This is a genomic window from Micromonospora sp. DSM 43699 (genome assembly GCF_055517075.1).
In genome coordinates this window covers 1-56,091 of record NZ_JBTMMT010000035.1, presented here as the reverse complement: position 1 = coordinate 56,091, position 56,091 = coordinate 1, and the positions used below count along the sequence as shown (strand labels likewise).

Sequence of the window (56,091 nt, the reverse complement as noted above, 5' to 3'; positions counted from 1 at the left end):
TGGTGAGCCGGGGCCTGGCGAAGGCCGGCTCGGCGCGGCGCTCCGGCGCGGAACGCAAGGGTCGGCGCTGACCGTAGCTGACCCGAGCAGCGCGAGCTGCTGAGTACGATGGCCCCCGGGATTCCTCCCGGGGGCCATCGCCGTTTCCCGTCAGCCGCCGCACACAGCGGGCCGCACGTAGGCGGGCCGCTCTGCGGCGGTCACTCGAAGTCGCCGCCGAAGTCACCGCCGTCGTCGTCGCCCTCGAAGGCGTCGTCGAGCAGTTCACCGGCGATCAGGCCCCCGGCGACACCGAGCGCCGCGCCGGCCACCACGCCGCCCATTCCGGGACCCCGGCCGTGGTGGCCGTGGCTCTGGCCGTGCATCGGGTAGCCGTGGGTGGGAGCACCGAACCCGGAGGAGGCGCGGAGGTTGCCGTACGTCGAGGTGGTCTCGCGCAGCCAGCCGTCGACGACCTGGGCCCAGTCGACCCGGTCGGCGTCGGCGTGCGAGACGGTGTAGCGGCCGAACACGTCGTGCCCGGAGCTGAGGAAGCCGCCCCGCTTGTCGCACTCCAGCACCACCTCGACCCCGTGCGGGCTGGTGACGAAGGTCAGCTCGACCTCGGAGATGGCCTGTGCGTACTGGGGTGCCGCGAAGAACTCGATCTCCTGGTAGAACGGCAGCGTCTGCTGGGAGCCCCGGATGTGGCCCCGCTCCAGGTCGGCGTGCTTGAACCGGAAACCGAGCTGCTGGAACGCGCCGAGGATGTGCTCGTGCACCGGCAGCGGGTGCACGTTGACCTGGTCCAGGTCGCTCTTGTCGACCGCGCGGGCGATGGCCAGCTCGGTACGCAGACCCATGGTCATGCCGTGCAGGCGCTGACCGTAGACGTCGGTGATCGGGGTCTCCCACGGCACCGGGAACTGGAACGGGATGGCGAGCTGCTGCTTCGGCGCGAGCTGGAGCGGGCCGCTGACCACCATCCGGTGGAACTCCATCACCCCGGCGTACTCGCCGTCGCCGCCCTCGACCTCGACCCGGGTGACCAGGCCGATGCCGATCTGCTCGATGTTGGCGGGGGCGTCCCCGCCGACCAGGTTCACGTTGCCGTCGAGGGTCAGGCCGGGCCGGGTGTTCGGGTTGGCCAGGACGGTGTCGACGCTGGGCCCACCGACACCGAACGCGCTCAGCATCTTCTTGAAGACCATCGGTACTCCCGTTTCACGGTCGGCGCACTCCACCATGGAGCACACACAGTTACCTCGCGCACCCTAAACGGTAGGACTGTGAAGTGGCTGAGAGGGCGCGCCGGGCCGGGCCGACAGGATCAGCACCCCGCAGGCCGCCACGAAGAAGACCGCCATCGCCGACGCCATGGGCAGCAGGGTCGCGTACCCGAGGAGACCGGTCAGCGGCGTGACCAGCGCGCCGGCCAGGAAACCCAGGCCACCCTGGAGGGCGGCGGCGGTGCCGGCGGAACGGCGGCCCGCCTCCTGGGCCAGCGCGGTGGTCGCCGGCAGGGTCAGGCCCATCCCGGTCACCACCACGGCGAGCAGCACCCACGGCACCGCCAGCGGCCATCCGGCCCGCCCGTCGACCACGGCGACGACCAGCAGGGCGAGGGTGGCCACAGTGGACAGGGCCACCCCGACCGCCCGCAGCCGGGCGGCCCCGACCCGCACCACAAGCAGCCGGAACAGCAGCCCGGCCCCGGCCATCCCGGCGGCGTTGGTGGCGAAGACGAGGGTGTAGCGGGCCTCGTCCAGCCGGTAGACCGTCTGGAAGACGAACGACGACCCGCCGATGTAGGTGAAGAAACCGGCGATGGCCAGGCACAGCACGGTGAGATGGCTCAGGAACACCCGGTCGTGCAGCAGTTCGGCCATCCGCGCCACCGCCTCGCGCGGGCCGCCCGCCTGCCGGCGGTGTGCGGGCAGCGTCTCCGGCAGCCCGACCAGCGCGGCCACCGCCATCACCGCCCCGAGCGCGGTGAGGGCGAGGAACACGGTACGCCAGGTGCCGTGGTCGAGGATCACCCCGCCGACGGCCGGTGCCAGCACCGGACCGAGGAAGGTCACCGAGGCGATGGTGCCGAACCGGGCGGCGGCCCGCGTACCCTGCCAGGCGTCGGTCACCATCGCCCGGCCGAGCGCCAGTCCGGTGCCGGCGGCGATGCCCTGAAAGAGCCGGGCCAGCACCAGGATCCCACCGGTCGGGGCGACCGCGCAGACCAGCGACAGCAGCGCGAAGCTCAGCGTGCTCGCCAGCACGATGCCCCGCCGGCCCCGGACGTCGCTGACCGGGCCGAGCAGGAGCTGGCCGGCGGCCATCCCGACGATGAACGCGGTCAGGGTCAGCTGCGCCACGGTGGCGCTGGTCTCCAGGGAGCGCCGCAGCTCGGGCAAGGCGGCGATGTACGCGTCGGTGGCGAACGGCCCGACCCCGGTCAACAGCACCAACGCCACCATGGACGGGGTGCCCGGCGGGCGGCGTCGCCGTGACGGCGTGGACGGCGTGTCGACATTCCGCAGGCTCACCCATGGACCCTAGACGATCTGATCCCTTACCACTAACGGACAGGTGGGACACGGAGAGTAACTCATAGGTCCGTTTAGATGAGAATTCTGGCTTTCCTCCTGGCTGGTTGTGCTTTTCATTGACAGCCATTCGATCGATGGATAGCTTCGTGACCAGACGCTTGTCGGACAGCAATAGAATCACGGGGGCTGTTCGGGGATCCGGTCGTGTCGAGTCGCGACCTTCATGGGCCACTGTCCAGACGGCGGATGATCTTTCAATGATTGCCGACAGGTGATCAAAACGGGGACTCGGTGAATCAATGAACAATCGTCGCTGCTTGGCGTCTTCATGGGCTTGCGGATGAACGCCGCCCTCGTGCTCGTGGCAATTTTCCTCTTACTTGCCATCGTGGTGCCCGCCCTTGTGCGGGCCGCGCGTCGCGTCGACCACGATCTGGCCGTGCTGGCAGAACTTCCCGCCACCTCAGCGGCAGGGCGCACCGTCTACTGCCTGGAAGACACCTCGCCAGTCTGACTCTTGGCCGTTCCTCGACACCCGCTCATCCGGGTGTCGGTCACGCCCGCCCTGAATCGGGTCCGCCCGGCTCAGCGTCCGGCTCTTCGGCATAGCTCCATACCAGTGGAAATTCGTCCACTGGAGTCATCGGGGAGATTTTTGTGGGTCAACGCAAAATGGTCGCGGGGATAGTCTCAGCCCTGCTGACCACATCAGTGCTGGTAATGCCCTCAGGTGGGGCGGCGACCGCCGCCGCACCCGGTGGTCGAGACGGGGTGGGCAAGCCCGTCGTGTCCCCGAAGTCGAAGCCCTCGGTCTGGTTGTTCGACACGCCACACACCACCCCGTCGCGGGCCGCCTCGCTCGCGGGGGCGGCACCGTCGGTGCCGAAGGGCACCGGGCCGGTACGCAACGCCACCCAACTGTCGTTCTCGCTGAGCGACCGCCTACAGGCGAAGGTCAACGTCGGTTCCGGCAACCTGATGCTGAGCAGCACCGAGCTCACCCTGCCCGGTGTCGCGGAGAACGTCACAGTCGGCGCGACCTTCAACAGCCTGCTGCTGGGCAGTGACCTGGCGACCGGCGCACACGGGGCGGGGTGGCGCACCCGCGCCGGCCAGGACGTCAAGCTCTACCCGGCCGACGACGACTCGGTCACGTACGCCGCCGCCGACGGCGTGGTCGGCAAGTTCACCGCCTCCGGTTCCGGCTACTCCGCGCCGAGCGAGTTCAAGGCCACCCTGGCGCACAACGGGACCGGCTGGAAACTCACCGAGCACGACAGTGGCAAGAAACTGTTCTTCGGCTCCGACGGGCTGCTGGACAAGACGGAGGACCGCAACGACAACGTCACCGACGTCGCCTACAGCGGCGGGCAGATGACCGGCATCACCTCCGACCGCGGCCCCACCGCGGCGCGCACTGCGGCGGCGACGTGGACCGCCGGCAAGATCAGTAAGTACCGGCAGACCGGCAGCGACGGCAGTTGGCGGGAGGTGTCCTACGCCTACGACGGCAACGGCCGCCTGCAGACGATCCAGTCGGCGACGTGGCGCAAGGTGCTGTTCGAGTACGACACCGCCGGTGACCTCACGAAGATCACCACGAAGGACAACACCTACGTCACCATCACCTACGACGGTCAGCACCGGGTCACCTCGCTGACCCAGGTCACCGACAACGCCACCATGCAGGGCTCCACCACCCGCCTGGCGTACCCGACCTCCTCCCAGACGCTTGTCGCCGACGCCCGGCAGGACATCTCGCTGGCCGTCTCGGCGGTGCCGCACACCACCTACGACCTGAACAGCAGCAAACGGGTCACCAAGACGACCGACCCGGCCGGCAACGAGCAGAGCAAGACCTACACGCCGTACAGCGACGTGGCCACCTCGGTCAGCCCGGAGAACTCGACTGTCACCAACACCTTCGGCGCGAACGCCGGTGAGTCGATGACCAAGTCGGAGTCCCCGACCGGGGCCAGCGCCTCCGCCGCGTACGCCAACGCCGCGACCTCGACGAACCCGACGGCGAACTTCCAGCCGTCGTCCTCGATCGACACCCAGAGCAACAGCTCGACCTACACCTACAACGGCGCCGGCAACCCCACCTCCACCGCCGACGCCCTCGCGGCGAAGGCCGAGGTCGACTACAACACCGACGGCACCGTCAAGACCTCGACCGACCCGGCCAACACCGGCAACCCCACCAACTACAGCTACGACGGCAGCAGGCAACTCACCACTGTCACCCCGCCGACCGGCAACGGCCTGGCGACCAAGACCATGACATACGACCCCTACGGCCGGCTGAAGACCGTCAACGACGGCTGCACCACCAGCTACACCTACAGCCTCGACGACCGGATCTCCCAGATCGACTACTCCGGATGCGGCACGCAGCCCCCGGTCACCTATGACTACGGCGGCACCGGCAACCTGCTCACCCGCGTCGACGCCACCGGCACCACCGCCTGGTCGTACGACAATCTCAACCGGCTCCGCGAGCGGAACAACCCCGGCGGTGGCATTCTGACGTACGTGCCGGACGCAGTGGGCAACCTGGTGGAGCTGACCGACGGTCGGGGCACCACGAAGTACTACTACAACACCCGCAACTGGCTGGTCCGGATGGACACCGCCGGGAACACCCGCTACAACTTCCAGTACGACAAGGACGGCAACCGCACCTACACGTACTTCGCCACCAACGAGACCAACAGCAGTTGGGCGTTGCGCACCCAGACGACATACGACAAGTCGAACCGGCCGACCCGGATCACCGCCACCCGCAACTCGGCCAGCCCGGCCACCGTCTTCGACGTCACCTACTGCCACGCCGAGTACACCTCGGGTCAGCCCTGCTCGACGGCAAAGGCCGACGACACCGGCCTGCGCCAGTGGCAGAAGGACGAGGTGACCGCCGCCGTCAGCCAATTCACCTACGACAAGGCCAACCGGCTGACCAAGGCCACCAACTACAACGGCAAGACCTACGACTACGCCTACAACAGCAACGGCAACCGCACCAGCGTCAAGGTCGACGGCACCACCACCCAGACCCTGACCTACAACACCGCCAACCAGATCACCACCACCAACAACACCTACGACGGCCGCGGCAACCAGACCAGGGTCAGCACGCCCTCGGTCAACCCGGTGACGTACAACTCGGTCAAGCAGATGACCGGCGCCAACAGCGGCAGCTACTCCTACGCCGGCACCGACCAGGTCGAACTCGTCCAGAACACCACGGCCACCATGCAGTACGGCATGGAAGACCAACACGGCATGCCATGGCTGCAGTCCTGGACGGCGAACGGCTCGACCGCCTACGTCGAACGCGACGGCATCGGCACCCCGTTGGGTCTGCGGCTCGGATCCACCGACCACGCCTACGTGCTCGACGCGCTCGGCTCGCCAGTGGCCATCGTCAAGGCAGACGGCACCGTCTCGGCCACCTACCGCTACGATCCCTACGGCACGGGGACGACCACCGACGAATACAACCTTGGCCAGAGCAACCTCATCCGCTACACCGGCGGCACGTACGACCCGACCACCGGATTCACCAAGTTCGGGCAGCGCTGGTACAACCCGGGACAGGGCCGCTTCACCCAACAGGACAACCTCAGCTTCATCGGCAGCCCCGAGAAGGGGAACCGCTATGCTTACGCTGCCTGCAGCCCTCTGAATTTCATTGACCCCACAGGTATGGACACGGGCACCAATATCGGAACGACGATGGTCGGCGTGATCACTACCGTCATGTGTGAGGCAACCGTCGTCCTTGGGGCTGCTGCCTTAACCGCATCCTCTGGCGGTGCTGGGTTTCTCGTGGCAGCGCAGGGCGTCGGATGGGCGGGGGCACTATGCACTGGCGTGGGAGCAGCGGTAGGCTTCGGGCTCAGCCAATTGACCGATTGATAGGCGGGACTCGATGGGAAAGCGATCCCCATGGCTTTGGCTTTTAGCCACCTTCGTACTGTGCGCACTACTCGGCCTGACTGTTTTCAAACTGCCGTGGTTGAAAGTCCTACTCTTCGCCGGGGTGCCGTTTCTTGTCACCTCCTTGGCATTGCTGGCTAGACCGAGAAACTGGAATAAGTAGCCCCAACTGAATTACCAATAGCATCTCACCTTCGCGTCAATAGCGACGGAAGGGCAGGATTGCGGTCCGGCTCGTTCCCGCCTGACCGCAATCCTGCCAATCATCCGCGCCGTGGCACATTAGCCATCAATTCAGGGGTTGAGGCGCAGAGAAGACACGGGGGCAGGATCGACTAGAAATCGTGAGGAGGGCGGGTCGCCACCCCGTCCTCCTCACGCTGCCACGAGCCTCTCAGACGCCACGGGCCCTATGGGTGACATCTTCACAGCGGAGAGTCAAGCCCGACCCCATAAGATCCACAATTGGAAAAACCCTCCGAGATTTCGCCGAACTCGTAGAGGCAGATGCTTCGACTGCCTGATTTCGCCCCAAGCTTGCGGTGGCTCATCACGAGCCACCGCAAGCTTGATGCAAGAGCAACACTTGAGGAGGAGTCGATGGCATCAGTTGTGGTTCGTCGCGGGAACGACTTAGGAGGACTGCTACGCCGCATGAAGATAGAATTGGATGGCGTCGTCGTGGCCAGGCTAAAGCAGGGCGAAAGCATCACGTTGAAGGTGAATCCCGGGCCTCACGTCTTCAGGGCACGCCTCGACTGGCTCACCAGCGCCCCGCTCGAATTGCACGTCGAGGAGAACATGCAGTTCACTTTGGCAGTTGCCGCCGGCGAGAAGGTGCAGACATACGACGCCACCTTCATCCGGCCGGAAACCGCACTGGAACTACTGATAGTCGAACCTGGAAATAGGTAGCAGCATTGGCTGCGCCGACGACCCGTGCCTGATGCCGACCGGCCTCGACCGACGCCACCCATCCGGCCCGGCAAGAGCCCTGCAGCCAGCTTTATCTGGCGTCATCGGTGAGCAGCGCTGCGTACCATCGCCTCGAAGAGATCGCGGGGCGCGGACGGTGACGGCGGCGCGGTGAGGGCGGCGGTCAGGTTCGGGAACGCCGCCACGTCGATCCCGGCGAAGCCGGCCGGCGGCCCGGCGGACTTCCGGCGGGCCAACAGCGACGTCACCCAAATCATCATAGCGATCGTCTGCAACCGATACGCCTACGCCGGGACAACCCGGTAAACTACATCAATCCCACTGGACAGCTGCCTGAGGGAGCGAAAGCTTTTGGACCGGTGTCGGGTTCGTAGGCGCAGCCATACTGGGCGCAGCGGTCGCTCCTGGTGTCGTCACGGGCTTGGCTCTCGCTGCGGCCCGCGGGTGCCGGCATGTCGACCTTGCTGGCGCCACGTTCATCTGGTGCTGCCCACCCAGCCACCGACCTCCGTCGTGGTCGCGGCACGATCGGGCGGTGCGCCTCACCGCCACGTCACTACCGGGCATGAACAGGACTGTCAGCATTGGGATTCGCCAGGCTGCCCGCATCGAGAAAGATGAGCGTCGCCGGAAGCACGTACTGGTACCTGACGTCCGTGTCGCCCTGGGTCATCGCCTGGGCCGGGTACGAGATGGTTTCGGGCGAGCGTGGCGATGCCGTGCCGTGGGTGTTGCTGATCGTCTCGATTGCGGCACTGGTCGCTGGTGTCGTCGGACTGGTCGTGCTGAAGTCCCGGCGTCATTGACCCATACCCCCAAAGCGATCGCTACAGTGGTGGGACGGCCCCTGAATCCCTGCACGGGCCTGTCATAAATCGACCCTGCCGGCGACCTGGGCGAGCCGTTCGCTTGACAGGAACCGGGCATACTGGAGGCAGCGGAGTTCCGGACCACAACGGACCCGAAGCCTTTCGGTGGACGGAGGCCGACATGCGTTGGCTCATTATCCTGATCATCGTGGTGGTAGCTGCCGTCGCCGTCTGGCTGTGGCGTCGTTCCCGACTGGCACCCATCGACCCCGACCGTCGGATTCTCGACCAGCAGGCGTCGGCCGAAGCCCGGAACCGACTCGACGAGCACCGCAACCGCACCGACGGCAGCGGCACCGGCAGCGGCGGGGTCGGCGGCTGGAGCCAGTAGGGCCCGCCCTCCGTTCTCGCTGGAGCCGGTAGGGTCCGCCCGCCGGCCCTACCCTGGGTCGTCGACGAGCAGTCCGCGCAGGACGCTGCGTACCGTCGTCTCGAAGAGGTCGCGGGGTGCGGACGGTGACGGCGGCGCGGTGAGGGCGGCGGTCAGGTTCGGGAACGCCGCCACGTCGATCCCGGCGAAGCCGACCGGCGGGCCGGCGGACTCCCGGCGGGCGAACAGCGACGTCACCCCGGTCATCATGGCGATCGCCTCGAACTTGGTGGCGGTCGCCGCCGGCACCGGGCGCAGGATCGCCAGGCAGTGGTCGAACCAGGCGAGGCTCTGCGGGCCGGGGGCGGTCGGCCGGGGTAGGACCTCCACCAGCCACGGGTGCCGGCGGTAGAGCGCCAACTGCCGGTGGGCGAGGCGCAGCATCGCGTCGAGCCAGTCGCCGCTGCCATCCGGGTAGGGGCGCAGCTCCCCCGCCGCCCGGTCGACCATCAGGTCGAGCAGGTCGTCCCGGGAGGACAGGTAGCGGTAGAGCGATCCGGCTCCGGTGTGCAGCGCGGCGGCGACCGCCCGCATGGAGACCGCGCCGATGCCGTCGGCGTCCGCCATCGCGATCGCGGCGGCCACGATCTCGTACCGGGAGTGCGTCGGGGCGGGACCGCGCAGGCCCCGCGCAGGCCGGGACCAGATCGGCGGACGCTCTGGCTCATCGGGTGACGTCACGGTTAGACTTTAACTGCGAACGCCGTTCGCGGTTTCGAGGGGGAGGACGAGATGGAACAGGACTGGACCGTCCAACGGGTGCCGGCAGCCGACGGTGCCGAGATCGTGCTCCACTCCGTCGGCAGCGGGCCGGGCCTCGTGGTCGTGCACGGCGGCGGCGTCACCATCGACATCTACCGTCGGCTGGCCCTGCGGCTGGCCGACCGGTTCACCGTCCACCTCTACAACCGGCGCGGGCGGGCCGACGCGGCAGCCCGCGCCGAGCCCTACGACGGCGAGCAGGACGTCGACGATCTCGCCACGCTGCTGGCCCACACCGGGGTCCGCAACGTGATCGGCCACAGCGCCGGCGGCTTCGTGGCCCTGCGTGCCGCCGCCCGCGGCCTGCCGATCGACCGGCTCGCCCTCTACGACCCGGCGATCCAGGTCAACGGCCTGTTCCCCCTCGGGTGGGTGCCCGCCGCCCAGCAGGCGGCGCAGGCCGGCAACACCGCCCGCGCCCTGGCGATCACCGGCGGCGGCCTCAACACCCACTCGCCCGCGTCGCGCCTGCCGCTGGCCGTCCGGACCACCCTCTGCCGACTGTTCCTGCGGTCGCCGGTCGGGCGCACCATGGGCGAACTGCTGCCGACCACCCTCGACGAGAGCACGCTGATCCAGCGGCACGACGGCCCACCGGAGCAGTGGGCCGGCGTCAAGGCCGAGGTGCTGCTGGCCTGCGGCGGCGCCGGTCCGGCCTACTACCGGCCGATCATCGAGGCGCTGGCCGGGGCCATCCCGCACGCCCGCACGCTCGTGGTGCCGGGCGCGAGTCACGACGCGCTCAACCGGGCCCCGCAACCCCTGGTCGACGCGCTCTCCGGGTTCTTCACCGCCCCGGCCAGCTAGCCACCGAGGAAGCTCGCCAGGGCTTCGGTGAACCGCGCCGGCTGTTCCTCGGCGGCGTAGTGGCCGCAGTCGTCGATGATCACCTCGGTGACGTCGTCGGCCGCCAGTCGCATCGTCTGGGCGACCGCCGCGCCGCTGTAGAGCGCGCCGCCGATGGCGAGCACCGGCAGCGTCAGCCGGGTCTTCGCGCGTTGTTCGTTCTGCGCGATCGTCTCGTCAAGCGCCCGGTAGTACCCGAAGCTCGCCCGCAGCCCGCGCGGGTCCGCGACGATCGCGTCGACGTAGACGTCGACGGCGTACGCCGGGATGGTGGTCGGGGTGGCGGCCTTCTTGGCGAACTGGTAGCCGAAGTAGAGCCGTTCCCGGCCCCGGACCAGTTCCTCGTTGAGGTCGTCGAGCCGGTTGAAGCCGAAGTGCCAGAGCCGCTGGCTGACCTCGGCCGGGCTGAAGAACGACGGCGCGGGTGTGAGGCCGGGGATGATGGCGTCGACGACGGCGAGCCGGCCCACCCGCTCGGGGTGGTCGGCGGCGAGGGCGTACCCGGTCCACATGCCGATGTCGTGGCCGACCACGTCGAACCGGTCGTGCCCGAGCGCAGCCATCAGGGCGACCAGGTCGGCGGCCAGGGTGCCGGCGTCGTAGCCGGCGTCGGGCTTGTCGGAGAGCCCGGTCCCGCGCTGGTCGACGGCGACGACGGTGTGCGTGCGGGCGAGCGCGGGCATCACCTCACGCCAGGCGTACCAGGTCTGCGGCCACCCGCCGACCAGCAGCAGCGGCGGGCCGTCCCCGCCGGTGACCGCGTGCAGCCGCAGCCCGTCCAGCTCCACGAGCCGGCTGGTGAAGACGTCGGTGAACCCGTCGGGCAGCCGCAGCGAACTCAAGGTTGTCATGCCGCCGACCATACCCATCTTGGAACGATCGATACAAGATGGGTATGCTGACAATCATGGCGGGCCGCAAGCAGTTCGACGTGGACGAGGCACTACGACGGGCGATGCTCGTCTTCTGGCGTTGGGGCTGGTCGGAGGCCTCGATCGACCGGCTGACCGAGGGCACCGGCCTGGGCCGCAGCTCGCTCTACGGCACCTTCGGCGACAAGAGCGCCCTCTTCCGGAAAAGCCTCCAGTTGTACGCGCAGACCTACCATCCGCTGTTCGACCAGGCACTGCGCGGACCCCACCCGGACCCGAGCGCCGTGGTGGCCGCCTTCCTGCAGGTCACCCTGAACCGCATCGCCGATCCGACCGTCCCGGACGGCTGCCTGGTCACGGTGTCGGCAACGCAGTTCCCGGCCCTCGACGCGGAGGGCCAGGCGATGGTCCGCGCGGCGATGGACGGTCTGCGGGCGATGCTGGAGCAGGCGTTGCTGGCGGCCGGGGCCGGCGAGCAGGAGGCGGCCGAGCTGGCGTTGTGCACGCTGGCGACGAACAAGTCCCTGGGGGTGCTGAGCCGCGCCGGCTTCTCCGGCGAGGACCTGGCCACCGTCGCCGCAGCCGCCGCCCACCGCCATGACTAGCTCTGCTGCCCAGCAGCGACGGTGACGCTGACCCCGCGCGACCCGGGAGCGGTCAATGCGTCCAGAAGGTCGCCGGCAGGGCTTCGACGTCGGCCGCGGACCGTTCGAGGAGTGCCGCGTTTCGTCCGACCGGTCCCGGGCACGGCCCGGCGGTCCTGACGGTCGGGGCACGGAGTTGTGCTGGTCAGCCGGTGCGCGCCGGACGCCGACCGCCCCCGCCTGTCCCACCCGTGTGTTCGAATCCCGTCATGCACATCGTCGTCTGTGGCGCACTCGTGGTGAACGACGCGGTCCTGCTGGCGCACCGCAGTCCGGCCCGCCGGGCGTACCCGGATCTGTGGGATCTGCCCGGGGGCCACGTCGAAGCGGGCGAGTCCGCACGGCAGGCCCTCGCCCGCGAGCTGCGCGAGGAGGTCGGCGTCGAGATCGTCGCGGAGTCCTCCTCACGGGTGGGCGACCTGTGGGCCGGCAGCGGCGAGGACGCCGTACACGTGGGTGTCTGGCACGTCGGAGCCTGGCTCGGCTCCCCCGCCAACCGTGCCCCCGACGAGCACGACGACGTCGCCTGGGTCGGGCTCAGCGAGCTGGGCGGCCTTCCCCTAGTGCACCACGGCCTACCGGCGCTGCTGCGTTCCCTGACCCGGCCGCCCCCTTCACGCCTGACGGAGAAGGTGGCGTGACGGAATGTAGTCGATCTTCGTGTCGGCGTAGACGCCGAGCGTGCCGTCGTCGAGGCACCTCAGGCCGACGCTGATCCAGCGCACCTCTCCGTCGTCGACGAGCGCGTAGCCGACCGCGACGGCGAACTCCTCACCACCGCAGGGGCAGGAGCAGGACTCGTGACCGGTCCCGGCCCAGTGGTCGGCGCTGTCGCCGATGAAGGCGACCGCGCCGCAGGCGAGGCAGGTCCGCCGGGTCGCCTCCTCCTCGTCGATGTCGACGCGGAACGCACGGCCGTCACACCCACCGCACCGGGACTCCACCACCGTGGCCACCGGGTAACCACCCGCCGCGAAGTAGCGGAGGTACTCGGCGAGGTCGTCGACGTTCTCCCCGCGCCACAGCTTCCCGGACCTGTCGAGTGCCATCCCCGCATTCTGCCTGGCACAGGCGGTGCGCCCGCGAGCGGACGGCCCTCGTCCGGTTCAGACCCAGGTGGTGGCCAGCCAGGCGGTGACGGCGGCGGCCACCAGCAGGACGATGTTGAGCCCGATCTGCCGGGTCTCACCACGGGACAGGTGCACCGCGATCCCGCCGACCTGGATCAGGACCAGCCCGACGGCCGCCGCGACCGCGAGCCAGGGCGCGATCCCGGTCGACGGCGGCAGGACCAGGCCGGCCGCGCCAAGAACCTCCAGCACCCCGATGGCCCGGACCAACGGCATGGGTACGCGGTCGACCCAGCCCATCATCGGCCGGAGCTGCTCCCGGCTCTGCGCCACCTTCTTGCCCCCGGCATAGAGGTAGAACACGGCCAGCAGGGCAGCAAAGATCCAGTAGGCAAGCGTCATGACGGGCTCCTTCGGCAATGAGCAGGATGGTTACGAGAAGGAAGTAGCCACATCATGTGTCAGAATCGGGGGCCTTACAAAAGGCACACGGGTGTGCGTGAGACATAAGGGTGGTCATGTCGCAGTACGAACACACCTGCATGATCCGGGGCGACGGCGGCCGGACTATCCGGGCGATCCTGGACCGCATCTGCAACAAGTGGACACTGCTGATCGTGGCGACCCTGGACGGGGGCGCACTGCGCTTCACCGAGCTGCACCAGCAGATACCCGGCATCTCCCAGCGCATGTTGACACTGGCCCTGCGCCACCTGGAGCACGACGGCCTGGTGTCGCGGACGCCGTACGCGGAGGTCCCACCCCGGGTGGAGTACGCGCTGACCCCCACCGGCAAGAGCCTCATCCCGCCCGCGCTGGCCCTCGCCGGCTGGGCCATCGAACACGTCCCCCACATCGAGGCGAGCCGGGCGCTCCACCAGACCGGGACGGGATGAGTGGTTCGGAGGATGACGATGGGGCAACCGACGCTGTTTCTGACCGTGGGCCTTCCCTGCACCGGGAAGACCACCACCGCTCGGCGCATCGAGATCGAGCAGAACGCCCTTCGACTCACGAAGGACGAATGGGTGAAGGCCCTCTACGGGCACGAGAATCCGCCGTCGGCCGGAGACGTGATCGAGGGACGACTCATCCAGATCGGGCTGCGCGCCCTCGAACTCGGCACCAACGTCGTGATCGACTACGGCCTCTGGGGCCGCGACGAGCGCTCCGCCCTCCGCCAGGCAGCAGCAGACCTCGGCGCGTCAGTGGAGCTTCACTACTTCGCACTCACCCCCACCGAGCAACGACGACGACGCGACCGACGCCAAGCCGAAGCACCACACACCACATGGCCCATGTCCGATGCGGAACTCGCCGAATGGGCTGACCGCATCGACATCCCCACGCCTGGTGAACTCGACGGCAGTGAACCCGTCGACGACCCGCCGGCCGGATTCACGACATGGGACGAGTGGCGCAGGCATCGCTGGCCGCCGACGGTCTCCTGCCTATGATCGCCGAGACCAGAATCGGCAGGCCCCCGTCCGGGCCCGACGGGTGGCACTGGCATCCAACGACGTCGGGTAGTTGACGTGGGCGGCACCTCGCCGGTGGCACCCAGCCGCAGGTAGTCGTCACGGCCGTCGCCGTTGACGTCGGCGAACCGGATGTGGGCGCGGTCAAAATCCCAGGTCAGAAGCATCCTAAGGCGACTATGCAGAGCCCCTGGGTTGAGACCGGCACAGATGGGTAAACCGCCGACATGACTGAGCTACCGACGAACATTCTGACGGACGCGGGCTTCACGGCCGACGAGGCCGATGCCATCGTTCAGGGCTTGGTGCAAGGCATTGACCTGCATCAAGACACACAGCGCACGCACTCCATCAACATCGACGAACTCCCGCCAGAGAAGAAGGAGGCGCTCGAGCGGTTCAACATGGCCGTCGCCGCAGACTTCTGAGACGAGCACCGGCCGGCGTCCGGACGCGTGCTCACTGAGCACCTTCCACAGTGGGTGTCGGCTGGTGTGGACGGTTGACGGTCTTCTGTCGGCGGGACAGCCGGGGCCGGTGCCGGCGGCGTTTGCACGGTATGCGGATGCCGCCGCCGGCGCCCTGGTATGCGTTGTCGGCGGATGTCATGACGCTCGCGCCGTTCAGCGCATCGATCCGGATGTACCGCCAAGCCGTGGAGAGATAAGGACGGCACGCGGGATGCGGCACGTGGGCGCGGCACCCCCTTCGATGGTTGTCACTCGTAGCCGAGATTCTCCTCGGAGTGCAGGTGCCACCCGTCGTGCCGCTTGACCAGGACGAAGGCGGTGCGCTCGAAAGCGTCGTAGAATCCGGAATCCGGATCGTGGCCACACGTGTACCAGAGCGCATCGACCCGCGCTGTGTCCGGAGCCTCGCTGACGACAGTCACCGAGTCCAAACTCAACTCTCCGCCGAATTCATCAACCCTGCCTTTGCTGTGCGCCTCGGCGTACCTGGCGCAAAAATCAGCAGGGCTCTGATAGAGCATCTGATACCTCCCCTTGGCCCGGCCTCCGGCTGGCAGGTGGCGGGCGCCGTCGTGTCGGGCATGTTGTCCACCGTAGGGCTTGGCACAAGCGCATAGGGCCGCAGGAGCACCATCACGAACGGACGAATGGGGGCACATCAGGTGCCCTGTTCTTGCCACCACCGGGCAGCGTCACACGTGGCCAGCGGCCGCATGAGATGCAAGCCCCTCGCCCTTGTCAGCCGCCGGTGAAGTCGAACTCGCCGTCCTTGACGCCGCCGACGAAGGCCGCCCACTCGTTGGCCGTGTAGACGATCGTCGCCGCGTCACGCGCCTTGCTGTGCCGCACGGCCACCCGACCCGAGCCGTCGAGCAGCGGCCCTGCCTCCACACAACTCCCACCGTTGCTGTCACTCTTGGTGCTGATGTGCCAGGCGACCTCGGGCATAGCCTCGTTCATGCCAACTCCTCTGCGATGGCCCCCATCAGGGCGGTCGACTCGTCCTTGCTGAGTGCGGACTTCGACAATCGATCGTACGCACGAAGAAAGCGCTCGGCTTTCGGTGACTCCATGTACAACCGGCCACCCAGGGATTCCACGTAAGCAACCGCAGGATACGGCTCAGGAAGGTGGAAGATCCAGAACGTGCCGTCGAGCCCCTGGTGGAGAGCGACCGAGGACGGCATGATCTGGATACGAACCTGCGGCAGGGCCTGGAGTTTCACCAGGTGTGCGAGCTGGTCCCGAAGTACCTGGGCACCACCTGCCCGGCGACGCACGACGGATTCGTCGATGACGGTATGAATCGTGAGCGGGCGCTCCTTGGAGAGCACTTCCTGGCGCGAGAGCCGTAACTCGACCCAGCGGTTGATCGTCGACTCGGACACCTCCTGCTCCGCCGCGTTCCGGATCACCGCTTCGGCGTAGGCCCGGGCAGCCCCGGCACGAGGGTCATGTGGAAGCAGCACACCTTGTCGGCACGGCCTTCCAGCCACGGGTACTCGATGAAGGACGAGTCGACGACGTCGCCGTAGTCTTCGTCCCAACGGTCGGTGCGCCACACATCCTCGGCCAGGGCCAGCAGACGGGCCCGCTCGGCGGCGTGGTGGAAGCCGTAGAGGTCGAGCAGCGCGACGACGTCACCCTTGCGGATCGGCCAGTCCGCCCGCTCGTACCGCCCGAGCGCCGACATGTCCCGTTGCAGGTGCTCCGAGACGAGCTTCAAGGTCATTCCCCGTTCTTCCCGCAGGGCACGCAGTTGCTGCCCGAGCCACTGCGCGCGCAGGGTCCGAATGAACGGCTTGTGCGGCATGATCCACCTCTCGAAAAAGTTGACAAGGCCCGCGAAGGAACCATTGCTCCAGTTCCAGGCCACTGGAAATGTGGCCTTCGGGTGAGGGTGATCACCGGCCCCCGGGGACGCCCGGTGCAAGCGCAGTAACCGCGGCTGTGCCAACAGCCGAGAAGGTGACGAGAGACGGCATCGCGGGTGGCAGCCGCATACCGGATCTCGTCGGGCCTCTACGTGGAGCCGCATTCGCATTCGTCTGTCGGCTCCGACCGACTTGCTGAATATCTATCACGGCGGCCGGGGTCACCGCGACCCCGTACCGCGCGACACCTGCACATCCACGGCAGCCCGGCCGCCGTACCCGCCGAATGAGGCTGCGGTCGCCGGGCGGGGCGGCCCTGCCGGAATTCCCCCTCCAGCGGGGCCGCCCCATCCAAAGCGCACAGAGGAGGGACCGATGGGACCAGGCACCATCTACCGGGGCGCGCTCCCGGCCCGGCTGCACCCCGTGCTCGTCCGCGACAGGCGGTTCTCCCCCGCCGGGTTCGGCCGGCGGGGGCTCGACCCCGAGGAGGTACGCCGGTTCCTGCACCGGGTAGCGCTGGAGTTGACGACGTTGCACCACGAGGTGGACCGGTTGGTCGAGGAGAACGCCCGGATCAAACAGGCGCTCCGTGACTGGCAGACCGTCCAGGCCCGCCGGCGTCGGTCGTGAACCCGCCGGCAGCACCCGGCCCCGACGCGGTCTTCGCCCCGCTTCCCCGGGCCGCAGTCGAGGCGGTCGCCGGCTCGGACGACCGGTCCCCCGGCCACGTCATCCATCTGCCGATCACGATCACCGACCGGGACGATGCGCTGCGTTTCGCGTACGCGCTGGCGCGTTCGCTGGCGTTGGTGCCGGGGGTCGAGGTCGGTGGGGCCACCGTGTCCGCCGAGGACGCCCAGGACGTACGACGGTGGGTGTTCTGTGACCGGATCCTGCCGGACCGCCGGCGCTGCCTGGCACGGGCCGAGCACGACGGGCCGTGCGACCCCGGCCGGTGAGCCGGTCGGCGGCTGTCAGTCGACCTCCACGACGGCCAGCTCGCCGACCTGTTCGCCGATCTGCTGGCGGGCGTCCGGCGGCAGCCCGGCGTCGGTGATCAGCAGGTCGGCCTCGGCCAGCGGGGCGATGGTGGCGATGCCGATGGTCTCCCACTTGGTGTGGTCGGCCAGCACCACCAGGTGCCGGGCGGCACCGATCAGCCGCCTGTTGACCGCCGCCTCCAGCAGGTTGGGGGTGGTGAACCCGGTGCGTGGGCTCATCCCGTGCACGCCGAGGAAGAGCAGATCCACATTGAGGGTACGGATCGCCGCCTCGGCCACCGGCCCGGTCAGCGCGTCCGACGGGGTACGCATGCCCCCGGTCAGCACCACGGTCTGGTCGACACGCGGGTTCTGGTAGAGCGCGTCGGCGACCGGGATCGAGTTGGTCACCACCGTCAACCCGGGTACGTCGCCGAGCAGGGTGGCAAGCGCGGCGGTGGTGGTGCCGGCGGAGAGCGCCACGGCCATCCCCGGCTCGACCATCCGGGCGGCCCGCCCGGCGATGGCCCGTTTCTCGTCCTGCTGACGGATCGACTTCGCGGCGAAGCCCGGTTCCTCGGCCGACCCGGGACCGGCCAGGGTCGCCCCGCCGTGCACCTTGTCGACCAGCCCCCGCTCGGCAAGCACCTCCAGGTCGCGGCGGATCGTCATGTCGGAGACGCCGAACCTGCTGACCAGGTGGCTGACCCGCACCCCGCCGCGCTGCCGGATCAGCTCCAGGATGGCGTTCTGCCGTTGCTGAGCGAGCATGGAACCTCCCAACCGCGCGGACGAGGGAACGGTACGCAGGTCAGGCCGCTGCGGCCGGGGACGGCTCACCCGCTGGGACCGCCACCGTCGCCGCCCGCTCCTCCCGGACCACCGCCACCTCGCCGGCCGGCACCCGCAGCGTGCCGCCGCAGGGCTGCCCGGTGAGCAGGTCGGTGCCGGTCACGTCGAGGGTCGCCTCGTCCTCGGTGTGGTTGAGCACGAACAGCCAGGACCGGTCGTCGGCGTGGCGGCGGACCACCTCGACGCCGGGCGGGGCGGCGACCGGCGGCCGGACCCCGGCCTCGGTGAGCAGCCGCACCACCAGGGCGTCGGTGGCCGCCTCGTCGAGCCGGGTGGCCAGGTACCAGGCGGTGCCGTCGCCGACGCGGTGCCGGGTCAGCGCGGGCACCCCGGGCAACGGCCCGTCCTCGTACGACGCCACCACCTCGGCACCCTCCGGGTGCAGCCACTCGGTCCACACGTCGGCGGTGGAGCCGTCGTCGAGGGTGACCTGCTCGCCGGCCAGCAGCGGGAAGAACTCCTCGGTACGCACGCCGAGCAGTTCCCGGAACGCGCCCGGGTAGCCGCCGAGCCGGATGTGGTCGTGCTCGTCGACGATCCCGCTGAAGTAGGTCACCAGCGCCGTCCCGCCCCCGGCGACGTACCGGCGCAGCGCCTCGGCGTCGGCGTCGCGGGCCAGGTAGAGGGTGGGGACGAGGACCAGCCGGTAGCCGGACAGGTCGGCCGACGGGTGCACCACGTCGGCGGTGACCCCGGCCCGCCACAGCGCGTCGTAGAGCGCCCGCATCCGGTCGGTGTAGGTGACGTCGACGCTGGGGTGGGAGTCCAACTCGACCCCCCACCAGGCCTCCCAGTCGAACAGGATCGCCACCTCGGCCTCGACCCGGCTGCCGCGTACCTCGGCCAGGGCCTTGAGGTCGGCGCCGAGCCGGCAGACCTCGTCGAAGACCTTGGTGTCCGGGCCGGCGTGCGGGACCAGGGCGGAGTGGTACTTCTCCGCGCCGGCCCGGGAGGCCCGCCACTGGAAGAAGAGCACCCCGTCGGCGCCGCGCGCCACGTGGGCGAGGCTGTTGCGGCGTAGCTGGCCGGGAGTCTTGGCGACGTTGCGGGGCTGCCAGTTGACCGCGCTCGTGGAGTGCTCCATCAGCAGCCACGGGGCACCACCGGCGACGCCCCGGGTCTGGTCGGCGGCGAACGACAGGCCGAGGTGGGCGTTCGGGTCGGTGGCCATCAGGTAGTGGTCGTTGGCGACCAGGTCCACGTCGGACGTCCACGAGTGGTAGTCCATGTGCTTGGCCATGCCGATCATGAAGTTGGTGGTGACCGGCTGGCGGACCCGCCGCTTGAGCACCTCCCGCTCGGCGCGGAGCTGGGCGCGCTGCTCGTCGGAGGAGAACCGCAGGAAGTCGAGCTGCTGGGTGGGGTTGGCCATGGTCAGCGTGGCCCGGGGCGGGTTGATCTCGGCCCAGTCGTGGTAACGCTGGCTCCAGAAGGCGGTGCCCCAGGCGTCGTTGAGCCGGTCGAGGTCACCGTAGCGCCCGCGCAGCCAGCCCCGGAACGCCTCGGCGCTGACGTCGCAGTAGCAGTGCACGTTGTGGCAGCCCAGCTCGTTGGAGACGTGCCACATGACCACCGCGGGGTGCTCGGCGTAGCGGTCGGCGACGGTCTCGACCAAGGCGAGCGAACGCTCCCGGAAGATCGGCGAGCTGGGGCAGTACGCCTGCCGCCCGCCGGGCCACCGCACGGTGCCGTCGACGGTACGCGGCAGCGTCTCGGGGTGCCGGTGGGCCAGCCACGGGGGCGGGCTGGCGGTGGCGGTGGCCAGGTCGACGTGGATGCCGCCGGCGTGCAGCACGTCAAGGGCCCGGTCGAGCCAGCCGAACTCGTACCGGCCGGGGGACGGTTCGAGCAGCGCCCAGGAGAAGATCCCGACGGAGACCAGGTCGACCCCGGCCCGGCGCATCAGCGCGACGTCGTCGGCCCAGACCTGCTCAGGCCACTGCTCGGGGTTGTAGTCGGCGCCGAAGTGGATCCCGTCGCCCTGCCAGCTGCCGTGTTGCCGCATGAGTGCAGAGCGTGCCCCCAGCGGACGATCAAGTCAACACTTTCCAACATCGACCATCTTTCCAACGTTTACCGCTCGGATCGCCTGTCAGCACACAGATATCGATCCGGAGCTGCCCCCTTGACAGGGCGGCACGGACGGGTAGCTTCAAGCGCCACCGGGAGTTCGTGTTTGCCAATGTTCGTTCTCGGTGGATCTATGTTGGCATTTCCGAACTGCCGCTCCCCCACCACTGACGGCCCTTCGGGCGCAGCGCACCTCTTCATCCGCAGGAGGCACCATGTCCCGTCCCCGCACCGAAGCCGAGTACCTCGCCCGGCTCGTACCGTCCTCCGTCGCCGGCATCGGCCGACGCTCCCTGCTCACCGGGGTCGGCGCGGGCGCGCTGCTCGGCACCGGGCTGCTCGCCGGCTGCGGTTCCGACTCCGGCTCCGGCTCGGGCGGCGACAGCAAGGAGGTGTCGGTCGGCTCCAACCAGTCCGACCCGCAGCCGAAGGCGGTAATCGCCAAGGTGATGGACGGGTTCAAGGCCGCGTCCGGCGTCGCCCCCAAGATCAACACGGTGGACCACAACACCTACCAGGAGAACATCAACAACTACCTCCAGGGCAAGCCGGACGACGTGTTCATGTGGTTCGCCGGCTACCGGATGCGGTTCTTCGCCGCCAAGGGCCTGACCGGCGACATCAGCGACGTGTGGGGCAAGCTCTCCGGCTACTCCGACGCGTTCAGGAAGGCGTCCACCGGGGACGACGGCAAGCAGTACTTCGTACCGTCGTCGTACTACCCGTGGGCGGTCTTCTACCGCAAGTCGGTCTGGAAGCAGCACGGCTACCAGGTGCCGACCACCATCGACCAGTTCACCGCCCTCGGCGCGCAGATGAAGAAGGACGGCCTCACCCCGATCGCCTTCGCCGACAAGGACGGCTGGCCGGCGATGGGCACCTTCGACATCCTCAACCTGCGGATCAACGGCTACCAGTTCCACATCGACCTGATGGCCGGCAAGGAGGCGTGGACCTCCGACAAGGTCAAGAAGGTCTTCGACACCTGGAACGGCCTGCTCCCGCTGCACCAGCCGGACAGCCTGGGCCGCACCTGGCAGGAGGCCGCCCAGTCGTTGCAGCAGAAGAAGAGCGGCATGTACCTGCTCGGCCTCTTCGTCGCCCAGCAGTTCGGCAACGACGAGCAGGACGACATCGACTTCTTCACCTTCCCCGAGGTCGACCCGGCCATCGGGGCCAAGGCGCTGGACGCGCCGATCGACGGCTACATGCTGGCCCGCAAGCCCAAGGCCGAGGCCAACGCCAGGAAGCTGCTGGAGTACGTCGGCTCCAAGGAGGCCGCCGACATCACCGTGAAGAACGACCCGACCACCCTGGTCGCCAACAGCGGCGCGGACACCAGCGGCTACACCGCCCTGCAGAAGAAGGCCGCCGAGCTGGTCGGCTCGGCCACCGAGATCGCCCAGTTCCTCGACCGGGACACCCGGCCGGACTTCGCCTCCACCGTGATCATCCCGGCCCTCCAGCAGTTCATCAAGAACCCCAGGGACATCGACGGGCTGGTCAACAGCATCGAGAACCAGAAGAAGTCGATCTTCACCAGCTGACGGCGAGAGGGGGAGGACCGTCGTGTCCGACCTGCCCCTGATCCAAGCGGATCACGCCGTGGCGTCGCCGGCCCCGACCAGCCCCTCCCGGGGTGGTCGTGGCCGGCGGCTACGGCTCCTGTCCCGCACCGACCGCGTGGTGATCACGCTGATGGTGCTCGTACCGCTGCTGCTGGTGGTGGGTCTGGTCTGGCTGCCCGCGCTGGCCACCGTGGCGCTCTCCGGCACCGACTGGGACGGCATCGGCCCCCTGAGCGAGATCGACTGGGTGGGCGGCCGGAACTACGCCGACGTGGTCGGCAACTATCCGCCGTTCGTGCCGGCGATGCAGCACAACCTGCTCTGGCTGGCCGCACTGTTCGTGGTGGCCACCCCGCTCGGGATGTTCCTCGCCGTGCTGCTCGACAAGGAGATCCGGGGCAGCCGGTTCTACCAGACCGCGCTCTACCTGCCTGTGGTGCTCTCGCTGGCACTGATCGGCTTCGTCTGGCAGCTCATCTACTCCCGCGACCAGGGGCTGCTCAACGCCGTCCTGGGCGGCCAGACCGACTGGTACGGCGACCCGCACGTCAACATCTGGGCGGTGCTGGTGGCGGCCGGCTGGCGGCACGTCGGCTACATCATGCTGCTCTACCTGGCCGGGCTCAAGGGGGTCGACCCGTCGCTGCGGGAGGCCGCCTCGGTCGACGGGGCCTCGGAGACCAGCACCTTCTTCCGGGTGGTCTTCCCGGTGATGCGGCCCATCAACATCATCGTGCTGGTGGTGACCGTGATCGAGTCGCTGCGCGCGTTCGACCTGGTCTGGGTGATCAACAAGGGCCGCAACGGGTTGGAGCTCATCTCGGCCCTGGTCACCCAGAACGTGGTAGGCGAGGCGAGCCGGATCGGCTTCGGCTCCGCCCTGGCGACCATCATGCTTGCCATCTCGCTTGTCTTCATCACCATCTACCTGGCCGTCGTCATGAGGGAGGGCCGGCGATGAGCACGTCGACCACGACCCGTCCGCAGGCGTCGGGGCCGGCATCGAAGCCGGCCCCGCGTCGACCGCCGCTGCGCCCCGCCCGGGTGGTGCTGCACCTGTTCCTCGGCACGGTCGCGGTCGGCTGGCTGTTCCCGATCCTCTGGGCGGTGCTGACCTCGCTGCGCTCGTACGCCTACACCGCCGCCAACGGGTACGTCTCGCTCGGCGGGTGGACGTTCGACAACTACGTCACCGCCTGGCGGACCGCCGAGTTCGGCAAGCACTTCCTCAACTCGGTCTACATCACCGTCCCGGCGGTGCTGCTGACCCTCTTCCTCGCCTCCTGCGTGGCGTTCGTGATCGCCCGGTTCTCCTGGAAGCTCAACATCGTCCTGCTCGGGCTCTTCACCGCCGCCAACCTGCTGCCCCAGCAGGCGCTGCTGATCCCGCTGTTCCGGATCTTCACGCAGGTGCCGCTGCCGGAGTTCATGAGCGACTCGGAACTGCTCTACGACAGCTACTGGGGGCTGATCCTGGTCAACGTCGCCTTCCAGTGCGGCTTCTGCGTCTTCGTGCTGAGCAACTACATGAAGGCGCTGCCCCGCGACCTCTACGAGGCGGCAATGGTGGACGGGGCGAGCATCTGGCGGCAGTACTGGCAGGTGACCATGCCGCTGTGCCGGCCGGCGCTGGCGGCCCTGGCCACCCTGGAGGTGACCTGGATCTACAACGAGTTCTTCTGGGCCACCGTGCTGATGCGTACCGGCGACAAGTTCCCGGTCACCAGCTCGCTGAACAACCTGCGCGGCGAGTTCTTCACCGACAACAACCTGGTGTCGGCCGGCTCGGTGCTTGTCGCCATCCCCACCCTGGTGATCTTCTTCCTGTTGCAGAAGCAGTTCGTCAAGGGCCTGACGCTGGGAGCGTCCAAAGGCTGAGGTCACCACCGCCCCCACCCACCCACACATGCGCGCGAGAGCGGTATTCCTGGCAGGCATGAATATGACCCACAGGCATACCGCTCTCGCGCGGTACTGACACCCGGCGACCTCACCCACATCGCCCCGCTCCCGCACAGCGCGACGACGGCGACCGACCGTGACGGATGCCGGGGTGCCCGCACCGGAGATGAGCGCCATGACCGATCCGACCGTGATCCACCTGCGCCGGGGCCGCACCAGCCTGGTGCTCGACGCACGCGGCCCGGGGCTGCCCCGGATCGTCCACTGGGGGGACGACCTCGGTCCGCTGCCCGCCGACGACCTGCCGGCCCTGGTCGACGCCACCGTGCCGCCGGTGGTGCCGAGCAGCTTCGACGCGCCGACCGTGCTGTCCCTGCTGCCCGAGGCGAGCGCCGGCTGGAGCGGCCGGCCCGGTCTCGCCGGCCACCGCGCCGGCCGCGACTGGTCCACCGCCTTCCACCTCGACAACCTCGACGTCGACGACCCCGGCACCGACAACGGCACGGCGCGGGCGAGCGTGCGGGCGACCGACCCGGGCGCGGGGTTGACCCTGACCGTCGAGATCACCCTCGACCCGGCCGGGGTGTTGACCGTGCGGCACCGGCTGCGCAACGACGCCGAGAAACCCTACGAGGTACGCGAGCTGACGCCGGTGCTGCCGGTGCCACCGGTCGCCACCGAACTGCTCGACCTGACCGGGCGCTGGTGCCGCGAACGCGCGCCGCAACGGCACCCGTGGCCGCAGGGCGCCTGGGTCCGCGAGGGCCGGCACGGCCGTACCGGGCACGACGCCACCCTGCTGCTCGTCGCCGGCACCGCCGGATTCGGCTTCGGCCACGGCGAGGTGTGGGCGGTGCACACCGCGTGGAGCGGTGACCATGTGACCGCCGCCGAACGCCGGCCGACCGGGGAGTCCACCCTGGGCGGCGGGGAACTGCTCGCCCCCGGCGAGATCGTCCTCGGCCCCGGCGACGAGTACGCCACCCCGCTGCTCTACGCGGCGCACTCCACCACCGGGCTGGACGGGCTCAGCGACGTGCTGCACACCCACCTGCGCGCCCGCCCGGAGCACCCCCGCACGCCGCGCCCGGTCACCCTCAACGTCTGGGAGGCGGTCTACTTCGACCACGACCTGGACCGGCTGCGGGCGCTCGCCGACCGGGCCGCCGAGGTGGGGGTCGAGCGGTTCGTCCTCGACGACGGCTGGTTCACCAATCGCCGGCACGACCGGGCCGGCCTGGGCGACTGGCAGGTCGACGCCGACGTCTGGCCCACCGGGCTGGCACCCCTCGTCGACCACGTACGCGGGCACGGCATGCAGTTCGGGCTCTGGGTCGAGCCGGAGATGGTCAACCCCGACTCCGACCTGTTCCGCGCCCACCCCGACTGGGTGCTCACCACGCCCGGCCGGCTGCCCCTGCCGTGGCGGCATCAGCAGGTGCTGGACCTGGCCCACCCGGCGGCGTACGCACACCTGCTCGACCGGCTCGACACGCTGCTTACCGAACACCCCGGGATCGACTATCTCAAGTGGGACCACAACCGGGACCTCACCGAGGCCGGGCACGCCGGTCGGCCCGGGGTGCACGCGCAGACGCTGGCGGCCTACCGGATCCTCGACGAGCTGCGCGCCCGGCACCCGCACCTGGAGATCGAGAGCTGCTCGTCCGGCGGGGCACGGGTGGACCTGGAGATCCTGCGGCGTACCGACCGGGTCTGGGCCAGCGACTGCAACGACGCCCTGGAACGGCTGTCGATCCAACGCTGGACCGGCCTGCTGCTGCCCCCGGAGCTGGTCGGCACGCACATCGGCCCGGAGCGCTCGCACACCACCGGCCGGGTGCACGCCCTGGGCTTCCGGGCGGTCACCGCGCTCTTCGGCCATCACGGCATCGAGTGGGACATCGTCGCGATCAGCGATGTCGAACGGGCCGAGCTGGCCGGCTGGGTGGCCCTGCACAAGCGGCTCCGGCCGCTGCTGCACACCGGCCGGGTGATCCGGCTCGACCACCCGGACCCGGCCGTCCAGGCGCACGGCGTGGTCGCCCACGACCGCTCCCGCGCGGTGTACGCGGTGTCCCGGCTGGCCACCTCCGCCACGCAGACCCCCGGCCCGGTCCGGCTGCCCGGTCTCGACCCGACCCGCCGGTACGCCGTCCGACCCGCCGAGGGGGTGCCGGAGCCGGCGACGTTGCAGATCACCGAACCCCGCTGGCTGCCCGGCGTGACGCTGGGCGGGTCGGTGCTGGCGACGGTGGGCCTGCAACTGCCCGCCCTGCACCCGGAGCAGGCGCTGCTCCTGGAGGTCGACGCCGTCGACTGAACCGGGCCGGTCGGGGCTGGACGGGGTCGGCGCGGTGGGCGTACCGGAGAAGGAGGTGGCCGGGTCCGGACGGACCCGGCCACCGGTGGATCGGACGTGCGCTCAGCTCGCGGTGCAGGTCACCGTGGGGGCCGGGTTGCTGCCGTTCCAGCTGCCGATGAAGCCGAAGGCGGTGCTGGCGCCGGCGCCGAGCCGGCCGTTGTAGTCGACGTTGCGGGCGGTCACGGTGCTGCCGCTGCTGCTCAGCGTGGCGTTCCAGGATTGGTTGACGGTCTGGCCGTTGGCGAAGGTCCACTTCGTGGTCCAGCCGCTGATGGCCGCGTTGCCGGCGGTCACCCTGACCTCACCCTGGAAACCGCCCTGCCACGAACCGGTGATCGCGTAGGTCGCCGTGCAGCCACCGGTCGCCGGCGGAGTCGTGACGGGCGGGGTGGTCGGCGGGGTCGTGGTCGGCGGGGTGGTCGGTGGAGTCGTCGGCGGGGTGGTGGGCGGCGTGGTCGGCGGGGTGGTCGGGGTGGTGCCGGAGTAGACCGATGCCTCCTTCGACGTCGCCTTGATGCCGTTGGCACCGTTGAAGATCCGCTGGCCCCAGGTGGTCAGGGCGGCCGGGTTGAAGTTGGTGGTCATGTCGAGGTACTCCACGCCGCCACCGTTGCCGCTCCACGACCAGCCGAGGTAGCCGATCCCGTTGGCCTGGGTGTAGGACAGGATGGTGTCCTCGTCGGGGTTGCCGTCGGAGTGGTCGAAGCCGAACTCGCCCACCACGATCGGCAGCTTGGCCGTGCGGAACCGGCCCAGGTAGTCGCTGATCTCGGCGGCGGTGTCGAAGACGCCGTACATGTGGATGGAGAAGACCGTGTTCTTCTGCGGGTCGGCGGCGAACACGCCTGCCGCGTTGTCCCGCATGGTGAACGACCAGTCCTGACCCCAGTTCGGCGCGTCTACCATGATCGTGTGGGCGATGCCGCCGGCGCGCAGCCGCTTGATCGCGTTGGCGTTGTCGGTGGCCCAGGTGGCGTAGCCCTGGTTGCCGTACGGCTCGTTGCCGATGTTGACGATGACGTACCGCTCCTGGCCCTGGAGGGCGCTGGCGATGCTCAACCAGTAGTCGACCGCCCGGTCCAGGGTGATCGCCCCGGCCTGCTCGCCGTAGCCGGTGGTGTCGTGCACCTCGAGCACGCAGATCAGCTTGTTGGCCTTGCAGAGCGAGATGACGTTGCTGACGTCGGCGGCGGTGTTCTTGGTCCAGCGGTCACCGCTGGCCAGCACCACCCGCACGGTGTTCGCGCCGAGCGCCTTGATGTTGGCGAAGGAGGTGGTCTGCTGCGGGTACCAGGTGTGGGCGTGGTTGACGCCACGCATGATGAACTCGTTGCCGTTGGCGTCGTAGAGCTTGCCACCGGAGACCGAGAAGCCGGCCGCGGCCTGGGCCGGTTGCCCGAAGGCGAACACGGCGGCGAGCACGGTGAGCAGGGCGACGCCGGCGACGGAAAGTCGCTTCTTCATGGGTTTCCTCAGGAAGGTCGACCCCGTTGCCCTGGCGGGGTGGCGATGGTGTGACGGTGGCGCTCGGCTGTAGCCCGACAGCCGCCGCCGGACTCCCAGGCCGCGTGCGGATCAGCGTAGGCCGATGGAATCGGGAAGGCAACCGGTTAAGTTACGGAGCTGGTCCTGCCCCTCCCGGTGGTGACCCACGCCGGACGCGGGTCACCACCGGGATCGGCCATCCCCACCACAGGATGTGACACCACCAGCCTGAACCGGTTAAGTCGGAGGCTAGACGCCAGTCCCGGCACCGTCAAGAGTCCATCCTCGTGGTGACCGGGTTCCGCCGGTGGGCACCCCGTCGGGTGAAGCGGCGGGCATCCGAGGTTGACCGGCACCGGGCAGGGGTATCCGGAGACGATCGTCGCCCGGAAGGAGAAAACCAGGATGGTCAGCGTCGGCTACACCCTGATGTGCGAACAGACCGGCCCCAAACAGTTGGTCGACCACGCGGTACGGGCGGAGGCGGCCGGCTTCGACCAGCTGGTCATGTCCGACCACTACTACCCGTGGCTCGACGCGCAGGGCCACTCCCCCTACGCCTGGTCGGTGCTGGGCGCGGTCGCCCACGCCACCAGCCGGGCCGAGCTGATGTCGTTCGTGACCTGCCCGATCCGCCGCTACCACCCGGCGGTGGTGGCGCAGAAGGCCAGCACCATCGGGGTGCTCTCCGACGGCCGGTTCACCCTCGGCCTCGGCGCCGGGGAGAACCTCAACGAGCACGTGGTCGGCGGCTGGCCGCACGTGCAACAGCGGCACGAGATGTTCTCCGAGGCGCTCCAGATCATCCGTCCGCTGCTCAACGGCGAGACGCTGACCTTCTCCGGCAACCACTTCGACGTCCCCGACGCCTTCGTCTGGGACCGCCCGGAACGACCCGTGCCGATGGCCGTCGCCGCGTCCGGGCCGTCGTCGGCCGCGCTGGCCGCCGAGTACGCCGACGGCATCGTCGCCACCGAACCCGACTCCCGGATCATCCAGCTCTATGACGACGCGGGCGGCGCCGGGCAGCCCCGCTACGGCCAGGTGGCCATCTGCTACGGCCCCGACGAGGCCGAGTGCCGCAAGATCGTGCACGACCAGTTCCGCTGGTTCGGCAGCGGTTGGAAGGTCAACGCCGACCTGCCCGACCCGGACGCCTTCGCCGCCGCCACCCAGTTCGTCCGGGAGGAGGACGTCGCCGAGGGCATCCCCTGCGGCCCCGACGTCGAGCGGCACGTCGAGGCGTTCCGCTCCTTCGTCGACGCCGGCTTCACCCACGTGGCGCTCCTCCAGGTCGGCGGGGACAGCCAGCCGATGTTCCTGGACTGGGCGCAGGAGCAGTTGCTGCCCCGACTCCGCGAACTGTGACCACGGTGGCCGGTCGGGACGGGCCGCGCACCCGTCCCGACCCGCACCCGACCGGTGCCGGCCCCTGCGCATTGCGGCGCGCCCTCGCCGCGCCGCGCCCGACGGCCGGCCTGGGTGGGGACGCGGTGGCGTCCCACCCGGCCGCCGACGTCAGCCGGAACCCCTGGCAGGTGCCGATCCTGCGCCGCGACGTCCTCGACGCCCGGCCGTGGCGGGTCGCCACCACCGTCTCGCACTCGGTACGCCACGCGGTGGAGACGGACCTGGCCCGGATCACCGCGCCCACCCTCGTGCTCACCGGGGAACGGGACCCGATCGTGCCGCCCCGGTGGCGGCTTCGGCTGCCTCCTGATGATCCTCTTTTCGGTGCTCGCCTCGATCGTCCTGACCGTCCTGGTCAACCTGCTCCTCTGACGACGGCGGAACCGGATCTGGTGCCGCACCCGACGTCGTGCCCCACCGGGCCGGACGGCAGGAGGACCCCGGGCAGCGGCTGCCGCACACGCGGCATGGTGGGTACCACTTGCCCGGAGTAGACATGCCTGCTTGTCATATTTATGCCCCGGCGGCATAAGGACGTGCCGAGATGGTGGCCACCGGACAGGGTGCCCCGCGGGGTGCACCGCGTCGCCGACCGGACGGGCCACCCAGGCGCAAAGGCACCAGGATGAGCCCGGCTCGGTGCGATGACCAGCGCGGCTCGGTGCGATGACCGGTGCGGCTCGGTGCGATGACCGGTGCGGCGGCGTGCAGCCGGCGGGCATCCGCGACGAGCCCGTCAGGCCGGGTCGAGGTCCAGCTCAGCGACGACCGGGTAGTGGTCGGAGGCGTACTCGGTGTCGCCGCCGCGTACCACGTGGAAGTCCCGCAGCCGGGCGGCGAGCGCCGGGGTGCCGAGCAGGTAGTCCAGTCGCATGCCGGAGAACTCGACGCCGCCGCCGTGCCGGGTCGGCGCGGTCAGCCCGGCCTCGGCCGGCCCACCGGCGTGGGTCGGATCGGCCGGCCCACCGGCGTGGGTCGGATCGGCCGGCCCACCGGCGTGGTGGGTCCAGAGGTCGACCAGGCCGGCGGCGAGCAGCCGGGCCACCGCCCGGGTCTCCACGGTCCGCCCGTCGCGGCGCAGGTGCCGCCGCCGGTACGCCTCGGGCAGCCGGGCCACCCGGTCGGCGTGCTCGGTGCCCGGGTCGAGGGTGTTCAGGTCCCCGGCGACCAGGGCCAGCTCCCCCGGCGCGCGGCGCAGCGCCCCGGCGAGCCAGCCGGCCTCCACCCGCCGCCGCCACCCGGCGTACGGGTCGAGATGCGCGCTGAGCACGGTGAGCGGGCCGGCGGTGGTGGCCAGTTCCACCCGTTGCGCCGCGTGGTGGAACGGCCGACGGACCGGCCCCGCCGAGCGGGTCGGCCACGGCGGGCGGACCAGCACGGCCACCGGCTGACCGAAGCAGGCGCGGGCCAGGTGCGGGCGCATCCCCAGCCGGTCGGCGAACCCGGCCAGCACCCCCGGCCGGTCGAAGCCTCGCAGCTCCTGCACGGCCAGCACGTCGGGGGCCTGCGCGGCGACGACCCGGGACACCAGGTCCAGCCGGCCGGGGCCGGTGCGGTCCCGGCCGCCGGTCCTGATGTTCCAGGTCATCATCCGCAGCACTGTCGACGGCTCAATCCGGGCGGCCGGCCTTGGCCAGCTCGTCGTCCAGCTCGTCGACCTGTTCCGACTCGATCTCGGGCCGGTTGCCCTCGTACACGTCGGCGTTGGGGCGGATCACCCAGTAGAGCAGCCCGATCCAGAGGCCGCTGAGGATGAGCGCGCCCATGAAGTCCGTCGGGTGGTGCATCCCCCGGTACATCCGGGAGACCGCCACCCCGACCGGCATGATCACGGCGAGCGCCACGAACAGCCAACGCCACCAGCGGTCGGTACGGACGAACACGATGATCGCGACGGCCAGCCAGAGGCAGGTGGTCGCCGCGATGTGCCCGGACGGGAAGGACGAGGTGGGCATCTGCCCGTCCAGGTTCTCCACCGCCGGGCGGGGCCGCTCCACCACCCGGGCCGAGGCGAGAAAGAGGCTCAGCTCGCCGAAGAGCGCCAGCACCACGAAGAGCACGGGCCGCCACCGCTTCCAGATGGCCAGCACCAGCGGGCAGAAGACCAGCGAGACGATCAGGATGGCGTGGGTGTCGCCGAACTTGCTCCACCACCAGCTCAGCTCGGTGAGGAAGTCGGTGTGCCGGTCGGCGAACCAACGCGGCACGTCGGTGTCCAGGGTCTCGAAGACGGTGCCCTTGGCGTGGTAGCTGACGTAGCTGCCGAAGGCGTACAGGGCACCGAAGATGATCACCCAGCCGACGAGCAGTTCGGCCACGGCCGAGCGGGGGTGCTCCAGCACGTGCTCCTCGGCCGGGGCCGGGGTGAGCTTGTCGCCGGCCTCCGGCTCCAGCCCCTCGGTCAGCGGCGGCACCGGCCGGCCGCGCTCGCGCCGCCACAGCCGGAAGGCGTACGCGGTGACACCGAGCCAGGCCGCACCGAGCAGCCAGCCACCGAGCACGTCGGAGACGAAGTGCACGCCCAGCGCGATCCGGGTCAGCCCGACCAGCGCCACCAGCACGGCCGCGATGGCGATCGCCGGCTTGCGCCAGCGGGGCGACATGGCCGGCAGGAAGACCAGCAGCAGCGCCCCGTACGCGACGAACGAGCCGAGCGCGTGCCCACTGGGGAAGCTGTTGCCGGGGGCGCTGGCCACCGGCACGTCGACCACCGGCCGGAGCCGGCCGACCAGGGCCTTGAGCGACGGGTCGAGAATCAGCCCGCCCACCCCGGTCACGATCAGGTAGACCGCCAACCGGGACTGGCGGCGGATCAGCAGGGTGACCACCGCAATGGTGACCAGCCAGATCAGCACCGGCCGACCGCCCAGGTCGGTGACCGCCTGGAGCACGGTGACGAGCGCGTGGTGCGGCGCGACGAGCCCGTTGAACCACTCGGCCGCCTCGTGGTCGGCGTGGTACATCGGGCTCCATTTGAACCTGACGAGCATCAGCAACAGCCCGAAACCGACGCCCGCGCCGGCCACGGCCAACAGGCCGGCGACGCTCCGTTCGGCGAAATGGCCGAGCGGCCGTCGGGCCGTCGTCTCCTTGACCGCGGTCAACCCGCACCTCCCTGCGTCGACGTGGCGAGGCGCGCTGTACCCGATTCCGCCGCCCCGTACACGCCCGTCCGGTGTGGCGGGGTCAGAGTGCTGTCATCTCACCGGTGTCGAAGCTCCACCTGCTCGGCCTCGGGCTCCCACAGGTCGGGCTGGGCCGGCTCGGGAGCGCCGATCCGCATCGCCTCCAACTGGGCGGCGAAGGACAGCCCGCCGAAGAGCGCCATGCCGGTGAGGTTGGCCCAGAGCAGCAACGCCATCATCCCGGTCAACGCCCCGTACGTCTGGCCGAAGCCGCCGCCGAACTTGACGTACCCGGCGAGCAGCAGGCTGGCCAGCCACCACAGGGCGGTGGCGATGCCGGCGCCGAAGAAGAGCCAGGACAGGCCGGGCTGCTTACGCCGGGGGGCGTGCCGGAAGATCACCGCCACCGCGACCACTGTCAGCACCAGGCTCAGCGGCCAGCGCACCGCCTCCCAGACGCCGGCGGCGAGGTCACCCCACTCGTAGTGCCGCTGCACCGATTCGCCCATCGCCCCGCCGCCGACCAGGATCAGGAACCCGGCCAGCGCGGGCAGGCCGGCGACCACGGCGAGCACCGCCGCCCGCAGGTACTTCCGCAGCGCCGGACGGTCCCGTTCCACCCCGTAGATCCGGTTCGCGCCGCGTTCGATCTGGGCCATGGTGGTGGTCAACGCCACCAGGCCGGTGATCAGACCGAGGGTCAGCGCCAACTCGCCCTTGCTCTCGGTGCGGTCGCTGTCGCCGAGCAGGTCCTGCACCACCTGCTCGCTCTGCCCGGGGGTAAGCGCCAGCACGGTGTCGGCGACCACCCGGCCGCCCTCCTCGACGCCCAGGTCGCTGATCAGACCGGTGAGCGCGATCAGGAACGGGACCACGGCGAGGCAGAGTTGCAGGGCGAAGGCCCGGGAGTGGCTGAACCCGTCGCCGTAGCGGAACCGGATGAAGCCGTCGCGCAGCAGGTGCCAGCCACCGAGCCGGCGCAGCGTACGCCAGGCGTCGTCGGCGGAGAGGTCGTCCGACGCCATCAACCGGGTCTCGGGGACGAGCTTGGTGCTACTCACGGCGGGCTTCCTCGACCAGTTTCTCACCGCGCTTCGCCGCCGCGTCGGCGTCGTGGGCCAGGTCGGGGTCCTGGGCCGGACGCGGCACGCAGAGCCAGAGCGACTCGGGTCTGATCTCGGCGGCCAGGGTCCGGCCCGGCGCGATCAGGTCGCCGTCGAGCTGCCGGGGCTGGGCGCGGTTGCTGGTGATGACGACCTTGCGGGCCCGGTGGACCTCCATCCGGGGGACACTGCCCTGCCGGCGGACCAGGGCCCAGCCCATGGCGAGCCAGTGCCGCACCCGGTTGGGGGTGAGCACCGCGACGTCGAGCCAGCCGTCGTCGGGCTCGGCGTCGGTGAGCAGGCGTACCCCGCCCTGGAGCCGCCCGACGTTGGCGACCAGCACGGTACGGGCGCGACGGCGCACCGGGGGCCGGTCGTCGATCCGGATGGTGAGCCGCATCGGGCGGTCCCGCAGGTGCTTCGCGGCCCCCACCACGTACGCGGGCCAGCCGATCCGGGCCTTGGTGGTCTCGGAGGTGTCGGCCAGCATCTGCGCGTCGAAGCCCATCCCGGCCATCACCGCGAAGCACTTGTCGTCGACGACGCCCACGTCCAGCCGGCGGCGTCCGCGCTCGACGGCCACCTGCAGGCCGGCGGCCAGGTCGTTGGAGAGCCCCAGGTTGGCGGCGAGCAGGTTGCCGGTCCCCTGCGGCAGCACGGCGAGCTCCACGTCGGTGCCGGCCAGCGCGGTGACGCAGGCCATCACCGTGCCGTCGCCGCCGCAGGCGAAGACCAGCTGGGCCCCGGCGGCGACGGCCTGCTCGGTCTGCCCCCGGCCGGGGTCCTCGGCGGTGGTCTCGTACCAGGTCGGGGCCGGCCAACCGGCGGCGGCGAGAGCCTCGTCCACGGTCCGGCGGAACTCGTCGAGGTCGGCCACCTTCGTCGGGTTGACCACCACCGCCGAGCGCGGGGCGCGGTTGTCGCCGGTCACCGTACGCTTCTGCTCTGCACCGTCCACGGCGCAAGTGTGCAGCACCCCGGCCCGCTCAGCGACCCGACGACGGTCGACGTTGCATTGACCGCAAACAGGTTTGAGTGGGCCGGGGGCCGGTCGGCGGCTCAGGCCACCGTGCGGAGCGCCAACTCGACCCGTCGGCGCAGGTCGCCGAGGTCCGCGCCCGCCTCGGTCAGCACCACCGCGCCCAGTCCGCCGCCCTCGCGGAGCAGACCGAGCAGGATGTGTTCGGTGCCGATGTGGCGGTGGCGCAGCCGCAGCGCCTCGCGCAGCGCCAACTCCAGCACCTTGCGGGAGCGGGGCGAGAACGGCCCGCCGACCGGCCGCCGCAGCCGCCACCGCCGACGGGGTGCCGGAACGGCCTCGCGCAGGGCGTCCGGGCCGAAGGAGTCCTCGATCCGGGCGACGATGGCCGCCAGGTCGATGCCGATCTCACGCAGCGCAGCGGCGTCCGCCTCGCCGAGCCCGAGCCCGCCGTCGCCGACGTGCCGCCGGACCCGGGCGCGCAGGTCGTCGGCGTCGAGGCCGGCCTCGACGAGCACCCGGCTGGCGAGCCCGTCGCCATCGGCCAGCACGGCGAGCAGCAGGTGTTCGGTGCCGACGGGGCGTCGTCCGTCGCTCCGGGCCTGCTCGACCGCGCGCTGGACGACCGCCCGGGCCCGGTCGGTGAACCGTTCGAACATCATTCCTCCCAGGTGCCGCGGACCGCCGGTCGCCCGGCGTGCTTCTTGTGGACCGCCTGCCGGCTGACCTCGAGCGCGTCGGCGATCTCCTGCCAGGACCAGCCCTGCCGTCGGGCGTTGTCCACCTGGACCACCTCCAGCCGTTCGAGGAGCCGGCGCAGGGCGAGCACCGCGCGCAGGCCGACCCTGGGGTCGGTGCTGCCGGCTGCCGCCGCGAGTTCCGTCGCCTGACTCATGCCGTCAACCTACGTTGACACCGAACCCCTGTCAACCCGAGTTGACGAAATCGACAGGTACCCGACACGACGCCGGACGCCCGGTCCGGGCCGACGCCGGTGCTACCGTCCGCTGGTGTTCCGTCGCCGCACCGCCGACCAGCCCGTCGAGGCGGCCCACCGGCTGCCCGTCGGCCGGTTCGAGTGGGAGGTCGCCGGCGGTTCCGTGGTCGGCGACCGCTACCCGGCCAACTTCGACGTCCTGCACGTCGACCCGGAACTGCCGTTCGTGGCGGTGGTCGACGGCATGGGCGAGGGCGAGGGCAGTCGGATCGCCGGCAGCACCGCGCGGGACACCCTGCACGAGCTGGTCCACGCCGGCTGGCCCGCCGTCGGCCCCCACGAGCTGCGGACCGCGGTCACCGAGGCACAGATCCGGGTACGCCGGGCCGGTGCCGCCCTGGACGAGCTGGCCGGCTGCACGCTGACCGCCCTGCTCGCCGAGCCAGACGGCGCGCTGGCCTGGATCGTCCAGCTCGGCGACTCCCGGGCGTACCGGCTGCGGGACGGGTTGCTGGAGCTGGTCACCGTGGACCACACGATGGCCTGGCTCGGCGTGCTGCACGGCTGGTGGCCGGCGAACTCCCCGGAGGCGGTCCGCGCCCGCTACCAACTGCTGCGCTACCTGGGCCACCCCGACCGGCCGGACCCGGACCTGCTCGGGGTGCCGCTGCGCCCCGGTGACACCTGGCTGCTCTGCACCGACGGGGTCAGCGACCAACTCGACTACCACCGGCTACGGGAACTGCTCTCCGAACCGGACCCGACCCGGGCGGTCCGCGCCCTGCTCGCCGCGACCCTGGCCGCGGGCGGCAGCGACAACGCCACCGCCGTCGTGCTGCGCGTACACCGGCGTGACCAGGCCCGTCCGGCCGATCGGGCTCCGCCACCCGCCCCGCGCGACTAGCGTCGGTGGGGACGGCGTGGCCGTACCGTGCGGGACGCCCGGGAGGTGAACCGGATGACCGGATCCACCGGCGGCCCGGTGGTGGTCGGCGTCGGCCCGACACCGACCGACCTCGCGGTGGTCCGGCTGGCCGCCCGGGAGGCCGCCGCCCACGGTCGGGACCTGGCCCTGCTGCACGCCTTCAACTGGGAGGCCGCCCTCGCCGGCCCGTCGCTGGTCGGCAGCCGGGACGCCGCCGAGGAGCTGATCGCCCGCGCCGCCAGCACCGCGAACGAGGTCGAAGCGGGGGTGTCGGTAAGCGGTGAGATCGTCGAGGGGGCCCCGGTCGGCGCCCTGGTCCGCCGCTCCGAGACGGCGTTCCTGGTGGCCATCGGGGACGGCGGGATGGCCGGCTGCGGCAGGTGCGTGCCGGCCGACGCGCCGGCCGTGCAGCTCGCCGCGCGGGCCGGCTGCCCGGTGCTGGTGGTCCGCCCCGACCCGCCGCCTCCGGGGCCGGTGCTGGTCGGCGTGGACGGCTCGCCCGGCTCCCGGGCCGCGCTCGACTTCGCCTTCGGCTGTGCCGTCCGCCGACCGGCCCGGGTCGTCGCGGTGCGGGTGGTCGAGCCGGGGTGGCCCGACGACGGCGACGACCTGCTCACCGCGCTGGTCGCCGAGGTCGGCCGGCACCACCCGGACGTGCCGACGGAGTGCCACACCGTGCACGGCGCCCCCGGGACAGTCCTGGTGGAGCAGTCCCGGTCGGCGCAGGTGGTGCTGGTCGGCGCCCGGGGCGACCAGCCGGGGCGGGGGATGCTGGGCGAGGTGAGCCAGACCCTGCTCTACCACGCACCGGCACCGGTCATCGTCGTCCGTGGCCTGGTTTCCGCCGCACCGGCCGGGGCATGAGGTCCCCGGCCGCCGGGACCAACGGCCCTGACCGGTGACCCCCCGGAACGCGAAGACTGGGTCTGCCCGGGGCGAAACGGCGCTTCCGGGTGCAGAACTCCCCGACCCGCGAGAGGCTTTGGCAGCATGGACACCGCTCTCGACCTGCACAGCCCCCTGACCGACGACGAGCTGCGCCGGCTGGACGCCTACTGGCGGGCGGCGAACTACCTGACCGTCGGGCAGATCTACCTGCTGGACAACCCGCTGCTGCGCGAGCCGCTTACCCCCGAGGACGTCAAGCCCCGGCTGCTCGGCCACTGGGGCACCAGCCCCGGCCTGAACCTGCTCTACGCGCACCTCAACCGGGTCATCGTCAACCGCGACCTGTCGGCCATCTTCGTCACCGGCCCCGGCCACGGCGGCCCGGCGCTGGTCGCCAACACCTGGCTGGAGGGCACCTACAGCGAGCTGTACCACTCGGTCAGCCGCGACGAGACCGGCATGCAGCGGCTGTTCCGCCAGTTCTCCTTCCCCGGCGGCGTCCCGAGCCACGTGGCACCGGAGGTGCCGGGCTCGATCCACGAGGGCGGCGAGCTGGGGTACGCCCTGAGCCACGCCTACGGTGCCGCCTTCGACAACCCGGACCTGCTGGTCGCCTGCGTCATCGGCGACGGGGAGGCGGAGACCGGCCCGCTGGCGGGGAGTTGGCAGTCAAACGTCTTCCTCAACCCGGCCCGGGACGGCGCGGTGCTGCCCATCCTGCACCTCAACGGCTACAAGATCGCCAACCCGACGGTGCTGGACCGGATCCCCACCGAGGACCTGCTCGGCCTGATGCGCGGCCACGGCTACCAGCCGTACCTGGTCGCCGGGGACGACCCGGAGCAGGTGCACCAACTCCTCGCGGCCACCCTGGACCGCGCCTGCGACGAGATCGCCGAGATCCAGCGGGTGGCCCGCTCCGGCGGCCGGGTCGAGCGCCCGCGCTGGCCGATGATCATCCTGCGGACCCCGAAGGGCTGGACCGGCCCGGCCCAGGTCGACGGCAAGCAGGTCGAGGGGACCTACCGGGCCCACCAGGTGCCCATCGCCGAGGTACGCGACAACCCGGAGCACCTGGCCGAGTTGGAGCGCTGGCTGCGCAGCTACCGACCGGAGGAGCTCTTCGACGCCACCGGTGCCCCGGTCGCCGAGCTGGCCGCGTTGCCGCCCAAGGGCGAGCACCGGATGAGCGCCAACCCGGTCACCAACGGCGGACGGGTGCTGCGCGACCTGACCCTGCCGGACTTCCGCGACTACGCCGTCGACGTCCGGCAGCCGGGTGAGCCGGTGGTCGGTGCGGCCGGCGTGCTCGGCACCTGGGTCCGCGACGTGATCACCGCCAACCCGCAGACCTTCCGGCTGTTCGGCCCGGACGAGGTCGCCTCCAACCGGCTCGGGGCCGCCTTCGAGGTCACCGACCGGGCCTTCGTCGGCCGGATCGAGCCGACCGACGACCACCTCTCCCCCGACGGCCGGGTGATGGAGGTGCTCTCCGAGCACCTGTGCGAGGGCTGGCTGGAGGGCTACCTGCTGACCGGCCGGCACGGCATCTTCACCAGCTACGAGGCGTTCATCCACATCGTCGACTCGATGGTCAACCAGCACGCCAAGTGGCTGAAGGTGACCCGGGGCATCCCCTGGCGGGAGCCGATCGCCTCGCTGAACTACCTGCTCTCCAGTCACGTCTGGCGGCAGGACCACAACGGTTTCTCGCACCAGGACCCCGGTTTCATCGACCACGTGGTCAACAAGAAGGCCGAAGTGGTCCGGGTCTACCTGCCGCCGGACGCCAACACCCTGCTCTCCACCATGGACCACTGCCTGCGCAGCCGGCACTACATCAACGTGGTGGTGGCCGGCAAGCAGCCCGCGCCGAACTGGCTGACCATGGACGAGGCGGTCCAGCACTGCCGGCGCGGCCTGGGCATCTGGGACTGGGCCAGCACCGACGACGGCCAGGAGCCCGACGTGGTGCTCGCCTGCGCCGGTGACGTGCCGACCCTGGAGACCCTCGCCGCCGCCGACCTGCTCCACCAGCACCTGCCCGAGCTCAAGGTGCGGGTCGTCAACGTGGTCGACCTGATGCGGCTCCAGCCGTCGTCGGAGCACCCGCACGGCCTGCCGGACAACGAGTTCGACACCATCTTCACCCGGGACAAGCCGATCATCTTCGCCTACCACGGCTACCCGTGGCTGATCCACCGGCTCACCTACCGCCGGGCCAACCACGACAACCTGCACGTGCGCGGCTACAAGGAGGAGGGCACCACCACCACGCCGTTCGACATGGTGATGCTCAACGACCTGGACCGCTTCCACCTGGTCATCGACGTCATCGACCGGGTGCCCGGCCTGGCCGCCCGCGCCGCCCACCTGCGTCAGGAGATGGTCGACACCCGGCAGGCCTGCCGCGATCACACCCGCCGGTACGGCGAGGACGACCCCCGGGTCGCCGAGTGGCGCTGGATCCGGGAGACCCAGCCGGCCCAACTGGACGGTCAGTGACCCGCCGCCGCCCGCTGTGGGCCGGCCTACCGGCCCAGAGCGGGACCACCACCACCCCGTGACCAGCACCCAGGAGAGGACGAGACGATGAGCACCGACGAGATCCTGGTCGGCTACGACGGTTCCGCCGACGCGGGGGTCGCCCTGGACTGGGCGCTGGCGGAGGCGCAGCGCAGCGGACGCCCGGTCCGCCTCGCGTACGTCTTCGAGTGGCTGACCGTCGCCGGGTGGGTCGGTCCCGGGGTGGCCCCGGGGATCTGGCCGGACGACGACGCCCGACGGCAGGTCGACGAGTTGGTGCAGAAGGCCGCCTCGGACGCCGCTGCCGGCTGCCCCGGCGTCACCGTGCACGGTGAGGTCTTCGACGGGCCGCCCGCGCTGGTGCTGGAGGAACGCTCCGCCGAGGCCGGGTTGCTGGTGCTCGGCAGCCGGGGTCACGGTGGCTTCGCCGGCCTGCTCGCCGGTTCCACGGCGGTCTCGGTGGCCGCCCACGGGCACTGCCCGGTGGTGGTGGTCCGCGAGGGGCAGGCCAAGGCCGCCGGCCCGGTGGTGGTCGGCTTCGACGGCTCCGACCAGGCCCGCACGGCACTCGGTTTCGCCGTCGAACGGGCCGCCCAACGGGACACCCCGCTGCGGGTATTGCGGGCCTCCGCACCGCCGGACGACCGTTGGCGGCCGTCCGAGCCCTACGCCGAGGCGACCCTCGCGGCGGACCGGGTCGAGATCGAGGAAGCCCTCGCCGGATGGCGGGAGACCTTCCCCGACGTCCCGGTCACGGTGGAGATCGCCCCGGCCCGACCGGCCGCCGCGCTCGTCGAGGCGAGTCGGGAGGCGCAGCTCGTGGTGGTCGGCAGCCGGGGCCGGGGCGGGCTGCGCGGGATGCTCCTCGGCTCGGTCGGCCAGCAGCTCATCCAGCACGCGCACTGCCCGGTCGCGGTCGTCCGCGAACGCTGACAGCCCGCCGGGGTCGGCGGCTCACCGGTGGCCGGGAACGGGCGGGGTGGGCGGGTCGGGGGCCAGGGAGGAGTAGTCCTCCTCTTCCCGGGCCAGGTGCAGGCGCAGCACCGCGTCCAGCCCGTACAGGCTGGCGAGCAGGTCGGGCACCTGGTCGGGGCGCAGCCGCCCGTCCGCCTGGGCCAGGTGACCGCCGATCCGGTCGACCAGCCGGTGGATCTCCACGTGTTCCCGGCTCATCGTGGACGTCGCCTCGTCGCCGCCGAGTGGCCCGGTCAACGCCGGATAGAGCTGCCGCTCCTCGGCGCTGTCGTGCGGCAACACCTCGTCGGTCAGCCGGCGGTGCGTGTCGCGCAGCGCCGGCAGGCACCCCTCGGCCGTCGGTCGGGTCGCCACCAGGTCGGCGGTGTCGCGTACCCGGGCGAGCACGTCGCGTACCCCGGCGTGCTGGCCGGCGTACCGGTCGAGCAGCTCGCGGGTGGCCGGCGGGACGTCCCGGCGGCGCAGCCCACCGCGCAGCGCCCGGAGCGCGTTGAGGATCACCAGCACGTCGATGCCCTCCTGGAGGAAGGCACCCGCCACCGGCGGCAGCCGACCGGCGGCGGCGACCAGCATCGCCAGCACCGCCAGCCCCATCCCGACGGCGGCGCTCTGCACCGCGATCCGACGGGCGTACCGGGCGATCTCGACGGCGTCGGCGAGCCGGTCCAGCCGGTCCACGGTGATCACCGCGTCGGCGACGTCCGCCGAGGCGGTCGCCCCGGTGGCCCCCATCGCCACCCCGACGTGCGCCGCCGCCAGCGCGGGCGCGTCGTTCACCCCGTCGCCGACCATCACGGTGACCGCCCGCCGCGACTCCTGCCGGACCCGGGCCACCTTCTGCTCCGGGGAGCACCGGGCCAGCGCCTCGTCCACCCCCACCAGCCGGGCCACCTGCTCGGCGGTACGCGGTCGGTCCCCGGTGAGCAGCAGCAGCCGGGTCAACCCGGCCTCCCGCAGCCGGCGTACCGTCCGCCGGGCGTCCGGGCGGACCGGGTCCTCCAGCAGGATCGCGCCGAGCGGGCCGTGGTCGTCGCTCACCCACACCGTCGACCAGCCGGCCAGCTCGGCCCGGTCCCGGGCCAGCTCCGCCCAGTCGGGCAGATCACCGCTGAGCTGCCCGACCCGCACCGGCCGGCCGTCGACCCGGCCGCTGACCCCCCGCCCCGGTTCCTCGGTCACCTCCGTCGGCTCGACCAGCGCCAGCCCCCGCTGACGGGCCTGCCGCACCAGCGCCACGGCCAGCACGTGCGGAGAGAGTTGCTCCACCGACGCGGCCAGCCGCAGCACCTCGTCCCGGTCACCACCGGGGGCGACCACCGTCTCCGCCGCCCGGGGCCGCCCGGCGGTCAACGTGCCGGTCTTGTCGACAAGCAGGGTGCGGGCCCGGCCGAGCAACTCCAGCGAACCGCCGTCGCGCACCAGCACGCCCCGCCGGGCCACCCGGGACAGCCCGGAGACGATCGCGATCGGGGTGGCCAGCAGCAGCGGGCACGGCGTCGCCACCACCAGCACGGCCACCGCCCGGACGAACTCCCCCGACCACCACCAGGCTCCCCCGGCCAGCAGCAGGGTGAACGGGACGAACGCCGCCGCGTACCGGTCGGCGAGCCGGACCGTCGGCGCCCGGTGGGCGGTCGCCTCCTGCGCCAGCCGGACGATCCCCGCGTACGTGCTGCCCGCCGCGTCCCGGGTGGCCCGCAGGCCCACGGCGGCGCCGGCGTTGACGACCCCGCTGGGCACCTGTTCCCCGGCGGCCCGGCCGGCCAGTTGGGACTCACCCGTCACCACCGACTCGTCGAGCGTCGCCGGGGCCGCCAGGACACCGTCGACCGGCACCACGTCGCCCGGCCCGACCAGCAGCTGGTCGCCCACCGCGACCCGGTCCAGCGCAATCACCTCGATGCCCCCGTCGGGGGTGCGCCGCCGCGCCTGCCGGGGGGCCCGCTCCAGCAGGGCGCGCAGGTCACGGGTCGCCCGCCCCTGGGCGTACGCCTCCAGCGCCCGACCGGTCGCCACCATCACCGCGATCACCGCACCGGCCAGGTACTCGCCGACCAGCAGCGCGCCGGCCAACGCCAGGACGGCGATCACGTCCACCCCGAACCGCCGCCGCCACAGCTGACGCAGCACCGCCCAGACCGCCGGCACCAACGCCACCAGGGTCACCGCCGCCCAGATCCCGTCGGCGGGGCCGCGCCGGCCGGTCAGCCACAGCGCCGCCCCGGCCAGCACCGCCGCGGCGAGCAGGGTCAGCGGCGTCCACTCGCGCCAGTGCACCCGGTGCCGGCCGGCCGGCCGCTCCGGAACGCACTCCTGCGGTGCCGTGCCCACCTGCGGATCGTCCCAGCGGCCCGACGCCGGCGACACGGAACCGGGAAACCACCGGGCCGAAAGGCCCCCGAGGAGGGACCTGCGGACCCTGCGCCCGGCCGCACCGGGCAGGACAGGATGGAGCGGCATCCCCGCCCGCGGACCGACCGGGTGGGGCACGATGGGGAGAAACGGAAAGGTCGTGCCGATGAGCCACCAGACGCCTGCGACGGACCGCCCGCTGACCACCGCGCTCGCGGAGGCGGCCGCGACGGCCGGTCACGCCCCCTCGGTGCACAACACGCAGCCGTGGCGGTGGCGGGTCCTGCCGGACGCCCTCGAACTGCGGGTGGTCCGGGACCGGCAGCTCACCGCCGCCGACCCGGAGGGTCGCCTGCTGGCGCTGAGCTGCGGCGCGGCCCTGCACCACGCCCGGGTGGCGCTGGCCGCCGAGGGCTGGACGGCGGTGGTCGAGCGGCTGCCCGACCCGCAGCAGCCGGACCTGCTGGCCCGGTTGACCGGCCTGGACCGCTCCGGGGCCGACCCGGACGCGATGCGTCTGGTGCAGTGCATGCAGGTGCGGCACACCGACCGTCGGCCGGTCAGCGACGAACCGGTGTCCGGCGGGGCGATCGACGACATCGTCCGCGCGGCGGACGCCGAGGGTTCCCGGTTGCAGATCCTCGACTCCGACCAGGTGATGGAGTTGGCCGCCACCGCCTCGCACGCCGCGACGGTGGAGGCGGAGGACCCGCAGACCCGCGAGGAGTTGCAGTACTGGACCAACCGGGCGGGCAGCGGCACCGGCCTGCCGCCTGAGGTGCTGCCGCACGACCAGCCGCAGACCACCGTCCCGGCCCGCGACTTCGGCAGCCCCGGTGACCTGCCGGTGGGCCCTGGGCACGACCGGGCCGCCGCGTACGGGCTGCTCTACGGCGACGAGGACGAACCGGACAGCTGGCTGCGGGCCGGCGAGGCGCTCTCCGCCCTCTGGCTCGCCGCCACCCGGCACGGGGCGTCGGTGGTGCCGCTGTCCGGCGTGGTCGAGGTGCCCGGCACCCGGCAGACGCTGCGGCAACTGCTCAGTGGGCTCGGCTACCCGTACCTGGTGCTGCGGATCGGGATCGCGGACCCGGCGCACGCCGGCCCGCCGCACACCCCGCGGCTGCCCACCGAGCAGGTGGTGGACACCTCCGCGGTCCGCGAACAGCGGGCCTGACGGTCTCGTGTCGGGCGGTAACATCGCCCGCGTGGCCGCCAGCACACCGACTCCCCGCAACGAACACCCGACCCCCTCGCTGGGGCTGAGCCCGTTGTCCCGGGTCCGCCTCGACGAGCTGCTCCAGGAGATGCTGGACCGGGTCGGCGACGTGGTGACCAGCCGGGAGCGGCTGCGGGCGCTGCTCGACGCGGTGGTCGGCATCGGCACCGACCTCGACCTGCGCAGCACCCTGCAACGGATCGTGCAGGCGGCCTGCGAGCTGGTCGGGGCGCGTTTCGGCGCGCTCGGCGTGATCGGGCCCGACCGGCTGCTGCACGACTTCATCACCCACGGCATCGACGCCGAGCTGCACGCGAAGATCGGTGACCTGCCGCACGGTCGGGGGGTGCTCGGGCTGCTGATCGACGAGCCCCGCCCGGTCCGCATGCCGGACATCACCCAACATCCCCAGTCGTACGGCTTCCCGCCGCACCACCCGCCGATGCACAGCTTCCTCGGGGTGCCGGTACGCATCCGCGACCAGGTCTTCGGCAACCTCTACCTGGCCGAGAAGCAGGGCGCCCCGGAGTTCACCGAGGACGACGAGGAAATCGTCGTGGCGCTGGCCGCCGCCGCCGGGGTGGCCATCGAGAACGCCCGGCTCTACGCGCTGGCCCACCGCCGGGAACGCTGGCTGGCCGCCACCGCCGAGATCACCTCGGTGCTGCTCGGCGAGGTGCGCCGTACCGACGCGTTGACCCTGGTGGCCCGGCGGGCCCGGGAGGTCGCCGAGGCGGAGCTGGCGCTGGTGCTGCTATACGACGAGGATGCCGGCCAGTTCACCGTCGAGGTGGTCGACTCCGCCGACGGCGACGCCGCGGGGCTGGTCGGCGCGGTGCTGCCGGCCACCGAGACCAGTTTCGCCGGGTCGGTGACCGAGCATCGCCGCGAACTGCTCGACGACCTGGCCGAGGCGGCACCCTGGCCGGTGCCGGTGGTCGCCGGCCCGGCGGTGGTCTCCCCGCTCGCCGCCGCCGACACCCTGCACGGGGTGCTGGTGGTCGCCCACCGGCCCGACTCCGGCCGGGCCGCCGACGCCGACGTCACGCTGCTGGCCAGCTTCGCCGGCCAGGCGGCGCTGGCCATGGAGCGGGCCCGCGGCCAGGAGGAACGGGAGCTGCTGGTGGTCCTGGAGGACCGCGAACGGATCGCCCGGGACCTGCACGACGTGGTGATCCAACGGCTCTTCGCCACCGGCCTGCAACTGCAGAGCGGCGCGATGAACGCCCGCCCCGAGGTCGCCAAGCGGATCAACGCGGCCGTCGACGACCTCGACGCCACCATCCGGGACATCCGCCGCACCATCTTCGAGCTGCGGACCCCGATGAGCGCGGCGCTGCGCACCGAGATCCGGGAGGCGGTCGACGTGGCCGCCGGGTCGCTCGGCTTCCGCCCCGAGGTGGAACTCGACGGCCCGATCGACAGCGCCGTGCCGGAACCGGTCCGTCCCGACCTCACGGCCGTGCTCCGCGAGGCGCTGTCCAACGCGGTACGCCACGCCGGGGCCAGCCGGCTCGCCGTCGCCGTACGGGTGGACGCGGGCCGGGTCACCGTGACGGTCACCGACGACGGGGTGGGCTGTGACCCGGCCGCCGCCCGGGGCGGCCTGGTGAACCTGCGTGAACGTGCCGAGCGTCACGGCGGCGAGTTCGAGGTACGCCGGGTCGACCCGCACGGCACCCAGCTCTACTGGTCGGTCCCGCTGCGCGACTGATCCGGGTGGCCGGGTAGCGGCCGTTCGGGTCGGCGGTCGCTGGACCGGTGGCGTCCGCCTGCGGGTCAGGGGCGCTGGCCGAGGAGGCGGGTGGCGAGCACGGCGGCCTGGGTGCGGCGTTCCAGGCCCAACTTGGCCAGCACGCTGGAGACGTAGTTCTTCACGGTCTTTTCCGCCAGGAACATCTTGCCGGCGATCTCCCGGTTGGTCAGCCCCTCTGCCACGTACTCCAGGATGCGGCGTTCCTGCTCGGTGAGGGATTTCAACTCGCGGGGCTGCTCGACGCCGTTGCGGATGCGTTCCAGCACCCGGGTGGTGATCGCCGGGTCGAGCAGCGACTGCCCGGCCGCCACCCGGCGCACCGCGTCGACCAGGTCGGTGCCCCGGATCTGCTTGAGCACGTAACCCGCCGCCCCCGCCATGATCGCGGCGAACAGCGCCTCGTCGTCCTCGTACGAGGTGAGGATCAGCCCCTTGATCGACGAGTCCACCGCCCGGACGTCCCGGCACACGTCGATGCCGTTGCCGTCGGGCAGCCGGGCGTCGAGGATCGCCACGTCGGGCCGGAGCGCGGGAATCCGCCGGGCCGCCTCCTGCGCGGAGCCGGACTCGCCTACCACTTCGATGTCGCCGCTGCTCTGCAACAGGTCGGCAAGGCCACGGCGGACGACTTCGTGGTCGTCGAGGAGGAACACCCGGATCATCCCTCGTTTCTACCCGCCCGGACCGGCCCGTGCACGGGCCGAAGGTCCCTAACCTGGCGCGTCGCCCCGGGAAGGGTGGCCCGGCGGGTCGGGACGTCCGGCCCTGCCCGGCCCACCCCGGGTGACCGACCGTGGAGGGGAACCAGGCCACGGAAGGAGCACGACCATGGGCACCGGTTTCACCGAGGCACAGCTGCGGACCGCCGTCGCGGACGCCGTCCGCGCGCCCTCCCTGCACAACACCCAGCCGTGGCGGTTCCGACTGCGCGACGGCGGGATCGAGGTGTCGGTCGACCCGGCCCGCCGGCTGCCGGCCACCGACCCGAGCGGCTGGGGCACCCGGATCGCCGGCGGCGCGGCCCTGTTCAACATGCGGTTGTCCCTGGCCGTGGCGGGCACCCCGGCGACGGTACGGCTGCGCCCGTACCCGGCCGACCCGGACGTGCTGGCCCGGCTGCTCCCGGAACTGCCGCGCCGCCCCACCCCCACCGAGCAGAGCCTGTACGCGGCCATCGGCCGCCGGTTCAGCAACCGGGCGCCGTTCTGGCCCGACCCGGTGCCCGCCGACGCCCGCTGGCGGCTCGGCGAGGCGGCCCGTGCCGAGCAGTGCTGGCTGGAACTGGTGATCGGGGTGAGCGCGGTCAACGCCTTCGCCGAGATCGCCCACAGCGCCCACCGGGTGCTCGAACGCGACCCCGCCTACCGGGCCGAACGCGCCGACTGGGTCCGCACCGAGCCCGCCCCCGACGGGGTGCCGGCCCGCGCCGGAGGCCCACAGACCGAGCCGCAGGACCTGCTGCCGTCGCGCGGTTTCGGCGGCCTGGACCGGGCGCCCGGCCGCGACTTCGAGCCGGAACCGCTGGTGGCGGTGCTCGGCGCGGCCGGTAACACGGTCGTCGACCAGGTGCTGGCCGGGCAGGCGTTGCAGCGGGTCCTGCTGACCGCGACCGACGCGGGGCTTGCGGTGTCGCTGCTGTCGCAGCCGATCGAGGTGTCGGGGGCACGGGAGGCGCTGCGGTTGTCGCTGGGGCGTTTCGGCACCCCGCAGATGGTCATGCGGATCGGGTACGGCCAGCCGGGGGTGGCCACCCCGAGGCGGACCGTGGACGAGGTGCTGGACGTGGCGGTGGCACCCGGCTGACCGTCGTCACCCGCACGGCTATCCGGGGTATGGGGTGTCGCGCTGTTGGATGTGGCGGCTGAGGCGAAGGCGAACGGTGTCGTGGATGGGGGATGTGGTCGAACTCGGCGGGGTGGACGAAGCGGACCTCGCGCAACGCACCGGCGGCGTCGCGTACCGCCCGGGGCACGCCGTCCCAGGTGTCGACCATCAGGTCCCATTCGCCGCCGGCCACCGCGGTCAGCCCTGCCAGCCGGCTTGCCCACCGCCTGCGGACCAGTACGGATGAATGTCATGTCATACCACTTATGCCGGTTATGCGAATTTTGGATCGGCAGCCAGGGGACGACTCTCGCCCATCGAGTCGCCCGGGCCGCGGAGTGGTACTCCTCCGGGACAGTCATGCCCATGGGGCATTTTTATGACACACAGGCATAAGGCCCTCCGGGCAATGCAGGCCGGCTGGCAGGGCGGGCTGCCTTGGCGGGCTGCCTTGGCGGGCTGCCTTGGCGGGCTGCCTTGGCGGGCTGCCTGGACGCAGGACCGGGGGCACCCTGGCCTGGGAAGGGGCGCGGGCTGAGTGCGCAGGCTGACCTGGGCTGGGGAAGGGGCGCGGGCTGCCCAGGGCTGGTCGGGGTGCGGGGCGGCGCGGCGGGCCTGTGACCGGCGACACTCGCCCGGCGGAATCCGGGCCGGCCCGGAGGCGTTACACCCTGCGTACGACCGCAGCAGCAACCCCCGCTGCCAGGTCCGATGCCTCCGCCCCCGGCGGAATGGCGGTGAGCCGGCGGTCGTTACACCCGGCTCCGGCCCGAGCGGCGAGCCACCCGACGGCACGCCCCCTCACCCGGCGGCACGCCCCGCCGGAGCCCCCCTTTGACTTCCCCCTCGTGAGCGCCCCGACGTGGTGCCCACGCCCCGCGCCCGTTCCCCCGACGGGCACCCCCGACCCCGGTCGGGAGCGCGGGCGTCAACCCCCGAAGGAGCATCCCCATGAACACCACCATCCTGCGCAAGACCGCTCTCGGCATCGCCGGCCTCGCCTTCGCCGGCGGCGTCCTCGCCGGCCCCGCCACCCACGCCCACGCCGCCTCGACCCTCGACACCCGGCCCGTCGCCGTCGCCGTGCAGGCCGACAAGCCCGACAGCGGCAAGCTCATCCCGCACGGCACCCAGGGCGAGCAGTCCCGCATCGACCTCGACGACGAGCAGACCGCCAACGCCAAGGCGATCATCGCCGCCACCAAGAAGTCCGGCCTCGACGAGCGCGCCGCCGTCATCTCCATCGGCACCGCGTTGCAGGAGTCCAAGCTGGAGAACCTCGGCCACCTCGGCGACCGCAACGACCACGACTCCCTCGGCCTGTTCCAGCAGCGTCCCTCCTCCGGCTGGGGCACCCCCGAACAGATCACCGACCCCATCTACTCCACCACCGCGTTCCTCAAGGGCCTCAAGCAGGTCGACGGCTGGCAGGACATGCCCCTGACCAAGGCCGCCCAGACCGTCCAGGTCTCCGCCTACCCCGACGCCTACGCCCAATGGGAGAACCAGGCCGCCGACCTCGTCGCCAAGCACTGGAACAGCTGACCCACACCCGCACCCTCGAAAGACACCGCTGGCCGGCACCCCACCCGGGGGTGCCGGCCAGCGACATGCCGCAGGGGATCGTGGAGAGTTGTTGCTGCCCCAGCGACTGCCCCAGCGACAACAACTCTCCACGAACATGGGACGGCGGAACGCAGCGACCACCTACCCGGGGACGGTGGGCAGCTCCGGACCACCCACCCGGGCCGCAGGGGGTTTCAGACCGCGCGGCGGCCCTCGAAGGCCCGACCCAGGGTGATCTCGTCGGCATACTCCAGGTCGCCGCCGACCGGCAGGCCACTGGCCAGGCGGGTGACGGCGATCCCCATCGGCTTGACCATCAACGCCAGGTACGTCGCGGTCGCCTCGCCCTCGGTGTTCGGGTCGGTGGCGAGGATCAGCTCGCGGATCGTCCCGCCGCTGAGCCGGGTCATCAGCTCCCGGATCCGCAGGTTGTCCGGGCCGATCCCCTCCAATGGGTTGATCGCCCCGCCGAGCACGTGGTAGCGCCCCCGGAACTCACCGGTCCGCTCGATCGCCACCACGTCCTTGGGCTCCTCCACCACGCAGATCACCTCGTCTGTGCGGCGCGGGTCGCGGCAGATCCGGCACTGCTCCGACTCGGCGACGTTGAAGCAGGTGGTGCAGAACCGGACCAGGTCCTTGACCTTGCGCAGCGCACCGGCCAGCCGGTTGACGTCGGCCGGGTCCGCCGACAGGACGTGAAAGGCGATCCGCTGGGCACTCTTCGGCCCGACGCCCGGCAGCCGCCCCAACTCGTCGATCAGGTCCTGGATGGCACCCTCGTACATCTGGGGTCAGAATCCGGGCAGGCCGAGGCCGCCCATGCCGCCGGCCACCGGGCCCATCTTCTGGTCGGTCAGCTCCTTGGCCGCCTCGGCGGCGTTGTGCAGGGCCGCGACGACCAGGTCCTCCAGGGTCTCGACGTCCTCCGGGTCGACCGCCTTCGGGTCGATCCTGATGCTCTTGACCTCACCGGAGCCGGACACCGTCGCGGTGACCAGGCCGCCGCCGGCGGTGCCGGTCACCTCGGCCTCGGCCAACTCGGCCTGGGCCTTGGCGATCTGCTGCTGCATCTTCTGCGCCTGCTTCAGCATCTGCTGCATGTTCGGCTGTCCACCTGGGCGCACGGATGGCTCCTTCTCGCACTCGTCTGCTCGGCCGCGCCCAGCCTAGTCGGGGGCGGCCGGTGGTCCGGTCCGGGGAACGACGCGTCAGCGCGCGTCCACCTCGTCGATCTTCTCGGCGCCGAACGCCTCGCGGAGCAGCTGCACCGCCTGCTCCTCGCTCGACTGCCGGGCGGTCCGCTCGTCGATCACCTCGTCCAGCGGTTCGTCACCCGGGTCGAACCCCTCGTAGGCGGGAGTGGTCCGGGTCGCGCCCGACGTCCCACCAGCACGGGTCGGGCCGTCGTAGTCCGGGTCGTAGGGCGGCTCACCGGCCCACTCAGCGTCGGCGGTCTTGCGCCCTGCCGGCGCGGGCCGGGGCCCCTTACCCGCCGCAGCCGCCCGCGCCGCCGCGATCGCGCTGCTCACCGGCGCGCCGCCGGTCCCGGCCGTCGTCGGCGGCGACGTCTTCGGCGGACCAGCCGGCCTGGGTACGGCGGGCGCAGCGGGCACCGCCGGGGCGGCTGCCGTCACGGTCGCCGTCGCGCCACCTGGTCGGGCGGGTTCGGGCCAGTCGTCGGAAGCGGAGGCGACGCTGGCGGCTCCGCCGGGGCGGGCCGGCTCGGGCCAACCCTCGTCGTCGTCCACACCGACCGCACTGGTCGAGGTGACCGGGGCGTCACCTGGCCCCGCCCTGCCTACCTGGGCTACGGGTCCTCCCGGTGGTCGCACCGCACCACCGCCCGCCGAGCCACCCCGGCCGGTCGTGCCGGCAGAGCCGGCGATGGAGCCCGCGGAGCCCGTCGGGACGGTGGAGCCGGTCGGGGTACCGCCGGGCGAGCCGGCCGGACGAGCCGGGCCGGAGCCGGCGGGAGTTGGTGAGTTGACCGTGGCCGCACCATCGTTCGGGCCCCCACCACCGTTCGAGCCCGCTGCATGACTGCTCGGACCCACCGGACCGCTCGGGCCAGGGCCGGTCGCGCCCGCATGACCGCTCGCGCCCGGACCGCCGGTGGCGGGCTCGGCCGGCGCAGTGGGTGGGGCGGGAGCTGGCCGGGCCGGGCGGGAAGGAGCGCCGGGTGACGCGCCACCCCGCTCGCCGGCCACCTCGCAGCGGATCTGCCAACGACCGCCGAACTCCTCGTACAGCGCCTCAAGAAGCAGATCCGGCTCGGCGGACAGGGCCTGGGCATGGAACGGGTAGCGGAACGTGAGCAGGAGGGACTGCCCGTCCACCTCCCGGACGGTGGCCTCCCTCGCCCAGGCTGCCACCTTCTTGCTCTTCCGGCCGACCTTGCCGACGACATCCGGCCACACCCGGCGCACCGCGACCGCGTCCAGGACACCGGGTGCCGCGGCACCGGGTCGGGGCGGCTCGGGGGTGGCCGGGTCGGGCATGACGGCCGAGGGCGGCACCCGCCGGGTCACCAGGTCCGGGCCATCCACGCCCTGAGCACCGGCCGCTGGGGCGGAGCCGTTCCGGGCAGGGCCACCGGTCGTCGGGGCGGAGTCGTCCCGGGGCGGGCTGGCAGGGGCGGGTGGGGTGGAACCGGTGGGCCGGGAAATGGCCGCCGCAGCAGCGGCGCGGGCGGCAGCCGCCCCGGACAAGCCATCGACAGCCGCCGGCGGGCCGGCGGTCCCCGGGTGGGAGGCGGCGGCAGCCGCACCCGGGGCGGGAGCGGTGGGGCGTACCTCCGGGGCGGCAGCGGCCGGTGCGGAGCCGGCGGCGGCCGGCGGCAGTTCCCCGCCACCCAGGGTGAGCCGGCGTTCCAGCCGTTCCAGGCGCTGGAGCAGGCCGCCGGTGGAGTCGTCGACGCCGGGGAGCAGCATCCGGGCGCAGATCAGCTCCAGCAGCAGCCGTGGTGCGGTGGTGCCGCGCATGTCGACCAGGCCGTTGTGCACGATGTCGGCGCAGCGGGACAGGGTGGCCGGGCCGAGCCGCTGGGCCTGGGCGGCCATCCGCTCGATCTGGTCGGCCGGGCCGTCGATCAGGCCCTTGCCGGCGGCATCCGGGACCTGCTGGAGCACGATCAGGTCGCGCAGCCGTTCGAGCAGGTCCGAGGCGAACCGGCGCGGATCGTGCCCGGCCTCGGCCACCCGGTCGACGGTGGCGTACGCCGCCGCGCCGTCCCCGGCGGCAAGCGCGTCGCACATCTCGTCGATCAGCGCGGAGTCGGTGACGCCGAGCAGCGCGGCGGCCCGGGGATAGCTGACCCCCTCCGGGCCGGCGCCCGCGATGAGCTGGTCGAGCACGGAGAGGCTGTCCCGGGCGCTGCCGCCACCGGCGCGCACCACCAGCGGGAAGACCGCCGGGTCGACGGTCACCCCCTCGGCCTGGGTGAGCTGCTCCAGGTAGGGCCGGAGCACCTTCGGCGGGATCAGCCGGAACGGGTAGTGGTGGGTCCGCGACCTGATCGTGCCGAGGACCTTCTCCGGCTCGGTGGTGGCGAAGATGAACTTGACGTACTCCGGGGGCTCCTCGACCAGTTTGAGCAGGGCGTTGAAGCCGGCCGACGAGACCATGTGCGCCTCGTCGATGACATAGATCTTGAAGCGGCTCTGGGCCGGCGCGAAGAACGCCTTCTCGCGCAGCTCGCGGGCGTCGTCGACACCGCCGTGGCTGGCCGCGTCGATCTCGATGACGTCGATCGAGCCGGAGCCGTCGATGGCCAGCGACCGGCAGGAGTCGCACTGCCCGCACGGCTCGGGGGTGGGGCCCTGCTCGCAGTTGAGCGAGCGGGCCAGGATCCGGGCGCTGGAGGTCTTGCCGCAGCCCCGGGGGCCGGAGAAGAGGTACGCGTGGTTGAGCCGCCCGCTGCGCAGCGCCTGCGACAACGGCTCGGTGACGTGCTCCTGGCCGATGACCTCGGCGAAGGTGCGCGGCCGGTACTTGCGGTAGAGCGCCAGCGTCATTCGCCCCGCCTCCTCTCGACCGGGCCATTCTGCGCCGGTCGGTCGCGGGTGACCACCCACCACCCCGTGACCCGGACCCGCAGGTACGGTACCGGTGGCCGGAGACAAAAAGGCCTCCCGTGCACCCGGCAGAGCTCGCTTATCCTTGCTGCCTTCCGGCCCTGGGGAGGTTCACGAGATACCGCCGCACGGGAGGTACCGCCCACCCTACCCGACCCCTGATGGATCTTCAGGGGGTGGTGGGGTGGCCGGGCGGGCGGGGACCTGTATCCTGGCTCGCGGAGGATTCGCCTAGAGGCCTAGGGCGCACGCTTGGAAAGCGTGTTGGGATAAAACCCTCACGAGTTCGAATCTCGTATCCTCCGCTCGTCCGAGCAGCACGAACGTCAGGGCCGGTCCCAACGGGGACCGGCCCTGAATCGTCTCTACGGTCGCTGCCGTCCTCACTTGCCCTGTTCCGGACGTTCGGGCGGCGAGTCGACGCTGCTCTCCCCTGCCGGGGCTGCGGGTCACCCCAAAGCAGTCCGCCGAGCTGCTGGGCGATGTCCCGGCGCACCTGGTCCGTGCACGAGTTCGACAAGAACCCGTCAGAAGAGGTGACGACCGGCTGCGCTCGTGGTACAAGCTCGTTCGAGCGCTTGGCCAGCCGAGCGGACGGGAAGCTCAGAAGGAAACTTGAGACGAAGACACACCTGCACTTGGTGGGGAGCACCAGATCAGCCCCAAGTTGCGGCCTCGCCGGGCCAGCCTCCGCTAGCAGTCCCCTCCCCGCGATGGCTGCGACCCTCCGAGCTATTGACGGAGGCGTTAGCGTTCCGAACATGCCTCAGCGTTCAATCGCTATCGTCGTCGGTGAGCTTTGGGAAGCTGGAATAGGCTTCTTGAAGCCCTTAGCACTTGACCTCTGGCTGCACGTGAAGCACTGGCCCGCGCTCCAAGCTCTATCCCTCGCTCGGCTACTTCACCGGAGTTGGCTCAAAACCGTTCAGCGATACAGCGCCAACGCCGATGGCCCCACGCGCGATACAGCACTCACCATACGTCGCATTGCGGCTCAATCGGCCATTCATAGGCGTTGGATAGTCAGGGTTGCCCTCTCCAACATCGGCGTCGCCTCCGGGATCATCATCGTCCTTTCAGCTCCACTGCTAGCCGTAACTCTTCTGGATTTCAGCCTTCCGTTGGCGCTGATAGTAGGCGTCGGCCTGTCCGCGTTCACCCTATGGCTTGTAGCCACTTTACTCTTCGGATCATTAGCTCGGATCCCACCATTCTCCCTCGTCCCGCCCTCGGCCAACATAATAGAATTCGGCACGATCGGGTTCGCCGCCTGGTGGATAATCCATGGTGATGGTGCCACCCTACTGGAGGCGCTTCTAGCGGGCTCAGATGTCGTATCTGACGACAAGACCCGCGCCACAGCCGCCGTGAATAGCGTTTTCGTAACCCTGGCGATCTATGTCGCTTGCTCAACCGTGCTGGACCTGTGGTGGAACATCACCGGAGCGCGGTCACCCAGTGAGATCCTTAGTCGACGTATCAACGGTTACCCACCCCCGGCACACATCGTCCTAGAAGCGTATTTGAACCTGATCTCACATATCGAGCACCACAGGTCGGAGCTGCATAGGAGGAAGATAAAAAAGAGAATTATATCAAGCGTTCGGCTGATGCGGACAGATATGCTTGCCGAAGTGGATCGCTGCGTCAAGAGCTACGGCGGCAGCACGTCGGACAGGAATTTTTACCGCAGCAGAGCAGAAGAGTTTTCCCGTCGTCTCAAAGAGCATGAGCTGCGGCTTCTAGACTGCTTAGCGCCGTCTCAGGTTGATGCCGTACTTCGCTCCATGACTGAAGACATAGAGTGTTTGTGCAACGAGGGATGGCCAGGTGCGAACGGTCGCAACAGGCGGAGTATATGGCTGCACGCGACGGGATTCCTTCGTCGCTTAGTGCCTGCGGTGGCGCTGGGAGCCCTTGGGCTTCTCTATCCCCAGTTGCCAATGGTGGATCCAAAGGGGGCGGGGACGGGAGCCGTTCAAGCCACGATAATCAGCACAGCGATCGCTCTTCTGTTCTCATCCGGCTTGCCGCTCGACGGCAGAACAACCGACATACTCGGACGCAGAGGTCGGGACCGAACTGATCCAGATCATCTTGCCGGGTGAAACTGCCCAGCGCGAGCAGTCTCAGTCTCGTTCGTTCAACGTCCGCTCGCGTTCAGCAACATCACTTGCCTGTTCCATTCACTGGCCTGTACTGCCTTAGCCAACCCCGAACGTACCGCAGACTTGAAAAGCGTGGTGGGATAAGATCCTCACGAGTTCGAATCTCGTATCCTCCGCTCTCTTGAGCAGCACAATCTCGAGGGTCGGCCCCGTTCGGGAGCCGACCCTCCGTTGTCTCCACCGGCATCCGGCCGAGGTCGTGCCGCGCTATGACCACGGCAGGACGGGCACTCCGGCCCCCGCGCCGGCCCCTAGTACTGCAACGGCAGTAGGCGAATCGTCTTCGGGTCGGGTTCGTTGGTCTGCCTGTGACGGACGTTGATGTTGATCGTTGGCGTGGGGAGCTGGACCGGCTGCATGCCCGGATCGGGCCTCGGTTTCG

The 56,091-nt window shown here is 71.0% G+C and carries 49 protein-coding genes, 1 tRNA gene, 1 other RNA gene and 5 pseudogenes (1 of these 56 only partly in view); 29 read left to right on the top strand and 27 right to left on the bottom strand.

Annotated elements, in window-relative coordinates:
• Positions 1-71: the final stretch of a hypothetical protein gene (locus AC0AIB_RS18240; RefSeq protein WP_442930833.1), read on the top strand. It extends 265 nt beyond the left edge of the window; only the last 71 of its 336 coding nucleotides appear in the window; its start codon lies off the left edge, out of view; its stop codon occupies positions 69-71.
• 129 nt (positions 72-200) lie between these two features.
• On the opposite strand, the gene AC0AIB_RS18235 is transcribed toward AC0AIB_RS18240, so the two are convergent.
• Both AC0AIB_RS18235 and AC0AIB_RS18230 read right to left on the bottom strand, forming a co-directional pair.
• Positions 201-1,190, bottom strand: a complete 990-nt coding sequence (locus AC0AIB_RS18235) for a sporulation protein (protein WP_328338551.1) — start codon at positions 1,188-1,190, stop codon at positions 201-203.
• A gap of 63 nt (positions 1,191-1,253) precedes the next feature.
• The gene (locus AC0AIB_RS18230) at positions 1,254-2,519 is read right to left on the bottom strand and encodes a multidrug effflux MFS transporter (protein ID WP_465097119.1); all 1,266 of its coding nucleotides are present in this window, start codon (positions 2,517-2,519) and stop codon (positions 1,254-1,256) included.
• Between the two features lie 343 nt (positions 2,520-2,862).
• On the opposite strand from AC0AIB_RS18230, the gene AC0AIB_RS18225 reads away from it, so the two are divergent.
• The 3 genes from AC0AIB_RS18225 (at position 2,863) to AC0AIB_RS18215 (ending at position 7,379) form a co-directional block, all read left to right on the top strand.
• Positions 2,863-3,036, top strand: coding sequence for a hypothetical protein (locus tag AC0AIB_RS18225; RefSeq protein WP_328338555.1), 174 nt, complete (start codon positions 2,863-2,865; stop codon positions 3,034-3,036).
• A 257-nt stretch (positions 3,037-3,293) separates the two neighbouring features.
• Complete coding sequence (locus tag AC0AIB_RS18220) at positions 3,294-6,443, top strand: RHS repeat-associated core domain-containing protein (RefSeq protein WP_465097118.1); 3,150 nt, start codon at positions 3,294-3,296, stop codon at positions 6,441-6,443.
• 621 nt (positions 6,444-7,064) lie between these two features.
• On the top strand, positions 7,065-7,379 hold the full coding sequence (locus AC0AIB_RS18215) for a hypothetical protein (RefSeq protein ID WP_328338559.1): 315 nt from the start codon (positions 7,065-7,067) through the stop codon (positions 7,377-7,379).
• Positions 7,380-7,480: 101 nt separating this feature from the next.
• Here AC0AIB_RS18215 and AC0AIB_RS18210 read toward each other — a convergent pair whose 3' ends face one another.
• On the bottom strand, positions 7,481-7,648 hold the full coding sequence (locus AC0AIB_RS18210; protein WP_328338561.1) for a hypothetical protein: 168 nt from the start codon (positions 7,646-7,648) through the stop codon (positions 7,481-7,483).
• A 369-nt stretch (positions 7,649-8,017) separates the two neighbouring features.
• On the opposite strand from AC0AIB_RS18210, the gene AC0AIB_RS18205 reads away from it, so the two are divergent.
• Positions 8,018-8,206, top strand: a complete 189-nt coding sequence (locus AC0AIB_RS18205; protein WP_328338563.1) for a hypothetical protein — start codon at positions 8,018-8,020, stop codon at positions 8,204-8,206.
• Positions 8,207-8,390: 184 nt separating this feature from the next.
• Entirely contained in the window at positions 8,391-8,600 is a 210-nt protein-coding gene (locus tag AC0AIB_RS18200) for a hypothetical protein (protein WP_328338565.1), read from the top strand.
• Positions 8,601-8,648: 48 nt separating this feature from the next.
• On the opposite strand, the gene AC0AIB_RS18195 is transcribed toward AC0AIB_RS18200, so the two are convergent.
• Positions 8,649-9,320: a TetR/AcrR family transcriptional regulator gene (locus AC0AIB_RS18195; RefSeq protein ID WP_328338567.1), complete on the bottom strand. Its 672-nt coding sequence runs from the start codon at positions 9,318-9,320 to the stop codon at positions 8,649-8,651.
• A gap of 51 nt (positions 9,321-9,371) precedes the next feature.
• Here AC0AIB_RS18195 and AC0AIB_RS18190 point away from each other — a divergent pair, with 51 nt between their 5' ends.
• On the top strand, positions 9,372-10,208 hold the full coding sequence (locus tag AC0AIB_RS18190; protein ID WP_465097117.1) for an alpha/beta fold hydrolase: 837 nt from the start codon (positions 9,372-9,374) through the stop codon (positions 10,206-10,208).
• Here the strand turns inward: AC0AIB_RS18190 and AC0AIB_RS18185 are convergent.
• The gene (locus tag AC0AIB_RS18185; protein WP_328338569.1) at positions 10,205-11,098 is read right to left on the bottom strand and encodes an alpha/beta fold hydrolase; all 894 of its coding nucleotides are present in this window, start codon (positions 11,096-11,098) and stop codon (positions 10,205-10,207) included. The two genes, AC0AIB_RS18190 and AC0AIB_RS18185, sit on opposite strands and share 4 nt — an antisense overlap.
• 56 nt (positions 11,099-11,154) lie before the next feature.
• On the opposite strand from AC0AIB_RS18185, the gene AC0AIB_RS18180 reads away from it, so the two are divergent.
• Positions 11,155-11,724, top strand: a complete 570-nt coding sequence (locus AC0AIB_RS18180; protein WP_328338571.1) for a TetR/AcrR family transcriptional regulator — start codon at positions 11,155-11,157, stop codon at positions 11,722-11,724.
• Between the two features lie 248 nt (positions 11,725-11,972).
• Entirely contained in the window at positions 11,973-12,404 is a 432-nt protein-coding gene (locus AC0AIB_RS18175) for an NUDIX domain-containing protein (RefSeq protein WP_465097116.1), read from the top strand.
• On the opposite strand, the gene AC0AIB_RS18170 is transcribed toward AC0AIB_RS18175, so the two are convergent.
• Both AC0AIB_RS18170 and AC0AIB_RS18165 read right to left on the bottom strand, forming a co-directional pair.
• Positions 12,378-12,812 (bottom strand): hypothetical protein, encoded by a 435-nt coding sequence (locus AC0AIB_RS18170; protein WP_465097115.1) that lies wholly within the window; start codon positions 12,810-12,812, stop codon positions 12,378-12,380. The genes AC0AIB_RS18175 and AC0AIB_RS18170 overlap by 27 nt on opposite strands.
• A gap of 57 nt (positions 12,813-12,869) precedes the next feature.
• Entirely contained in the window at positions 12,870-13,235 is a 366-nt protein-coding gene (locus AC0AIB_RS18165; RefSeq protein WP_328338577.1) for a DoxX family protein, read from the bottom strand.
• 116 nt (positions 13,236-13,351) lie between these two features.
• On the opposite strand from AC0AIB_RS18165, the gene AC0AIB_RS18160 reads away from it, so the two are divergent.
• From AC0AIB_RS18160 to AC0AIB_RS18150, 3 genes are all read left to right on the top strand, one after another.
• Entirely contained in the window at positions 13,352-13,729 is a 378-nt protein-coding gene (locus tag AC0AIB_RS18160; protein ID WP_465097114.1) for a winged helix-turn-helix transcriptional regulator, read from the top strand.
• Positions 13,730-13,741: 12 nt separating this feature from the next.
• Positions 13,742-14,290, top strand: coding sequence for a P-loop nucleotide/nucleoside kinase family protein (locus AC0AIB_RS18155; protein WP_328338581.1), 549 nt, complete (start codon positions 13,742-13,744; stop codon positions 14,288-14,290).
• A 248-nt stretch (positions 14,291-14,538) separates the two neighbouring features.
• Positions 14,539-14,739 carry a hypothetical protein gene (locus AC0AIB_RS18150; RefSeq protein WP_328338583.1) on the top strand — a complete coding sequence of 67 codons (201 nt, stop codon included), beginning with the start codon at positions 14,539-14,541 and terminating at the stop codon, positions 14,737-14,739.
• 64 nt (positions 14,740-14,803) lie between these two features.
• Here the strand turns inward: AC0AIB_RS18150 and AC0AIB_RS18145 are convergent.
• The 4 genes and pseudogenes from AC0AIB_RS18145 to AC0AIB_RS18130 form a co-directional block, all read right to left on the bottom strand.
• Positions 14,804-14,947: pseudogene (locus AC0AIB_RS18145) on the bottom strand (IS5/IS1182 family transposase); the annotation flags it as partial.
• A gap of 82 nt (positions 14,948-15,029) precedes the next feature.
• Positions 15,030-15,302 (bottom strand): hypothetical protein, encoded by a 273-nt coding sequence (locus tag AC0AIB_RS18140; protein ID WP_328338585.1) that lies wholly within the window; start codon positions 15,300-15,302, stop codon positions 15,030-15,032.
• Between the two features lie 217 nt (positions 15,303-15,519).
• Positions 15,520-15,741, bottom strand: a complete 222-nt coding sequence (locus tag AC0AIB_RS18135; protein ID WP_328338586.1) for a DUF397 domain-containing protein — start codon at positions 15,739-15,741, stop codon at positions 15,520-15,522.
• Positions 15,738-16,594 (bottom strand): annotated as a pseudogene (locus tag AC0AIB_RS18130) (helix-turn-helix domain-containing protein). The gene AC0AIB_RS18135 and the pseudogene AC0AIB_RS18130 overlap by 4 nt, the downstream one beginning before the upstream one ends.
• 436 nt (positions 16,595-17,030) lie before the next feature.
• On the opposite strand from AC0AIB_RS18130, the gene AC0AIB_RS18125 reads away from it, so the two are divergent.
• Both AC0AIB_RS18125 and AC0AIB_RS18120 read left to right on the top strand, forming a co-directional pair.
• A complete protein-coding gene (locus tag AC0AIB_RS18125; protein ID WP_465097113.1) occupies positions 17,031-17,288 on the top strand; it encodes a DivIVA domain-containing protein in 258 nt (85 codons plus the stop codon).
• A complete protein-coding gene (locus AC0AIB_RS18120; protein ID WP_442930461.1) occupies positions 17,285-17,617 on the top strand; it encodes a hypothetical protein in 333 nt (110 codons plus the stop codon). Before AC0AIB_RS18125 ends, AC0AIB_RS18120 begins: the two co-directional genes overlap by 4 nt.
• Before the next feature lie 15 nt (positions 17,618-17,632).
• Here AC0AIB_RS18120 and AC0AIB_RS18115 read toward each other — a convergent pair whose 3' ends face one another.
• Entirely contained in the window at positions 17,633-18,409 is a 777-nt protein-coding gene (locus AC0AIB_RS18115) for a DeoR/GlpR family DNA-binding transcription regulator (RefSeq protein WP_328338592.1), read from the bottom strand.
• A 40-nt stretch (positions 18,410-18,449) separates the two neighbouring features.
• Positions 18,450-20,495, bottom strand: a complete 2,046-nt coding sequence (locus tag AC0AIB_RS18110) for a beta-galactosidase (protein WP_328338593.1) — start codon at positions 20,493-20,495, stop codon at positions 18,450-18,452.
• A gap of 280 nt (positions 20,496-20,775) precedes the next feature.
• Here AC0AIB_RS18110 and AC0AIB_RS18105 point away from each other — a divergent pair, with 280 nt between their 5' ends.
• The 4 genes from AC0AIB_RS18105 to AC0AIB_RS18090 all read left to right on the top strand — a co-directional run bounded on the left by AC0AIB_RS18105 (position 20,776) and on the right by AC0AIB_RS18090 (position 26,353).
• Positions 20,776-22,107, top strand: coding sequence for an ABC transporter substrate-binding protein (locus tag AC0AIB_RS18105; protein ID WP_465097112.1), 1,332 nt, complete (start codon positions 20,776-20,778; stop codon positions 22,105-22,107).
• A 22-nt stretch (positions 22,108-22,129) separates the two neighbouring features.
• On the top strand, positions 22,130-23,089 hold the full coding sequence (locus tag AC0AIB_RS18100) for a carbohydrate ABC transporter permease (RefSeq protein ID WP_328338597.1): 960 nt from the start codon (positions 22,130-22,132) through the stop codon (positions 23,087-23,089).
• Complete coding sequence (locus AC0AIB_RS18095; RefSeq protein ID WP_328338599.1) at positions 23,086-24,006, top strand: carbohydrate ABC transporter permease; 921 nt, start codon at positions 23,086-23,088, stop codon at positions 24,004-24,006. Before AC0AIB_RS18100 ends, AC0AIB_RS18095 begins: the two co-directional genes overlap by 4 nt.
• Positions 24,007-24,205: 199 nt before the next feature.
• Positions 24,206-26,353, top strand: coding sequence for an alpha-galactosidase (locus AC0AIB_RS18090; protein WP_465097111.1), 2,148 nt, complete (start codon positions 24,206-24,208; stop codon positions 26,351-26,353).
• Positions 26,354-26,455: 102 nt separating this feature from the next.
• Here the strand turns inward: AC0AIB_RS18090 and AC0AIB_RS18085 are convergent, their stop codons facing one another.
• Complete coding sequence (locus AC0AIB_RS18085; protein WP_328338602.1) at positions 26,456-27,859, bottom strand: cellulase family glycosylhydrolase; 1,404 nt, start codon at positions 27,857-27,859, stop codon at positions 26,456-26,458.
• A 426-nt stretch (positions 27,860-28,285) separates the two neighbouring features.
• On the opposite strand from AC0AIB_RS18085, the gene AC0AIB_RS18080 reads away from it, so the two are divergent.
• Positions 28,286-29,248 (top strand): TIGR03557 family F420-dependent LLM class oxidoreductase, encoded by a 963-nt coding sequence (locus AC0AIB_RS18080; protein ID WP_328338604.1) that lies wholly within the window; start codon positions 28,286-28,288, stop codon positions 29,246-29,248.
• Between the two features lie 778 nt (positions 29,249-30,026).
• On the opposite strand, the gene AC0AIB_RS18075 is transcribed toward AC0AIB_RS18080, so the two are convergent.
• The 7 genes and pseudogenes from AC0AIB_RS18075 to AC0AIB_RS18045 all read right to left on the bottom strand — a co-directional run bounded on the left by AC0AIB_RS18075 (position 30,027) and on the right by AC0AIB_RS18045 (position 35,392).
• Positions 30,027-30,890, bottom strand: coding sequence for an endonuclease/exonuclease/phosphatase family protein (locus AC0AIB_RS18075; RefSeq protein WP_328338607.1), 864 nt, complete (start codon positions 30,888-30,890; stop codon positions 30,027-30,029).
• 10 nt (positions 30,891-30,900) lie between these two features.
• The gene (locus tag AC0AIB_RS18070; protein WP_328338609.1) at positions 30,901-32,394 is read right to left on the bottom strand and encodes a phosphatase PAP2 family protein; all 1,494 of its coding nucleotides are present in this window, start codon (positions 32,392-32,394) and stop codon (positions 30,901-30,903) included.
• An 82-nt stretch (positions 32,395-32,476) separates the two neighbouring features.
• A pseudogene (locus AC0AIB_RS18065) lies at positions 32,477-33,476 on the bottom strand (YihY/virulence factor BrkB family protein).
• Positions 33,469-34,476, bottom strand: a complete 1,008-nt coding sequence (locus AC0AIB_RS18060) for a diacylglycerol/lipid kinase family protein (protein WP_328338611.1) — start codon at positions 34,474-34,476, stop codon at positions 33,469-33,471. Before AC0AIB_RS18060 ends, AC0AIB_RS18065 begins: the two are co-directional and overlap by 8 nt.
• Before the next feature lie 113 nt (positions 34,477-34,589).
• Positions 34,590-34,784, bottom strand: a pseudogene (locus tag AC0AIB_RS18055) (Clp protease N-terminal domain-containing protein); the annotation flags it as partial.
• 180 nt (positions 34,785-34,964) lie between these two features.
• A pseudogene (locus tag AC0AIB_RS18050) lies at positions 34,965-35,156 on the bottom strand (Clp protease N-terminal domain-containing protein); the annotation flags it as partial.
• Positions 35,156-35,392: an HTH domain-containing protein gene (locus tag AC0AIB_RS18045; RefSeq protein WP_067310060.1), complete on the bottom strand. Its 237-nt coding sequence runs from the start codon at positions 35,390-35,392 to the stop codon at positions 35,156-35,158. The pseudogene AC0AIB_RS18050 and the gene AC0AIB_RS18045, both read right to left, overlap by 1 nt.
• A 115-nt stretch (positions 35,393-35,507) precedes the next feature.
• On the opposite strand from AC0AIB_RS18045, the gene AC0AIB_RS18040 reads away from it, so the two are divergent.
• From AC0AIB_RS18040 to AC0AIB_RS18025, 4 genes are all read left to right on the top strand, one after another.
• On the top strand, positions 35,508-36,338 hold the full coding sequence (locus tag AC0AIB_RS18040; protein ID WP_328338615.1) for a PP2C family protein-serine/threonine phosphatase: 831 nt from the start codon (positions 35,508-35,510) through the stop codon (positions 36,336-36,338).
• Between the two features lie 54 nt (positions 36,339-36,392).
• Positions 36,393-37,223 carry a universal stress protein gene (locus AC0AIB_RS18035; RefSeq protein WP_328338617.1) on the top strand — a complete coding sequence of 277 codons (831 nt, stop codon included), beginning with the start codon at positions 36,393-36,395 and terminating at the stop codon, positions 37,221-37,223.
• Positions 37,224-37,349: 126 nt separating this feature from the next.
• Positions 37,350-39,752 (top strand): phosphoketolase family protein, encoded by a 2,403-nt coding sequence (locus AC0AIB_RS18030; RefSeq protein ID WP_465097110.1) that lies wholly within the window; start codon positions 37,350-37,352, stop codon positions 39,750-39,752.
• An 87-nt stretch (positions 39,753-39,839) separates the two neighbouring features.
• On the top strand, positions 39,840-40,706 hold the full coding sequence (locus tag AC0AIB_RS18025) for a universal stress protein (protein WP_465097109.1): 867 nt from the start codon (positions 39,840-39,842) through the stop codon (positions 40,704-40,706).
• 21 nt (positions 40,707-40,727) lie between these two features.
• Here the strand turns inward: AC0AIB_RS18025 and AC0AIB_RS18020 are convergent, their stop codons facing one another.
• Entirely contained in the window at positions 40,728-43,079 is a 2,352-nt protein-coding gene (locus AC0AIB_RS18020) for a heavy metal translocating P-type ATPase (RefSeq protein ID WP_465097108.1), read from the bottom strand.
• 187 nt (positions 43,080-43,266) lie between these two features.
• Between AC0AIB_RS18020 and AC0AIB_RS18015 the strand changes: the two genes are divergently transcribed.
• On the top strand, positions 43,267-44,277 hold the full coding sequence (locus tag AC0AIB_RS18015; RefSeq protein WP_328338623.1) for an Acg family FMN-binding oxidoreductase: 1,011 nt from the start codon (positions 43,267-43,269) through the stop codon (positions 44,275-44,277).
• Between the two features lie 85 nt (positions 44,278-44,362).
• On the top strand, positions 44,363-46,033 hold the full coding sequence (locus AC0AIB_RS18010) for a sensor histidine kinase (protein ID WP_328348871.1): 1,671 nt from the start codon (positions 44,363-44,365) through the stop codon (positions 46,031-46,033).
• Positions 46,034-46,098: 65 nt separating this feature from the next.
• Here AC0AIB_RS18010 and AC0AIB_RS18005 read toward each other — a convergent pair whose 3' ends face one another.
• Positions 46,099-46,737 carry a response regulator transcription factor gene (locus tag AC0AIB_RS18005; RefSeq protein WP_328338625.1) on the bottom strand — a complete coding sequence of 213 codons (639 nt, stop codon included), beginning with the start codon at positions 46,735-46,737 and terminating at the stop codon, positions 46,099-46,101.
• A gap of 166 nt (positions 46,738-46,903) precedes the next feature.
• Between AC0AIB_RS18005 and AC0AIB_RS18000 the strand changes: the two genes are divergently transcribed.
• Both AC0AIB_RS18000 and AC0AIB_RS17995 read left to right on the top strand, forming a co-directional pair.
• Positions 46,904-47,878, top strand: a complete 975-nt coding sequence (locus AC0AIB_RS18000) for an Acg family FMN-binding oxidoreductase (RefSeq protein WP_328338626.1) — start codon at positions 46,904-46,906, stop codon at positions 47,876-47,878.
• A gap of 972 nt (positions 47,879-48,850) precedes the next feature.
• Positions 48,851-49,444 (top strand): hypothetical protein, encoded by a 594-nt coding sequence (locus tag AC0AIB_RS17995; RefSeq protein WP_465097107.1) that lies wholly within the window; start codon positions 48,851-48,853, stop codon positions 49,442-49,444.
• Positions 49,445-49,659: 215 nt separating this feature from the next.
• On the opposite strand, the gene recR is transcribed toward AC0AIB_RS17995, so the two are convergent.
• From recR to ffs, 4 genes are all read right to left on the bottom strand, one after another.
• Positions 49,660-50,253, bottom strand: a complete 594-nt coding sequence (gene recR / locus AC0AIB_RS17990; RefSeq protein ID WP_328342103.1) for a recombination mediator RecR — start codon at positions 50,251-50,253, stop codon at positions 49,660-49,662.
• Between the two features lie 6 nt (positions 50,254-50,259).
• Positions 50,260-50,568, bottom strand: a complete 309-nt coding sequence (locus AC0AIB_RS17985) for a YbaB/EbfC family nucleoid-associated protein (RefSeq protein WP_328349003.1) — start codon at positions 50,566-50,568, stop codon at positions 50,260-50,262.
• 108 nt (positions 50,569-50,676) lie between these two features.
• Positions 50,677-53,481: a DNA polymerase III subunit gamma and tau gene (locus AC0AIB_RS17980; protein ID WP_465097106.1), complete on the bottom strand. Its 2,805-nt coding sequence runs from the start codon at positions 53,479-53,481 to the stop codon at positions 50,677-50,679.
• A gap of 108 nt (positions 53,482-53,589) precedes the next feature.
• Positions 53,590-53,679: signal recognition particle sRNA small type (gene ffs, locus AC0AIB_RS17975), an RNA gene on the bottom strand.
• 82 nt (positions 53,680-53,761) lie between these two features.
• Between ffs and AC0AIB_RS17970 the strand changes: the two genes are divergently transcribed.
• Positions 53,762-53,846: transfer RNA gene (locus AC0AIB_RS17970), tRNA-Ser, on the top strand.
• Between the two features lie 408 nt (positions 53,847-54,254).
• Positions 54,255-55,649 carry a hypothetical protein gene (locus AC0AIB_RS17965; protein WP_465097105.1) on the top strand — a complete coding sequence of 465 codons (1,395 nt, stop codon included), beginning with the start codon at positions 54,255-54,257 and terminating at the stop codon, positions 55,647-55,649.
• Positions 55,650-56,091 lie beyond the last annotated feature (442 nt).

Bases quoted from the DNA above. Each gene is read 5' to 3' on its own strand.
- AC0AIB_RS18115 (WP_328338592.1), bottom strand. From the start codon at position 18,409: ATGCTCGCTCAGCAACGGCAGAACGCCATCCTGGAGCTGATCCGGCAG.
- AC0AIB_RS18125 (WP_465097113.1), top strand. From the start codon at position 17,031: ATGGGACCAGGCACCATCTACCGGGGCGCGCTCCCGGCCCGGCTGCAC.
- AC0AIB_RS17995 (WP_465097107.1), top strand. From the start codon at position 48,851: ATGAACACCACCATCCTGCGCAAGACCGCTCTCGGCATCGCCGGCCTC.
- AC0AIB_RS18000 (WP_328338626.1), top strand. From the start codon at position 46,904: ATGGGCACCGGTTTCACCGAGGCACAGCTGCGGACCGCCGTCGCGGAC.
- AC0AIB_RS18005 (WP_328338625.1), bottom strand. From the start codon at position 46,737: ATGATCCGGGTGTTCCTCCTCGACGACCACGAAGTCGTCCGCCGTGGC.
- AC0AIB_RS18215 (WP_328338559.1), top strand. From the start codon at position 7,065: ATGGCATCAGTTGTGGTTCGTCGCGGGAACGACTTAGGAGGACTGCTA.
- AC0AIB_RS18095 (WP_328338599.1), top strand. From the start codon at position 23,086: ATGAGCACGTCGACCACGACCCGTCCGCAGGCGTCGGGGCCGGCATCG.
- AC0AIB_RS18015 (WP_328338623.1), top strand. From the start codon at position 43,267: ATGAGCCACCAGACGCCTGCGACGGACCGCCCGCTGACCACCGCGCTC.
- AC0AIB_RS17980 (WP_465097106.1), bottom strand. From the start codon at position 53,481: ATGACGCTGGCGCTCTACCGCAAGTACCGGCCGCGCACCTTCGCCGAG.
- AC0AIB_RS18090 (WP_465097111.1), top strand. From the start codon at position 24,206: ATGACCGATCCGACCGTGATCCACCTGCGCCGGGGCCGCACCAGCCTG.
- AC0AIB_RS18085 (WP_328338602.1), bottom strand. From the start codon at position 27,859: ATGAAGAAGCGACTTTCCGTCGCCGGCGTCGCCCTGCTCACCGTGCTC.
- AC0AIB_RS18045 (WP_067310060.1), bottom strand. From the start codon at position 35,392: ATGAGTCAGGCGACGGAACTCGCGGCGGCAGCCGGCAGCACCGACCCC.
- AC0AIB_RS18170 (WP_465097115.1), bottom strand. From the start codon at position 12,812: ATGGCACTCGACAGGTCCGGGAAGCTGTGGCGCGGGGAGAACGTCGAC.
- AC0AIB_RS18140 (WP_328338585.1), bottom strand. From the start codon at position 15,302: ATGCTCTATCAGAGCCCTGCTGATTTTTGCGCCAGGTACGCCGAGGCG.
- AC0AIB_RS18110 (WP_328338593.1), bottom strand. From the start codon at position 20,495: ATGCGGCAACACGGCAGCTGGCAGGGCGACGGGATCCACTTCGGCGCC.
- AC0AIB_RS18235 (WP_328338551.1), bottom strand. From the start codon at position 1,190: ATGGTCTTCAAGAAGATGCTGAGCGCGTTCGGTGTCGGTGGGCCCAGC.
- AC0AIB_RS18160 (WP_465097114.1), top strand. From the start codon at position 13,352: ATGTCGCAGTACGAACACACCTGCATGATCCGGGGCGACGGCGGCCGG.
- AC0AIB_RS18155 (WP_328338581.1), top strand. From the start codon at position 13,742: ATGACGATGGGGCAACCGACGCTGTTTCTGACCGTGGGCCTTCCCTGC.
- AC0AIB_RS18105 (WP_465097112.1), top strand. From the start codon at position 20,776: ATGTCCCGTCCCCGCACCGAAGCCGAGTACCTCGCCCGGCTCGTACCG.
- AC0AIB_RS18035 (WP_328338617.1), top strand. From the start codon at position 36,393: ATGACCGGATCCACCGGCGGCCCGGTGGTGGTCGGCGTCGGCCCGACA.
- AC0AIB_RS17965 (WP_465097105.1), top strand. From the start codon at position 54,255: ATGGCTGCGACCCTCCGAGCTATTGACGGAGGCGTTAGCGTTCCGAAC.
- AC0AIB_RS18030 (WP_465097110.1), top strand. From the start codon at position 37,350: ATGGACACCGCTCTCGACCTGCACAGCCCCCTGACCGACGACGAGCTG.
- AC0AIB_RS18190 (WP_465097117.1), top strand. From the start codon at position 9,372: ATGGAACAGGACTGGACCGTCCAACGGGTGCCGGCAGCCGACGGTGCC.
- AC0AIB_RS18135 (WP_328338586.1), bottom strand. From the start codon at position 15,741: ATGAACGAGGCTATGCCCGAGGTCGCCTGGCACATCAGCACCAAGAGT.
- recR (WP_328342103.1), bottom strand. From the start codon at position 50,253: ATGTACGAGGGTGCCATCCAGGACCTGATCGACGAGTTGGGGCGGCTG.
- AC0AIB_RS18225 (WP_328338555.1), top strand. From the start codon at position 2,863: ATGAACGCCGCCCTCGTGCTCGTGGCAATTTTCCTCTTACTTGCCATC.
- AC0AIB_RS18080 (WP_328338604.1), top strand. From the start codon at position 28,286: ATGGTCAGCGTCGGCTACACCCTGATGTGCGAACAGACCGGCCCCAAA.
- AC0AIB_RS18175 (WP_465097116.1), top strand. From the start codon at position 11,973: ATGCACATCGTCGTCTGTGGCGCACTCGTGGTGAACGACGCGGTCCTG.
- AC0AIB_RS18200 (WP_328338565.1), top strand. From the start codon at position 8,391: ATGCGTTGGCTCATTATCCTGATCATCGTGGTGGTAGCTGCCGTCGCC.
- AC0AIB_RS18180 (WP_328338571.1), top strand. From the start codon at position 11,155: ATGGCGGGCCGCAAGCAGTTCGACGTGGACGAGGCACTACGACGGGCG.
- AC0AIB_RS18205 (WP_328338563.1), top strand. From the start codon at position 8,018: ATGAGCGTCGCCGGAAGCACGTACTGGTACCTGACGTCCGTGTCGCCC.
- AC0AIB_RS17985 (WP_328349003.1), bottom strand. From the start codon at position 50,568: ATGCAGCAGATGCTGAAGCAGGCGCAGAAGATGCAGCAGCAGATCGCC.
- AC0AIB_RS18150 (WP_328338583.1), top strand. From the start codon at position 14,539: ATGACTGAGCTACCGACGAACATTCTGACGGACGCGGGCTTCACGGCC.
- AC0AIB_RS18185 (WP_328338569.1), bottom strand. From the start codon at position 11,098: ATGACAACCTTGAGTTCGCTGCGGCTGCCCGACGGGTTCACCGACGTC.
- AC0AIB_RS18165 (WP_328338577.1), bottom strand. From the start codon at position 13,235: ATGACGCTTGCCTACTGGATCTTTGCTGCCCTGCTGGCCGTGTTCTAC.
- AC0AIB_RS18025 (WP_465097109.1), top strand. From the start codon at position 39,840: ATGAGCACCGACGAGATCCTGGTCGGCTACGACGGTTCCGCCGACGCG.